This window comes from Bordetella genomosp. 5 (genome assembly GCF_002261475.1).
Lineage (GTDB): Bacteria > Pseudomonadota > Gammaproteobacteria > Burkholderiales > Burkholderiaceae_B > Bordetella.
In genome coordinates this window covers 287504-343871 of the sequence record NZ_NEVN01000004.1, presented here as the reverse complement: position 1 = coordinate 343871, position 56368 = coordinate 287504, and the positions used below count along the sequence as shown (strand labels likewise).

52 protein-coding genes and 1 tRNA gene (2 of these 53 cut by a window edge) are annotated in these 56368 nt (G+C 65.7%); 22 read left to right on the top strand and 31 right to left on the bottom strand.

Going from position 1 to position 56368, the window contains the following annotated elements; genetic code table 11:
• The 8 genes from hscA to uvrB all read right to left on the bottom strand — a co-directional run.
• Window positions 1–1665: the 5' portion of a Fe-S protein assembly chaperone HscA gene (hscA, locus tag CEK29_RS08030; RefSeq protein WP_094857769.1), read on the bottom strand. It extends 198 nt beyond the left edge of the window; 1665 of the gene's 1863 nt are visible here — the first part of the coding sequence; its start codon is at window positions 1663–1665; its stop codon lies beyond the left edge, outside the window.
• A gap of 75 nt (window positions 1666–1740) precedes the next feature.
• Window positions 1741–2253, bottom strand: coding sequence for a Fe-S protein assembly co-chaperone HscB (gene hscB / locus CEK29_RS08025; protein ID WP_094799056.1), 513 nt, complete (start codon window positions 2251–2253; stop codon window positions 1741–1743).
• Complete coding sequence (gene iscA, locus CEK29_RS08020) at window positions 2253–2576, bottom strand: iron-sulfur cluster assembly protein IscA (RefSeq protein ID WP_094799055.1); 324 nt, start codon at window positions 2574–2576, stop codon at window positions 2253–2255. Before iscA ends, hscB begins: the two co-directional genes overlap by 1 nt.
• 1 nt (window position 2577) lies before the next feature.
• Window positions 2578–2982 (bottom strand): Fe-S cluster assembly scaffold IscU, encoded by a 405-nt coding sequence (iscU, locus tag CEK29_RS08015; RefSeq protein ID WP_094799054.1) that lies wholly within the window; start codon window positions 2980–2982, stop codon window positions 2578–2580.
• Between the two features lie 50 nt (window positions 2983–3032).
• Entirely contained in the window at window positions 3033–4244 is a 1212-nt protein-coding gene (locus CEK29_RS08010; protein WP_094799053.1) for an IscS subfamily cysteine desulfurase, read from the bottom strand.
• A 15-nt stretch (window positions 4245–4259) separates the two neighbouring features.
• Window positions 4260–4802 (bottom strand): Fe-S cluster assembly transcriptional regulator IscR, encoded by a 543-nt coding sequence (iscR, locus tag CEK29_RS08005; RefSeq protein ID WP_094799052.1) that lies wholly within the window; start codon window positions 4800–4802, stop codon window positions 4260–4262.
• Window positions 4803–5138: 336 nt separating this feature from the next.
• Complete coding sequence (locus CEK29_RS08000) at window positions 5139–5630, bottom strand: low molecular weight protein-tyrosine-phosphatase (RefSeq protein ID WP_094799051.1); 492 nt, start codon at window positions 5628–5630, stop codon at window positions 5139–5141.
• Between the two features lie 365 nt (window positions 5631–5995).
• Window positions 5996–8020, bottom strand: coding sequence for an excinuclease ABC subunit UvrB (gene uvrB, locus CEK29_RS07995; protein ID WP_094857768.1), 2025 nt, complete (start codon window positions 8018–8020; stop codon window positions 5996–5998).
• Between the two features lie 77 nt (window positions 8021–8097).
• On the opposite strand from uvrB, the gene CEK29_RS07990 reads away from it, so the two are divergent.
• Window positions 8098–9300, top strand: coding sequence for an amino acid aminotransferase (locus CEK29_RS07990; RefSeq protein WP_094799049.1), 1203 nt, complete (start codon window positions 8098–8100; stop codon window positions 9298–9300).
• A gap of 161 nt (window positions 9301–9461) precedes the next feature.
• Window positions 9462–10118: a transcriptional repressor LexA gene (gene lexA / locus CEK29_RS07985; protein ID WP_094857767.1), complete on the top strand. Its 657-nt coding sequence runs from the start codon at window positions 9462–9464 to the stop codon at window positions 10116–10118.
• Between the two features lie 208 nt (window positions 10119–10326).
• Here the strand turns inward: lexA and CEK29_RS07980 are convergent, their stop codons facing one another.
• From CEK29_RS07980 to tig, 6 genes are all read right to left on the bottom strand, one after another.
• Window positions 10327–11328: an NAD(P)-dependent oxidoreductase gene (locus CEK29_RS07980; protein ID WP_094857766.1), complete on the bottom strand. Its 1002-nt coding sequence runs from the start codon at window positions 11326–11328 to the stop codon at window positions 10327–10329.
• Complete coding sequence (locus CEK29_RS07975; RefSeq protein ID WP_255176099.1) at window positions 11325–12275, bottom strand: Bug family tripartite tricarboxylate transporter substrate binding protein; 951 nt, start codon at window positions 12273–12275, stop codon at window positions 11325–11327. Before CEK29_RS07975 ends, CEK29_RS07980 begins: the two co-directional genes overlap by 4 nt.
• Before the next feature lie 447 nt (window positions 12276–12722).
• The gene (gene lon, locus CEK29_RS07970) at window positions 12723–15161 is read right to left on the bottom strand and encodes an endopeptidase La (protein ID WP_094799046.1); all 2439 of its coding nucleotides are present in this window, start codon (window positions 15159–15161) and stop codon (window positions 12723–12725) included.
• A gap of 355 nt (window positions 15162–15516) precedes the next feature.
• On the bottom strand, window positions 15517–16818 hold the full coding sequence (gene clpX, locus CEK29_RS07965; protein WP_094799045.1) for an ATP-dependent Clp protease ATP-binding subunit ClpX: 1302 nt from the start codon (window positions 16816–16818) through the stop codon (window positions 15517–15519).
• A 113-nt stretch (window positions 16819–16931) separates the two neighbouring features.
• Window positions 16932–17585, bottom strand: coding sequence for an ATP-dependent Clp endopeptidase proteolytic subunit ClpP (gene clpP, locus CEK29_RS07960; protein ID WP_094799044.1), 654 nt, complete (start codon window positions 17583–17585; stop codon window positions 16932–16934).
• Between the two features lie 2 nt (window positions 17586–17587).
• Window positions 17588–18898, bottom strand: coding sequence for a trigger factor (gene tig / locus CEK29_RS07955; protein ID WP_094799043.1), 1311 nt, complete (start codon window positions 18896–18898; stop codon window positions 17588–17590).
• 244 nt (window positions 18899–19142) lie between these two features.
• On the opposite strand from tig, the gene CEK29_RS07950 reads away from it, so the two are divergent.
• Complete coding sequence (locus CEK29_RS07950; RefSeq protein WP_094799042.1) at window positions 19143–19715, top strand: TIGR00645 family protein; 573 nt, start codon at window positions 19143–19145, stop codon at window positions 19713–19715.
• A gap of 123 nt (window positions 19716–19838) precedes the next feature.
• Here the strand turns inward: CEK29_RS07950 and CEK29_RS07945 are convergent, their stop codons facing one another.
• The 6 genes from CEK29_RS07945 to CEK29_RS07920 all read right to left on the bottom strand — a co-directional run bounded on the left by CEK29_RS07945 (window position 19839) and on the right by CEK29_RS07920 (window position 23368).
• On the bottom strand, window positions 19839–20045 hold the full coding sequence (locus CEK29_RS07945; RefSeq protein ID WP_094799041.1) for a cold-shock protein: 207 nt from the start codon (window positions 20043–20045) through the stop codon (window positions 19839–19841).
• Between the two features lie 291 nt (window positions 20046–20336).
• The gene (locus CEK29_RS07940; RefSeq protein ID WP_094857765.1) at window positions 20337–20903 is read right to left on the bottom strand and encodes a DUF924 family protein; all 567 of its coding nucleotides are present in this window, start codon (window positions 20901–20903) and stop codon (window positions 20337–20339) included.
• Window positions 20904–21003: 100 nt separating this feature from the next.
• Window positions 21004–21207, bottom strand: a complete 204-nt coding sequence (locus tag CEK29_RS07935; RefSeq protein ID WP_094799039.1) for a cold-shock protein — start codon at window positions 21205–21207, stop codon at window positions 21004–21006.
• A 318-nt stretch (window positions 21208–21525) separates the two neighbouring features.
• Entirely contained in the window at window positions 21526–21843 is a 318-nt protein-coding gene (locus tag CEK29_RS07930) for a hypothetical protein (RefSeq protein WP_094799038.1), read from the bottom strand.
• A 39-nt stretch (window positions 21844–21882) separates the two neighbouring features.
• Entirely contained in the window at window positions 21883–22227 is a 345-nt protein-coding gene (locus tag CEK29_RS07925) for a hypothetical protein (RefSeq protein WP_255176098.1), read from the bottom strand.
• Window positions 22228–22378: 151 nt separating this feature from the next.
• Window positions 22379–23368, bottom strand: a complete 990-nt coding sequence (locus CEK29_RS07920; RefSeq protein WP_249278966.1) for an autotransporter outer membrane beta-barrel domain-containing protein — start codon at window positions 23366–23368, stop codon at window positions 22379–22381.
• 464 nt (window positions 23369–23832) lie between these two features.
• On the opposite strand from CEK29_RS07920, the gene CEK29_RS07915 reads away from it, so the two are divergent.
• On the top strand, window positions 23833–24456 hold the full coding sequence (locus CEK29_RS07915; RefSeq protein WP_094857763.1) for a hypothetical protein: 624 nt from the start codon (window positions 23833–23835) through the stop codon (window positions 24454–24456).
• A gap of 123 nt (window positions 24457–24579) precedes the next feature.
• Here CEK29_RS07915 and CEK29_RS23645 read toward each other — a convergent pair whose 3' ends face one another.
• The 3 genes from CEK29_RS23645 to CEK29_RS07910 form a co-directional block, all read right to left on the bottom strand.
• Window positions 24580–24798 (bottom strand): hypothetical protein, encoded by a 219-nt coding sequence (locus CEK29_RS23645; RefSeq protein ID WP_141218319.1) that lies wholly within the window; start codon window positions 24796–24798, stop codon window positions 24580–24582.
• A gap of 36 nt (window positions 24799–24834) precedes the next feature.
• Entirely contained in the window at window positions 24835–25002 is a 168-nt protein-coding gene (locus CEK29_RS23845; protein WP_170948400.1) for a hypothetical protein, read from the bottom strand.
• Between the two features lie 298 nt (window positions 25003–25300).
• Window positions 25301–25387: transfer RNA gene (locus tag CEK29_RS07910), tRNA-Leu, on the bottom strand.
• Window positions 25388–25434: 47 nt separating this feature from the next.
• Here CEK29_RS07910 and dapC point away from each other — a divergent pair.
• From dapC to CEK29_RS07865, 9 genes are all read left to right on the top strand, one after another.
• Complete coding sequence (gene dapC / locus CEK29_RS07905; protein WP_170948399.1) at window positions 25435–26631, top strand: succinyldiaminopimelate transaminase; 1197 nt, start codon at window positions 25435–25437, stop codon at window positions 26629–26631.
• 33 nt (window positions 26632–26664) lie between these two features.
• On the top strand, window positions 26665–27486 hold the full coding sequence (dapD, locus tag CEK29_RS07900; protein WP_094799033.1) for a 2,3,4,5-tetrahydropyridine-2,6-dicarboxylate N-succinyltransferase: 822 nt from the start codon (window positions 26665–26667) through the stop codon (window positions 27484–27486).
• The gene (dapE, locus tag CEK29_RS07895; protein ID WP_094857762.1) at window positions 27483–28622 is read left to right on the top strand and encodes a succinyl-diaminopimelate desuccinylase; all 1140 of its coding nucleotides are present in this window, start codon (window positions 27483–27485) and stop codon (window positions 28620–28622) included. Before dapD ends, dapE begins: the two co-directional genes overlap by 4 nt.
• Window positions 28623–28629: 7 nt before the next feature.
• Window positions 28630–29526, top strand: coding sequence for a 50S ribosomal protein L3 N(5)-glutamine methyltransferase (gene prmB / locus CEK29_RS07890; RefSeq protein WP_094857761.1), 897 nt, complete (start codon window positions 28630–28632; stop codon window positions 29524–29526).
• Entirely contained in the window at window positions 29523–31457 is a 1935-nt protein-coding gene (locus CEK29_RS07885) for an ABC-F family ATP-binding cassette domain-containing protein (protein WP_094799030.1), read from the top strand. The genes prmB and CEK29_RS07885 overlap by 4 nt, the downstream gene beginning before the upstream one ends.
• Before the next feature lie 174 nt (window positions 31458–31631).
• Window positions 31632–32120: an RNA polymerase sigma factor gene (locus CEK29_RS07880; RefSeq protein WP_094799029.1), complete on the top strand. Its 489-nt coding sequence runs from the start codon at window positions 31632–31634 to the stop codon at window positions 32118–32120.
• Entirely contained in the window at window positions 32117–33055 is a 939-nt protein-coding gene (locus tag CEK29_RS07875; protein ID WP_094857760.1) for a FecR family protein, read from the top strand. Before CEK29_RS07880 ends, CEK29_RS07875 begins: the two co-directional genes overlap by 4 nt.
• A gap of 117 nt (window positions 33056–33172) precedes the next feature.
• Window positions 33173–35800, top strand: a complete 2628-nt coding sequence (locus tag CEK29_RS07870; RefSeq protein ID WP_094857759.1) for a TonB-dependent receptor — start codon at window positions 33173–33175, stop codon at window positions 35798–35800.
• A 9-nt stretch (window positions 35801–35809) separates the two neighbouring features.
• On the top strand, window positions 35810–36988 hold the full coding sequence (locus CEK29_RS07865; RefSeq protein ID WP_094857758.1) for a cytochrome-c peroxidase: 1179 nt from the start codon (window positions 35810–35812) through the stop codon (window positions 36986–36988).
• Between the two features lie 53 nt (window positions 36989–37041).
• Here the strand turns inward: CEK29_RS07865 and CEK29_RS07860 are convergent, their stop codons facing one another.
• Both CEK29_RS07860 and CEK29_RS07855 read right to left on the bottom strand, forming a co-directional pair.
• Window positions 37042–39360: a UvrD-helicase domain-containing protein gene (locus CEK29_RS07860; RefSeq protein WP_094799025.1), complete on the bottom strand. Its 2319-nt coding sequence runs from the start codon at window positions 39358–39360 to the stop codon at window positions 37042–37044.
• The gene (locus CEK29_RS07855) at window positions 39357–40568 is read right to left on the bottom strand and encodes a DesA family fatty acid desaturase (protein ID WP_094799024.1); all 1212 of its coding nucleotides are present in this window, start codon (window positions 40566–40568) and stop codon (window positions 39357–39359) included. The genes CEK29_RS07860 and CEK29_RS07855 overlap by 4 nt, the downstream gene beginning before the upstream one ends.
• Before the next feature lie 274 nt (window positions 40569–40842).
• On the opposite strand from CEK29_RS07855, the gene CEK29_RS07850 reads away from it, so the two are divergent.
• Window positions 40843–41247 carry a hypothetical protein gene (locus tag CEK29_RS07850; protein ID WP_176456853.1) on the top strand — a complete coding sequence of 135 codons (405 nt, stop codon included), beginning with the start codon at window positions 40843–40845 and terminating at the stop codon, window positions 41245–41247.
• A 129-nt stretch (window positions 41248–41376) separates the two neighbouring features.
• Here the strand turns inward: CEK29_RS07850 and CEK29_RS07845 are convergent, their stop codons facing one another.
• Together CEK29_RS07845 and purN are read right to left on the bottom strand one after the other, a co-directional pair.
• Window positions 41377–42807 carry an RsmB/NOP family class I SAM-dependent RNA methyltransferase gene (locus CEK29_RS07845; protein ID WP_094857994.1) on the bottom strand — a complete coding sequence of 477 codons (1431 nt, stop codon included), beginning with the start codon at window positions 42805–42807 and terminating at the stop codon, window positions 41377–41379.
• A gap of 757 nt (window positions 42808–43564) precedes the next feature.
• Complete coding sequence (purN, locus tag CEK29_RS07840; RefSeq protein ID WP_094799023.1) at window positions 43565–44194, bottom strand: phosphoribosylglycinamide formyltransferase; 630 nt, start codon at window positions 44192–44194, stop codon at window positions 43565–43567.
• 138 nt (window positions 44195–44332) lie between these two features.
• Between purN and CEK29_RS07835 the strand changes: the two genes are divergently transcribed.
• The 4 genes from CEK29_RS07835 to coaBC all read left to right on the top strand — a co-directional run bounded on the left by CEK29_RS07835 (window position 44333) and on the right by coaBC (window position 49982).
• The gene (locus CEK29_RS07835) at window positions 44333–45298 is read left to right on the top strand and encodes a bifunctional riboflavin kinase/FAD synthetase (protein WP_094857993.1); all 966 of its coding nucleotides are present in this window, start codon (window positions 44333–44335) and stop codon (window positions 45296–45298) included.
• Complete coding sequence (gene ileS / locus CEK29_RS07830; protein WP_094857757.1) at window positions 45288–48149, top strand: isoleucine--tRNA ligase; 2862 nt, start codon at window positions 45288–45290, stop codon at window positions 48147–48149. The genes CEK29_RS07835 and ileS overlap by 11 nt, the downstream gene beginning before the upstream one ends.
• Before the next feature lie 2 nt (window positions 48150–48151).
• Window positions 48152–48691 (top strand): signal peptidase II, encoded by a 540-nt coding sequence (lspA, locus tag CEK29_RS07825; RefSeq protein ID WP_094799021.1) that lies wholly within the window; start codon window positions 48152–48154, stop codon window positions 48689–48691.
• Between the two features lie 82 nt (window positions 48692–48773).
• Entirely contained in the window at window positions 48774–49982 is a 1209-nt protein-coding gene (gene coaBC / locus CEK29_RS07820; RefSeq protein WP_094799020.1) for a bifunctional phosphopantothenoylcysteine decarboxylase/phosphopantothenate--cysteine ligase CoaBC, read from the top strand.
• Window positions 49983–49990: 8 nt separating this feature from the next.
• On the opposite strand, the gene CEK29_RS07815 is transcribed toward coaBC, so the two are convergent.
• Window positions 49991–50806, bottom strand: coding sequence for a hypothetical protein (locus CEK29_RS07815; RefSeq protein WP_255176096.1), 816 nt, complete (start codon window positions 50804–50806; stop codon window positions 49991–49993).
• A gap of 282 nt (window positions 50807–51088) precedes the next feature.
• Here CEK29_RS07815 and CEK29_RS07810 point away from each other — a divergent pair, with 282 nt between their 5' ends.
• Window positions 51089–51559 carry an Lrp/AsnC family transcriptional regulator gene (locus tag CEK29_RS07810; protein WP_094799018.1) on the top strand — a complete coding sequence of 157 codons (471 nt, stop codon included), beginning with the start codon at window positions 51089–51091 and terminating at the stop codon, window positions 51557–51559.
• Window positions 51560–51626: 67 nt separating this feature from the next.
• Here CEK29_RS07810 and CEK29_RS07805 read toward each other — a convergent pair whose 3' ends face one another.
• Complete coding sequence (locus tag CEK29_RS07805; protein ID WP_094857756.1) at window positions 51627–52664, bottom strand: metal-dependent hydrolase; 1038 nt, start codon at window positions 52662–52664, stop codon at window positions 51627–51629.
• 89 nt (window positions 52665–52753) lie between these two features.
• On the opposite strand from CEK29_RS07805, the gene CEK29_RS07800 reads away from it, so the two are divergent.
• The 3 genes from CEK29_RS07800 (at window position 52754) to CEK29_RS07790 (ending at window position 54671) form a co-directional block, all read left to right on the top strand.
• Window positions 52754–53404: a DedA family protein gene (locus CEK29_RS07800; protein ID WP_094799016.1), complete on the top strand. Its 651-nt coding sequence runs from the start codon at window positions 52754–52756 to the stop codon at window positions 53402–53404.
• A 12-nt stretch (window positions 53405–53416) separates the two neighbouring features.
• Entirely contained in the window at window positions 53417–53911 is a 495-nt protein-coding gene (locus CEK29_RS07795) for a hypothetical protein (protein ID WP_094799015.1), read from the top strand.
• Between the two features lie 127 nt (window positions 53912–54038).
• On the top strand, window positions 54039–54671 hold the full coding sequence (locus tag CEK29_RS07790; RefSeq protein ID WP_176456874.1) for a dUTPase: 633 nt from the start codon (window positions 54039–54041) through the stop codon (window positions 54669–54671).
• 22 nt (window positions 54672–54693) lie between these two features.
• Here CEK29_RS07790 and CEK29_RS07785 read toward each other — a convergent pair whose 3' ends face one another.
• Together CEK29_RS07785 and CEK29_RS07780 are read right to left on the bottom strand one after the other, a co-directional pair.
• Window positions 54694–55803, bottom strand: a complete 1110-nt coding sequence (locus CEK29_RS07785) for an NADH:flavin oxidoreductase/NADH oxidase (RefSeq protein ID WP_094857754.1) — start codon at window positions 55801–55803, stop codon at window positions 54694–54696.
• Window positions 55804–55891: 88 nt separating this feature from the next.
• Window positions 55892–56368 carry the 3' portion of an amino acid ABC transporter ATP-binding protein gene (locus tag CEK29_RS07780; RefSeq protein ID WP_094799012.1) on the bottom strand. 294 nt of this gene lie beyond the right edge of the window, so the window shows 477 of its 771 coding nt (coding positions 295–771); its start codon lies off the right edge, out of view; the stop codon is at window positions 55892–55894.

Genomic DNA, 56368 nt, shown 5'->3' with positions numbered 1-56368 from the left:
ATCGCCGTCGGCGGCCAGCGCCGCGCCAACGGACTCGACCAGCTGGCGGGCTTCGACCTGCTGTTCGCGCAGCATGCGTGCGCGCGCATCGGCGTCCGCCTGCGACACGCCTTCGGACAGCATGCGGGTGATCTCGTCATCCGAGAGACCATAAGAGGGCTTCACCGTCACGGCGGCCTCGATACCCGTGCTCTGCTCGCGAGCGGTGACGCTCAGCAACCCGTCGGCATCCACCTGGAAGGTCACACGGATACGCGCCGCGCCCGCCACCATCGGCGGAATGCCGCGCAGTTCGAAGCGCGCCAGCGAACGGCAATCGGACACCAGGTCGCGCTCGCCCTGCACCACGTGCACGCTCATCGCGCTCTGGCCGTCCTTGAACGTCGTGAACTCCTGCGCGCGTGCCACCGGGATCGTGCTGTTGCGCGGGATCACCCGCTCCACCAGCCCGCCCATGGTCTCGAGACCCAGCGACAGCGGCGTCACGTCAAGCAGCAGCCAGTCTTCGCCGGGCGCGCGGTTGCCCGCCAGCAGGTTGGCCTGCAGCGCGGCGCCCAGCGCCACGACCTGATCGGGATCCAGGTTGACGAGCGGTTCGGTGCCGAACAACGCACCGACAGCCTGACGGATCACGGGCATGCGCGTCGCGCCGCCCACCATGACCACGCCCTGCACATCGCTCACCGAGAGATTCGCATCGCGCAGCGCGCGGCGCGCGGCGTCGAGCGTGCGGGCAACCAGGGGCTGCGCCCAGGCGTCGAACTGCCCGCGCGACAGAACCTGCGTGACGGAGGTGCCATCCGCGCGGTTGAACGCGAGCGTGGCCTCCTCGCTGTCGGTCAGGGCTTCGCGGGCCTGGCGTGCCGCCACGAGCAGCGCGCGGCGCTCACCCAGCGACAGCTCGCCCAGCGATTGCGTCTGGACCACCTGCGCCGCGATCAGCGAATCGAAATCGTCCCCGCCCAGCGCCGTGTCACCGCCGGTGGCGATCACCTCGAACACGCCCTTGGTGAGACGCAGAATCGAAATGTCGAACGTGCCACCGCCAAGATCGTAAACGGCGTAGACACCCTCGGCCGCCTGATCCAGGCCGTAGGCGATCGCGGCCGCCGTGGGTTCGTTGAGCAGGCGCAGCACGTTCAGACCGGCCAGCCGCGCGGCGTCGCGCGTGGCCTGCCGCTGGGCATCGTCGAAATAGGCGGGCACCGTGATCACGGCGCCCACGAGGTCATCGCCCAGCACGTCTTCGGCGCGCTGACGCAGCACCGCCAGAATCTGTGCCGACACTTCCACCGGGCTCAGGTCGCCCTGGCGCGTCCGCAGGCGCACCATGCCCGGCGCGTCGACAAACTCGTACGGCGCGCCGCTGGCGCGCGCGTCGGCCGCCGAGCGGCCCATGAAGCGCTTGAACGAGACGATCGTGTTCTGCGGATCCTGAGTTTGTTGCGGCAACGCGGCGCGGCCGGTCGTCGCACCGCCATCCTCGCGGTAGTGCACGGCGGACGGCAGCAGCGCGTGGCCGGCTTCGTCCAGGAGCACTTCGGCCACGCTGCTGCGCACCGACGCCACGAGCGAATTGGTCGTACCCAGGTCGATGCCCACCGCCAGCTTGCGCTGATGCGGCGCGGGCGACTCACCCGGTTCTGAAATCTGCAATAAAGCCATGGTTCTGTGCAAAAGGTTGAGGCCGGCCCGGATCGGCCGCCGCGCTGGCGGCACGCATCCGGACGGGCACGTGCCTCAAGCGAGCGGGCGCGCGGCAGCCAGCTCCTGGGCGATTTTCTCGATGAACATCCATTCACGCACCCGCACACCGGCAGCCGCGTAGTCGCGCTTCTCGTCGAGCAGGTCGGTGAGCGTCGCGCGCATCTGCGCGCGGGCCTCGCTCAGTTCGGCTTCGAGCGCCGCCGCGACCTTGGGATCGTGACGCGCATCGTCGAGCATCTCGCGCCACTCCATCTGCTGCATCAGAAATGCGGCGTCCATGGCGGTATTGCTCTCGGTCTGCAGGTCGATGCCGGCCTGTTCGCAAAGATAGCGGGCGCGCAGCAGCGGGTCGCGCAGCTGGCGGTAGGCTTCGTTGGCGCGCGCGGCCCACTGCATGGCGACGCGCCGCTCGGGTGCGCTGGCCGTCGCAAAGCGATCGGGGTGCACCCGCGCGGCCACCGTGCGCCACGCCTGCTCCAGCGCGGCGTCGTCGAGTGCATAGCGCGCGGGCAGCCCGAAAAGGCTGAAATGGTCGTCCGCGGCCATTACACCGTGAACGACTCGCCGCAACCGCAGCTCGCCTTCTCGTTGGGGTTCTGGAACTTGAAGCCCTCGTTGAGGCCTTCGCGGGCGTAATCCAGCTCGGTACCGTCGATGTAGGGCATGCTCTTCGGATCGACGAACACCTTCACGCCGAAACTTTCGAAGACCTGGTCTTCGGCCTGCACTTCATCGACATACTCGAGCTTGTACGCCATACCGGAACACCCGGTCGTGCGCACGCCCAGCCGCAGCCCGATACCCTTGCCGCGCTTTTGCAGATAGCGGCCGATATGGTTGGCCGCCTGTTGGGTCAGCGTAACGGCCATGTCAGTCTGCCGCCACGGCCTCGGTGGCGCCGTGCTTCGTCTTGTAATCCTGCACCGCCGCCTTGATGGCGTCTTCGGCGAGGATCGAGCAGTGAATCTTCACGGGCGGCAGCGCCAGCTCTTCGGCGATCTGGGTGTTGCGGATGTTGAGCGCTTCGTCGAGCGTCTTGCCCTTCACCCACTCGGTGACCAGCGAGCTCGAAGCAATCGCCGAACCGCAGCCGTAGGTCTTGAAGCGCGCGTCTTCGATGACACCCGATTCGCTCACCTTGATCTGCAGCTTCATCACGTCGCCACAGGCGGGCGCGCCGACCATGCCGGTGCCGATCGACTCGTCGCCCTTGTCGAACGAGCCCACGTTGCGGGGGTTTTCGTAGTGGTCCAGGACCTTGGTGCTGTATGCCATGATGTTTCTCCGAATTCTGTCGTTCTACGGTGTCGCGGACTACGCCGCGATCAGTGCGCCGCCCACTGCACGCTGTTGAGGTCGATGCCTTCCTGGGCCATCTCCCACAGCGGCGACATGTCGCGCAGCTTGCCCACGCGGCTCTTCAGCAGCTCGATGGTGAAGTCGACTTCTTCCTGGGTCGTGAAGCGGCCCAGCGTGAAGCGGATCGAGCTGTGCGCGAGCTCATCGTTACGGCCAAGTGCGCGCAGTACGTACGAAGGCTCCAGGCTGGCCGACGTGCAGGCGGAGCCGCTCGAGACCGCCAGCTCCTTGATCGCCATGATCAGGGACTCGCCTTCGACATAGTTGAAGCTGATGTTGAGGTTGTGCGGCACACGGTGTTCCATGTCGCCGTTCACGTAGGTTTCTTCGACTTGCGACAGACCGGCCAGCAGACGATCGCGCAGCATGCGCACGCGCTCGTTTTCGGTGCCCATCTCTTCGCGGGCGATACGGAACGCTTCGCCCATGCCCACGATCTGGTGCGTGGCGAGCGTGCCCGAGCGGAAACCGCGCTCATGGCCACCACCGTGCATCTGCGCTTCGATACGGATGCGCGGCTTGCGGCGGACGTACAGCGCGCCGATGCCCTTGGGGCCGTAGGTCTTGTGCGCCGAGAACGCCATCAGGTCGACCTTGAGCTTCTGCAGATCGATCTCGACCTTGCCGGTCGCTTGCGCGGCGTCGACGTGGAAAATGATGCCCTTCTCACGGCAGATTTCGCCGATGGTCTCGATGTCCTGAATGACGCCGATCTCATTGTTGACCATCATCACGGACACGAGAATGGTGTCCGGACGCAGCGCCTGCTTGAACACCTCGAGGTCCAGCAGACCGTCGTCCTTGACGTCGAGGTAGGTCACCTCGAAGCCTTGACGCTCGAGCTCGCGACAGGTGTCCAGCACCGCCTTGTGCTCGGTCTTGAGCGTGATGATGTGCTTGCCGCGCTCGGCGTAGAAATTGGCCGCGCCCTTGATCGCAAGGTTGTCGGATTCCGTGGCGCCCGAGGTCCAGATGATTTCGCGCGGATCGGCGTTGACCAGCTTCGCCACTTCTTCGCGCGCCTTCTCGACCGCTTCTTCGGCGTCCCAGCCAAACGCATGGCTGCGCGATGCCGGGTTGCCGAAGTTGTCGTACAGCCAGGGGATCATTTTTTCGACGACGCGCGGATCGACCGGCGTGGTCGCGGAATAGTCGAGGTAGATGGGACGGTTGCTCATGGGGTACTACTCCTGCTATACGGTGGCGTTGGCGGCGACGGTGGTACTGGGCGCATTGGCAGCATTAGCGCCCGCCCCCACTCGGTTGACCCGCACCGAACAGCCTTGTGCTTGATTGTTGGCTTCCTGCAGCTGGCGCACGCGTTGCTGGTCGACCAGATCCTGCAGCGAGACGGAATCAAGGTAATCGACCATCTTGCGATTCAGCGTGGCCCACAGCTCGTGCGTCATGCATTTGCCGGGCTTGCCATCATTGCCGCTGGTGCAGTCACGCTTGCCACCACAGCTGGTGGCGTCGAGCGGCTCGTCGACAGCGAAGATGATGTCGGCCACGGTGACGTTGCGCGCCAGACGGGCGAGCGAATAGCCACCGCCCGGGCCGCGCACGCTGTCCACGAGTTCGTGGCGGCGCAGCTTGCCGAACAGTTGTTCCAGATAGGAGAGGGAAATATTCTGGCGCTGGCTGATCGCCGCGAGAGTGACCGGGCCGCTATGCTGCCGCATAGCCAGATCGATCATGGCAGTCACGGCGAAACGCCCCTTGGTGGTTAACCGCATGGTAGGTTTCCTGTGAATCCGTTGAACACCCGGGCCACCCGGCAATGACGCGTGGACGGCGGGAGAGCGAATACTTGAGTAATTGCCTCAAGTATAGCAAATTCCCGAGTAAATCGCTAGGTATCTCGGCGGAAAAAAACCGCGCCCACAGCGCGGTTCGTATGCTTTCGGGGCCCCGCTCCGGAGGCTACCGGGGGGTCACTATCGAGGGCCGACCGACCAGTCGCGCCGATCGCCCCTGCCGAGCAGACACTGCGAAATAGCGGATACCGACCCGCCACCACCGCCCTGCCACTACCGGGGGACCGACACCGGCGCCCCCGACAGGCCCCTCTATCAGGCAGCCTGATATTGGGTCGCGCGCTTGCGCACCATCTCCAGCACGCCCTGACAGGCATCCTCGAGATAGTCGAGCACCTTGCCGAAACCTTCCGGGCCGCCGTAATACGGATCGGGCACGGTGGCTTCTTCGAACTCATTGGCAAAGCGCATCAGCAGCATCAGCTTGTGCTGGTAGGCCTTGGGGCACTGCTGCTGCAGGGCAGACAGGTTGTCCCAGTCCATTGCGAGGATCAGGTCGTAGTCGCGGAAGTCTTCCGCGGTCACCTGACGCGCTTCGCATTGCGAGATGTCGTAGCCGCGCTTGCGGGCAGCAGCCTGGGCCCGGGCATCCGGGGCTTCGCCGATGTGGAAGGCATGCGTGGCGGCGGAGTCGATCCGCACGACGTCGGCCAGTCCGGCGTCGCTCACCAGATGGCGGAACACACCCTCTGCGCTCGGCGAGCGGCAGATGTTGCCCATGCAAACGAAAAGTACCTTGGTCATCATGGCGTAAAGTCTGCGGGAAAACCCGGAATTTAGCAAGCTTTTTTTGCGTTCCACGAAGGATTGGACGGTCGTGCGAAAACACGGTTTTCTCTCGACTTAACAAACACTTAGCACGCAACGCTCGGGTGAAAGCTGATTGAAAACCGGCCCCTTTTTGTGCAGACACTCCTGACGGGGCCGGACCCCTATTTATCTGACCAAAAAGGCTGCCGCTTCAGCTTTGCGTAAGCAATAAATGAGGCCATTGCGCCACATATCAAGGCCGCCCGGGAGGCATCTCGTTGCGGTGCAGGCAAGCCCTGCCCCGCCGCAACCGAGGCGCCACGGGCGCCCGGCCTGGCGGACGGGCACCCGCGGCAAGCGCATCAGGCTCCGTCGAGCAGGACGCGATTCTTCAGCGCGTTGAGGGCATCGCGCGCGGCCGCCGCCTGCTCGAATTCGAGGTTGCGGGCGTGATCGATCATCAGCTTTTCGAGGCGCTTGATTTCACGCGCCAGCGCCTTCTCGTCGGTCAGCAACGCGGCCGGCACCGCGTCCTCGAGCATGTCGTGGTTCGCGGGGGCCACCACGCCGTCGATCAGTTCGCGCACGGCCTTGCTCACGCCGCGCGCCGTAATGCCATGGGCCGTGTTGTGCTCGATCTGCTTGGTCCGGCGGCGCTCGGTTTCGTCGATGGCGCGGCGCATCGAATCCGTCACGCGGTCGGCGTAGAGGATCGCGCGGCCGTTCAGATTGCGCGCGGCGCGGCCGATGGTCTGAATCAGGCTGCGCTCCGAGCGCAGAAAACCTTCTTTGTCGGCGTCCAGAATCGCGACCAGCGACACCTCCGGAATATCCAGGCCCTCGCGCAGCAGGTTGATGCCCACCAGCACATCGAACGTGCCCAGACGCAGGTCGCGGATGATCTCGACGCGCTCCACCGTATCGATGTCGGAGTGCAGATAACGCACCTTGACGCCATGCTCGCTGAGGTAGTCGGTCAGGTCTTCGGCCATGCGCTTGGTCAGCGTCGTGACCAGCACGCGTTCCTGCGCCTGCACGCGGATGCGGATCTCGCCCAACAGGTCATCGACCTGGCTGTGCGCCGGCCGAATCTCCACGATGGGATCGACCAGGCCGGTGGGCCGCACCACCTGCTCGACCACGTTGTCGGCATGCTCTTTTTCGTACGCCGCCGGCGTGGCAGAGACGAACGTGCACTGGCGCATGCGCGCCTCGAACTCTTCGAGCTGCAGCGGCCGGTTGTCGAGCGCCGACGGCAGGCGGAAGCCATACTGCACGAGCGTATCCTTGCGCGCCCGGTCACCCCGGAACATGCCGCCCAGCTGGCCGATGGTCACATGGCTCTCGTCGATGAACATCAACGCGTCGGCCGGCAGGTAATCGATCAGGGTGGGAGGCGGTTCACCAGGCGCCGCGCCCGACAGATGCCGCGAGTAGTTTTCGATGCCCTTGCAGAAGCCCAGCTCCTGCAGCATTTCGAGGTCGAAGCGCGTGCGCTGCTCCAGCCGCTGCGCCTCCACGAGCTTGCCCTCACGCGTGAAGAACGCCAGGCGTTCGCGCAGCTCTTCCTTGATGGTCTCGATGGCACGCAGCACCGTTTCGCGCGGCGTCACGTAATGCGAGCCGGGGTAGACGGTGAAGCGCGGCACCTTCTGGCGCACCTTGCCGGTAAGCGGATCGAACAGCTCCAGCGTTTCGATCTCGTCGTCGAACAGCGTGACGCGCAGCGCCAGCTCCGGGCTTTCGGCCGGAAAGATATCGATGGTCTCGCCGCGCACACGGAACGCGCCGCGCGTGAAGTCCGCATCGTTGCGCGTGTATTGCATCGCCACGAGCCGCGCGAGCACCTCGCGCCGCGACACGCGGTCTCCGGCGCGCAGGATCAGCACCATCGCGTGGTAATCACCCGGATTACCGATACCGTAGATACACGACACCGTGCCCACGATCACCGTATCGCGGCGCTCGAGCAGGCTCTTGGTCGCCGACAGCCGCATCTGTTCGATGTGTTCGTTGATCGAGGAGTCCTTCTCGATGAACAGATCGCGCGTGGGCACGTAGGCTTCGGGTTGGTAGTAGTCGTAGTACGAAACGAAGTACTCGACGGCGTTTTTCGGAAAGAACTCGCGCATCTCGGCGTAGAGCTGCGCGGCGAGCGTTTTGTTGGGCGCGAGCACCAGCGCCGGACGACCCAGACGCGCGATCACGTTGGCCATCGTGTAGGTCTTGCCCGAGCCCGTGACGCCCAGCAAGGTCTGGTACATCAGGCCGTCTTCGACTCCCTGCACCAATCCGGCGATGGCGTCCGGCTGATCGCCCGCGGGCGGATACGGCTGGTAGAGCTGGAAGGGGCTGTTCGGGAAATCGACGTATCCAGGAGCGGTCATGCTAGACTGTCCTTGAGGGTAAACCCCCCATTATCCATAGCACCTCGGTGTGCGTCCATCCCACTCAATCTTGTCCCATGAGCACCCTTTTCGATTCCGTCGAACTCGCGCCGCGCGACCCCATTCTTGGCCTGAACGAGCAGTACAACGCCGACACCCGCCCCGGTAAAGTCAACCTGGGCGTGGGCGTGTACTACGATGATGAGGGACGCATCCCGCTGCTGGGCGCCGTCCGCAAGGCCGAGATCGCCCGCATCGAAGCCGCCGCCGCACGCGGCTACCTGCCGATCGAAGGGATCGCTGGCTACAACAAGGGCGCGCAGGCGCTGCTTCTGGGCAATGATTCCAAGCTCGCCGCCGAAGGCCGCGTGCTGACGACCCAGGCACTGGGCGGTACGGGTGCCCTCAAGATCGGCGCCGACTTCCTGCGTCAGCTGCTGCCGCAGTCGCAAGTGCTGATCAGCGACCCGAGCTGGGAAAACCACCGCGCGCTGTTCGAGCGCGCCGGGTTCACCGTCGGCACCTACCCCTATTACGACGCCAGCACCCGCGGCCTGAACTTCGACGCCATGCTCGCCGGCCTGCAGGCCGCGCCCGAGAAGACCGTCGTGGTCCTGCACGCGTGCTGCCACAACCCCACCGGCGTGGATCCCACCGCCGAGCAGTGGAAGCAGATCGCCGATGTCGTGAAGGCGCGCAACCTCGTGCCCTTCCTCGATATCGCCTACCAGGGCTTCGGCGAAGACCTCGAGCAGGACGCCGCCGTGGTGCGCATGTTCGCCGACCTCGGCCTCACCATGTTCGTGAGCTCGTCGTTCTCGAAGTCGTTCTCGCTGTATGGCGAGCGCGTCGGCGCCCTGACCGTGATCGCCGGCAACAAGGACGAGGCCACGCGCGTCCTGAGCCAGCTCAAGCGCGTCATCCGCACCAACTACTCCAACCCGCCCACCCACGGCGGCACCGTGGTCTCGACCGTGCTGAACACGCCCGAGCTGCTGGCCGAATGGAAGCAGGAACTCGCCGGTATGCGCGATCGCATCCGCGAAATGCGCAAGCAGCTGGTCGCCAAGATCGCCGAGGCCGGCGCCACCCAGGACTTCAGCTTCGTGCTGCGTCAGCGTGGCATGTTCTCGTACTCGGGTCTGACCTCGGCCCAGGTCGACCGTCTGCGCGAAGAGCACGGCGTGTACGCCGTCTCCAGCGGCCGCATCTGCGTGGCCGCGCTCAACAGCCGCAACATCGACGTCGTGGCCCGCGCCATCGCCGCCGTGCTGAAGTAAGCAGCTGCCTCCGAGGCCCGCGCGAGCGGGCCAACGAACCGAAGCCCACCCTCGCGGTGGGCTTTTGTTTGGGCGTCCGTCCCGTGGACTTGCTTTTTTCGGTATCGTCCCCCAGAATCACGCTGTATATACATACAGTCCGCATCTGGCGGATCATCGCCATGGCCACGAAACTCACGGAACGCCAGCAGGAAATCCTCAACCTCATCCGGCAAACCGTCGCCCGTACCGGTTTTCCGCCCACGCGCGCCGAGATCGCGCAGGCGTTGGGATTCCGCTCGCCCAACGCCGCCGAGGATCATCTGAAGGCGCTGGCACGCAAGGGCGCGATCGAGCTCACCGCCGGCGCCTCGCGCGGCATCCGCCTGAAAGACGCCGAGCCGGATGCCAGCGCACGTCAGCCGATGCTGCCCATGCCCAGCCTGTCGCAGCTGCTGCTGCCGCTGGTGGGCCGCGTGGCCGCCGGCAGCCCCATCCTGGCGGCCGAGCACGTCGAGCGCGAGGTCGGCGTCGACCCGGGCCTGTTCGCGCAAACCCCGGATTACCTGCTCAAGGTGCGCGGCATGAGCATGCGCGATGTCGGCATCCTCGAGGGCGACCTGCTCGCGGTCAAGCGCGCCTCCGAGGCCCGCAACGGTCAGATCGTCGTCGCCCGACTCGGCGACGAAGTCACGGTCAAGCGTCTGCAACGCCAGAATGGCCGCATCGAGCTGCTGCCCGAGAATCCCGACTTCAGCCCGATCATCGTCGGCCGCGAAGACGAATTCGCCCTCGAAGGCATCGCGGTCGGCCTCATCCGCACGCAAGCGCTGCACTAGGCGCTCAGCGGCAGGCTCACCCGAGCCGCCCCGCCCCCATGAGCAAAGGCCCACGCACCGCGTGGGCCTTTTGCTTGTGCATTTTGTTTGTGCCGTGTGCTCGTGCCTTGCACTTGCCTTGTGCTCGTGCCTTTTGCTTGTGCCTTGTGCTTTTGCCTTGTGCTTGTGCTCTCGCTCGTGCGTTTGCTTATCGCATCGCCTGCGTGCTTCAGCGGCCGGCCTGCCACCTCGCGTGCGCCGCCGGCCAGGCCTGTTCCGCATTCACTGCCAGCGGCGCGGGTTCGCCCCGCAACAGCACCGACTCGAGGCTGTCGAGCGCGCTCATGCCGTTGCGCAGATTCGCGTCGGCGGTATGGCCGGCGAGGTGCGGCGACACGAGCACCCCAGGCAGTTGCAACAAGGGGTGATCCGCGTCCAGGCGCCGCTCGCGCACGACATCGAGCGCAGCGCCGGCCAGATGCCCGCCGCGCAGGCGCTCCACCAAGGCGTCCTGATCGATGACCTCGCCGCGCGACACATTCACCAGCCAGGCATCGCGGCGCATCGCCGCGAGAAACGCGGCGTCGACGAGGCCCCGGGTCTGCGCGTTCAGCGCCACACAGGGCAGGACGAACTGACAGGCCTGCGCCAACGCCTCCGGCGAGGCGGGCCTGACCCAGGCGGGCAGCCGGGCGGGATCCCGGGTGCTGACATACACCTCCATGCCGAAGCCAAAATGCAGCATCGGCGCCAGCGCCGCGGCAATCGCGCCATAGCCCAGGATGCCGGCCCGACGGCCGTACAACTCCAGCGCGCGGCCAGAATAGCGGCTGCGCGTCTCGTCCCAGCCCGCCTCGTGCATGGCGGCGTCGATGCGAGACTGTTCGCGCGCCAGCATCAACATGCGCATGACCGCGAATTCCGCCACGCTGCGCGCGTTGCCACCCGGCACGTTGCTGACCAGCACGCCGTGTTCGGAGCAGGCGGCCAACGGCACCACGTCGAGCCCCACGCCATGGCGGGCCACCATGATGAGGCGCGGCGCCAGCGTGCACAGGTCCTCGGGCAGATCATCGCGCGCGATCACGGCGTGCGCGTCCCTTAGCGCGACGCGCAGACTGGCCTCGCCGGGATCCGGCGCCACCCGGAAATCGAACAAGGCACGCGCGCGCGTCATCGCCTCCGGCGCCAGCTCACGCGTGCTCACCACGACATAGGGCTGAGCCTTCAATCGAGTGCCACTCCGAGTTGCTCGACGACCTTGCCCCACTTGTCGGTCTCGGTACGCACGTAGTCGGCGAACTGCTGCGGCGTTCCGCCCACGGCCTCGGCCCCTTCGCTCTGGAGCTTCTGCTTGATGACGGGCTCGGCGAGCACGGCGTTCACGTCGGCGTTGATGCGTGCCACGATCTCGTCCGGCGTGCTCTTGGGCACGAAATAGCCGAACCAGGAGCCCAGCGCGAACTTCGGATAGCCGCTTTCAGCGACCGTCGGCACGTTGGGCAGGCTGGGCGATCGGCGTTGCGTGGACACGGCCAAGGGCACCAGCGCGCCGGAGCGCAGATGCCCCATGACCGAAGGGATGGTCGCGAACATGAATTGCACGCGGCCGCCCAGCAGATCGTTCAGCGCATCGGCGCCCTTGTAGGGAATGTGCGTCACTTCCACGCCCGCCTGTTGCGCGAACGTGGCGCATGACAGATGCGCCGCGGTGCCCACGCCGGTCGAGGCGCAGTTGTAGCCATTGGGCTTGGCCTTCATGCGCTGCACCAGTTCCGCCAGCGTCTTCACGTTGCTCGACGGATGCACCACCAGAACGTTCGGCACGTCGGCGACGAGCACCACCGGCTTGAGATCCTTTTGCGGATCGAATGGCAGCTTGCGATACAAGGCGGGATTGACGGCAATCGGTCCGATCGAGTTGATCAGCAGCGTGTAGCCGTCGGGTGCCGCGTTCACGACCGCCTGCGTGCCGATGTTGCCGCTCGCGCCGGGCTTGTTTTCCACCACCACCGACTGGCCCCAGCGCTGCGTGAGCGACGCACCGATTTCGCGCGCGAGGATATCCGTCGTGCCGCCCGCGGAGAACGCGACCACCACGGATACCGGCTTTTGCGGCCATGCGGGTTGCGCGGCGGAGGCGCCCGTCGCCATGGCGAGCGCCAGCACGCCGAACACGCCAAGGCATCCACCACCCCGCCGCGCCCCGCGCCCTCCTTGTTCGCGACGCGCGGTTTGCCCCGCTACGCCTTTGCCACGCCCGGCCTCGTCCGGGCAGCCCTCACGAGCAGCCTGCCATACCGAATCCATGCTTGTCTCCCTTTATTGGTCTTTGGTCGTCCGTCTGTGCGGCGACCTGGACCCATACTAGAGAGACGGCTGGCTGCCCTGCTTGAATTAATGGAAACGCCGCTATTCCATTTGGACGAGGGTGGGCCGCGGCAGCGCCAGGCTGCTGCGCCGCAACGTAATCATGCGGGGACTTCCGGACCGCGCCGCGGCGCCACATCCTCTCGGTTGCAGACGCGAGCCCGCGACGAACACCGCAAAAAAAGCCCGGACCGTTGGTCCGGGCTTCTCTTCAGTTCTGCTGCCTCCGATCCCGCGAGGCAAGCCGAGCCTGCGTCAGTGCTTGATCACCGGGTCGGTGGAGCCTGCCTCGACGGGCTTGGCCACCAGCGGCTCTTTGGAGGCTTCCTCTTCGGCGAGCGGTTCCGGCTGGCGTTCGAGCGCGAGCTCGAGCACCTTGTCGATCCAGCGCACCGGCACGATCTCGAGGAAGTTCTTCACGTTGTCGGGAATCTCGGCGAGATCCTTCACGTTTTCTTCGGGAATCAGCACCGTCTTGATACCGCCACGGTGCGCGGCCAGCAGCTTTTCCTTGAGACCGCCGATCGGCAGCACTTCGCCGCGCAGCGTGATCTCACCGGTCATGGCGACATCGGCACGCACCGGGATGCGCGACAGGGCCGACACCATGGCCGTCGTGATCGCGATACCGGCGGACGGGCCGTCCTTGGGCGTGGCACCCTCGGGCACGTGGACGTGCATGTCGTGCTTTTCGAACACGCTGTCCGCGAAGCCCAGACGGCGAGCGCGCGAACGCACCACCGTACGAGCGGCCTCGACAGATTCCTTCATCACATCGCCGAGCGAACCCGTGCGCTGAATGACGCCCTTACCCGGCATATCGGCGACTTCGATGGTCAGCAGATCGCCGCCCACTTCCGTCCATGCCAGGCCGGTCACCTGACCGATCTGATTTTCCTTTTCGGCCATACCGAAGGTATAGCGGCGCACACCGAGGTAGTCGTTGAGGTTGGCCGCGTTGACGGTCACGGGACCGTCGGCGCGCACTTCGCCCTTGTCCTTCTCCGTCAGCAACTGCTTGACCACCTTGCGGCAGATCTTGCCGACTTCACGCTCGAGCGCACGCACACCGGCTTCGCGGGTGTAGTAGCGCACGATGTCCTGCAGCGCGCTTTCGTCGACGGTCAGCTCGTTTTCGCGCAAGCCGTTGTTCTTCATCAGCTTGGGCAGCAGGTGATCGCGGGCGATGTGGATCTTTTCCTCTTCGGTGTAACCCGAGAGGCGGATCACTTCCATACGATCGAGCAGCGCCGGCGGAATGTTCAGCGTGTTGCTGGTCGCCACGAACATCACGTCGGACAGATCGAAATCCACCTCGATGTAATGGTCCTGGAACGTGTGGTTCTGTTCGGGATCGAGCACCTCGAGCAGCGCCGACGAAGGATCGCCACGGAAGTCCATGCCGAGCTTGTCGATTTCGTCGAGCAGGAACAGCGGATTGCGCACGGCAACCTTCGACATGTTCTGCAGGATCTTGCCGGGCATCGAGCCGATGTACGTGCGGCGGTGGCCACGGATCTCGGCCTCGTCACGCACGCCGCCCAGCGCCATGCGCACGAACTTGCGATTCGTGGCTTTCGCGATCGACTGGCCGAGCGAGGTCTTGCCCACGCCCGGAGGGCCGACCAGGCACAGGATGGGCGCCTTCACCTTGTCCACGCGCTGTTGCACCGCGAGGTACTCGAGAATGCGTTCCTTGACCTTCTCGAGACCATAGTGGTCGTCGTCGAGCACGGTCTCGGCGTTGGCCAGCGAGTTGTTGATCTTGCTCTTCTTGCGCCAGGGCAGATTGATGAGCGTGTCGATGTAGTTGCGCACCACCGTGGCTTCGGCGGACATCGGCGACATCAGCTTGAGCTTCTTGAGCTCGGCGTCGGCCTTCTTGCGCGCTTCCTTGGGCATGTGCGCCGCAAGGATTTTCTTCTCGAGCTCTTCGATATCAGCGCCCTCCTCGCCCTCGCCAAGCTCCTTCTGGATCGCCTTGACCTGTTCGTTGAGGTAGTAATCGCGCTGACTCTTCTCCATCTGCTTCTTCACGCGGCCGCGAATGCGCTTCTCGACCTGGAGAATGTCGATCTCGGTCTCGAGCTGCGTGAGTAGGCCTTCGAGGCGTTCGGAAGTGACGACGACCTCCAGCATCTTCTGCTTCTGCTCGAGCTTGAGCGGCAGATGCGCGGCGATCGTGTCGGCCAGACGGCCGGCGTCATCGATACCCGCCAGCGAGGTCAGGATCTCCGGCGGGATCTTCTTGTTGAGCTTCACGTACTGCTCGAACTGCGCCACGATGGCGCGGCGCAGCGCTTCCGTCTCCGAGCCCTGCGTGGTGTCGGGTTCGATGGGCGTGACTTGGCAGGTGAAGTGCGAATCGACGTCTTCCACGCTATCGATGCGGGCGCGCTGGGTGCCTTCGACCAGCACCTTAACGGTGCCGTCGGGTAGCTTCAGCATCTGCAGAATGCCGGCCACGCAGCCGATTTCGTAGACGTCTTCAGGAGTGGGGTCATCCTTGCCAGCGGACTTTTGGGCCACCAGCATGATGCTCTTGCCCGCTTCCATGGCTACCTCGAGCGCTCGGATCGAACGCGGGCGGCCGACGAACAGCGGGATGACCATATGCGGGAACACCACCACATCACGCAGCGGCAAGAGCGGCAGATCGATCGGGTCGGAAGGCAGGGTCTGGCTAGCAGACATAGATAGGTTCCTCGTGTGCGACGTTTGGGGGACAGAAAGCCCGGGGCTTTTCACGTCGATTACGTCCGATATGGGAACAATAGCCGAAAATTCAAGTGGCAGGCGGCAAGACCCTTTCCGATTCCCAAAAAAGCCGTTAATGAACGGTTTTTTTATCTTTCCTTGCGTATCCGCCGCATGAGGCGCGCGAGCCTGCGGCACACCGGACTTGCGCGCCGCGCATCGACAGCACCTGTCATTGCGCGTTGCATCGGCCCCTACTCGGTTACGGTTGCGCAACTCGCGCTTGCCGGTGCCGCAATGAGAAAACCCGTCACGAGGACGGGTTTTCGGTCTTGCCGGCAACGCGCGGCGATCAGGCCGCGGCGTCGCGCACTTCCGATTCGCCAGCAGGCTTGGCGGCGGTCGCGTTCTCGTCGTTGTAGATCAAGAGCGGCTTGCCGCTGCCTTCGATCGCGCCGTCGTCGAGGACCACGCGGCTGACGTTGCCCTGCGAGGGCAGGTCGTACATCGTGTCGAGCAGCGAACCTTCGAGGATCGAGCGCAGACCCCGGGCGCCGGTCTTGCGCTTGAGCGCTTTGCGCGCAATCGCCTTCAGCGCGTCCGGACGCACGTCGAGTTCGGCGCCTTCCATGGCGAACAGCTTCTGGAACTGCTTGATCAGCGCGTTCTTCGGCTCGGTCAGGATCTGCACCAGGGCAGCCTCGTCGAGCTCGTCGAGCGTGGCGACCACGGGCAGACGGCCGACCAGTTCGGGGATGAGACCGAACTTGATCAGATCTTCCGGCTCGACTTCGCTGAACAGCTCGCCGACACCGCGCTCGGACTTCGCGCGCACGGAGGCGGAAAAGCCGATGCCCGATTTCTCGGTGCGATCGCGAATCACCTTTTCGAGCCCGTCGAAGGCGCCGCCGACGATGAACAGGATGTTGGTGGTGTCGACCTGAACGAAGTCCTGGTTGGGATGCTTGCGGCCGCCCTGCGGGGGCACCGAAGCGACGGTGCCTTCGATCAGCTTGAGCAGCGCCTGCTGCACGCCCTCGCCCGACACATCACGGGTGATGGAGGGGTTGTCGGACTTGCGCGAAATCTTGTCGATCTCATCGATGTAGATGATGGCGCGCTGCGCCTTCTCGACATCGTAATTGCAGTTCTGCAGCAGCTTCTGGATGATGTTTTCGACGTCTTCACCCACATAACCGGCTTCGGTCAGGGTGGTCGCGTCGGCCATCACGAACGGCACGTTGAGCATGCGCGCCAGCGTCTGCGCGAGCAGCGTCTTGCCCGAGCCGGTCGGCCCGATCAGCATGATGTTGCTCTTGGAGAGCTCGACCTCGTCGCCCTTGATTTCGCCATGGCGAATGCGCTTGTAGTGGTTGTACACCGCTACCGCCAGCATGCGCTTGGGCGAAGTCTGACCAATGACGTACTGGTCGAGGAAGGTCTTGATCTCAGCCGGGGTGGGCAGCTCGGAACGAATCGCCGCACGCGCGGTGGCTTGCGCCTCCTCGCGGATGATGTCGTTGCACAGGTCGATGCATTCATCGCAGATGAATACGGACGGACCCGCGATCAGCTTGCGGACTTCGTGCTGGCTCTTGTTGCAGAAAGAGCAATGCAGCACTTTTGCGTCTGCCGATCCCTTTTTGTCAGGCATAAGTGTTTCGTATCTCTGGTGAGGACACCCGCCGCGAAGGCGGCGGGTGCACATTCAACGCTTATCGAATCTGGCGGCAGTACAGGGGCCCGGGCGGCCCTGCGATGGCGTGATTACACGTCAGCGCGGGAAGCCAGAACCTTGTCTACCAGACCATACGATACCGCATCTGCAGCCGACATGAAGTTGTCACGCTCGGTGTCTACGGCGATGCGTTCCACAGGCTGGCCGGTGTTGTCGGCCAGGATCCGATTCAGCCGCTCGCGCAGGTCCAGGATCTCGCGGGCCTGGATTTGAATATCCGTGGCCTGACCCTGGGCACCGCCCGACGGCTGGTGAATCATGATGCGGGAATTGGGGAGCGAGAAACGCTTGCCCTTCTTCCCGGCTGCCAGCAGGAACGCACCCATGCTCGCCGCCAGGCCCGTGCACAACGTCGACACATCGGGCTTGATGAACTGCATGGTGTCGTAGATGGCCATCCCGGCATACACCGACCCGCCGGGCGAGTTGATGTAGAACGAGACGTCCTTGTCAGGATTCTCCGATTCCAGGAACAGCAACTGAGCGACCACGAGGTTGGCGGTCGCATCGTTGACCGGACCCACCAGGAAGATCAGCCGCTCGCGCAGCAGGCGCGAGTAGATGTCGTAGGCCCGCTCGCCGCGGCCCGATTGCTCGACCACCATGGGGATGTAGCCCAGGCCGGTCGGCGTGACGGACGAGCCGCCGTTCATCGCTGCATAGAAATCGGTGAAACGCTGCATATTTATGCCATCCCCATCAACTGGTCGAAGGCCACCTTCTCGTCGGTAACCTTGGCCTTTTCCAGCACGTAGGCCACCACGTTGTCCTCCAGCACGATCGCTTCGATTTCGGCGCGGCGCTGGCGGTCGGACAGATAGTAGCTGACAACCTGAGCGGGCTGCTCGTAGTTCTGGGCGAACTCTTCGATGCGGGCGCGCACTTGCTCCGGCTTGGCCTGCAGTTGGTTCTGCTTGACCAGTTCGGAGACGAGCAGGCCCAGGCGCACGCGGCGCTCGGACTCGCCGGCGAAGATTTCTTCGGGCATCGGAACGCTTTCGGCGTTGGGCACGCCACGCTGCTTCAGCTCCTCACGGGCTTCGGCGATGCGGCCTTGCACGTCGTTGCTCACGAGCGCCTTGGGCACGTCGAACTTGGCGGCTTCGACCAGGGCATCCATCACGCTGGTCTTGGTGCGGCCTTGCGAGCGAACCTTGACTTCACGTTCGATGTTGGTGCGGATGTCGGCCTTGAGCTTTTCGACGTCGGCATCGGCCTGGCCCAGCGACTTGGCGAACTCGGCGTTGACTTCGGGCAGCACGCCCTCGGCAACTTCCTTGATCGTGATCGTGAACTCGGCGGTCTTGCCGGCCACTTCCTTGCCTTGGTAGTCGTCGGGGAACTTGAGCGGGAAGACCTTGGTCTCGCCAGCCTTCAGGCCACGAGCCGCTTCTTCGAACTCGGGCAGCATGCGGCCCTGGCCCAGAACGAACGGGAAGTTTTCGGCGGTGCCGCCTTCGAAGGCGACGCCGTCGATCTTGCCGGCGAAGTCGAGGACGACGCGGTCGCCGTCTTGCGAGGCGCGGTCTTCGCGGGTTTCGAAAGTGGCGCGTTGCTTGCGCAGCACGTCGAGCGTCTTGTCGACTTCAGCGTCCGACACTTCGGTGTCGTAGCGGGTCACGGCGAGCGACGACAGATCGGGCACGGTCACTTCGGGGTACACCTCGAAGGTGGCGCTGAACGCCAGCGTGCTTTCGTCGACGCCTTCGGTCTTGGGCTCGAGGGTCGGCATGCCGGCGACGCGCAGCTTGGCGCCTTCGACGGCCTGCTCGAACGCACGGCCGACCTGGCTGTTGATCACGTCGTAGCGGATGCTGGGGCCTTGGGTGCGCTCGATCATGGCCATCGGAGCCTTACCGGGACGGAAACCGGGGACCTTGGCGGTGCGGGCCACGCGCTTGAGTTGCGCCTGGACTTCCTTTTCGACGTCAGCGACCGAGACGGCCAGATCAATACGGCGCTCGAGGCCGGAGAGGGTTTCAACCACAGGCTGCATTAAAAGACCTATTTTCCGAGGGGTAACGAGGGAGAAATGGAGAACGAAACGAGCTAAACGGGCCATTTTACCGGAAAGTTGCAGAAGCACCGCAAGCCCTGTCCCGGCCCCCAAAAGCGCCCTGGGGGAACTGCCTCATATCGTCACGGTCTGATAGCCCCGTTGTCGTCTGGCGTTGATAGAATTTCGCCCGCCTGGAACACCGCTACACCCATAACAATTCAACTTATAGCTCGCCTACCTCATGAACGAACACCGCCAACCCCGCCTGGGCCTCCTGCCCGCCCTCATCTTCAGCTCACGCTGGCTGCAGCTGCCGCTCTACCTCGGTCTCATCGTGGCGCAGGGCGTCTACGTCTTCCTGTTCCTCAAAGAGCTGTGGCATCTGGTGTCGCACACCAACAGCTTCGGCGAGATGGAGATCATGCTGATCGTGCTCGGCCTCATCGATGTGGTGATGATCTCGAACCTGCTCGTCATGGTGATCGTGGGCGGGTACGAAACCTTCGTTTCGCGACTGCGCCTCGAAGGCCACCCGGACCAGCCCGAGTGGCTCAGCCACGTGAATGCCAGCGTCCTCAAAGTGAAGCTTGCGATGGCCATCATCGGCATCTCGTCGATCCACCTGCTGCGCACCTTCATCGAAGCCGGCAACCTGGGTGGCGCCAACGCGCGCTTCACCGAGACCGGCGTGATGTGGCAGACCATCATCCATGTCGTCTTCATTCTGTCGGCGATCGGTATCGCGTACGTCGACAAGCTGACCAACAACGGCGCGGGCGCGAACGCACATCTGCATCGCGCGCCCCACGCCTGACGCGGCCCGCGCGGCGCGGGCACGAGCTGCCCGCCCGTCCGCATGCGCCTCGCCACCAAAGCAAAAAGCCCCTTTTTCAAGGGGCTTTTTACATGGGGCGAAGGAACCTCGCCCTGAGATCGCTCAGGTCGCGACCTTGATGTTCTTGGCGCTCGGGCCCTTGGGGCCTTCACCGACCTCGAAGGTCACGCGCTGGTTCTCCTGCAGCGACTTGTAGCCTTCGCTGCGGATCTCGGAGTAATGGGCGAAGAGATCTTTGCTGCCGTCATCGGGCATGATGAAGCCATACCCTTTTTCTGCGTTGAACCACTTAACGATACCGGTTGCCATGGTGAGTCCTTGAGCCTAAAAAGCGACGAATCGCGGAGCGCCAGATGATCAAGGGAACACGGTGACAACGATACTTGCCGGCCAGCTGCCCGGCGCCACACGACTTGAAGATCTCGCCAGCCCAGTTTAGGTGTGCGGCGGAACAACGGTCAAACTTTCAGGAAACCACTTGTTATTCACTACATTGGACACATGTTGTTTCAATGTCGTGAGACCCCTGTCTTTCGGGGGGTGGCGGCGGCGCCACACTGCGCTGTCCCTATCGCGAACTGTCGGCGCCAGGGGCTGTTCTCAGCCAGCGAAACCGCCCTCGGCCAGGAAGCGTTGCTCTTCGATGGTGCTGTCGCGCCCCAGGCTGGCGTTACGATGCGGGAAGCGGCCGAAGCGAACAATAATATCGCGGTGAATAATCGCCCAACGCAATGTCTCGGCGTCAAGGTCCGACATTAATGACACCGATTCAGTTTGGGCCGCGAGATCCTCGGCATGTTCAAACGGCAAATAAATAAAGTGCCGCATTTCAATATCGACCTTACGGTCGTTTCCGGCCTGAATCGCGCGGCGCGCGATAGCCAGCGCGAGGCCGTCCGTGGCGAACATGTGACCGGTGCCCCGGAACGCATTGCGGGGGAACTGATCGAGCAGGATCAGCAGCGCCAGCACGCCGTCGACCGTGCCTTCCCATGCCGCCAGCTCGCCGCGGGCCGCGGCGAAGTGCGCCCCCAGAAAGCGGGCACGAAAATCCTGGTCGAACGCCTCGTCGCGGGCGAACCACTTGGCCGGGCCCGCCGCACGCCAGAAGCGCACGACCTCCTCGGGGGTGAGAGCCGACGGGGGATCGAAGGAAAGCTCGGTCATGTGGGGTCCTGGCGCAGAGGGCGCGGCACAGGCATGCGCACGGCGCCCAGAAATGAAAAAAGCCCCTTGCGGGGCTTTTCGCGGTTCAGTTACCTGTGAATTACAGGACCTGAATCTTGGTGGCTTGCGGACCCTTGGGACCCATCGCCGTCACGAAGCTGACGCGCTGGTTCTCTTCCAGGGACTTGAAGCCGTTGGCTTGAATTTCGGAGAAGTGGGCGAACAGGTCCTTGCCACCCGCTTCCGGGGTGATGAAGCCATAGCCTTTTTCTGCGTTGAACCACTTAACGACGCCGGTTTCCATACTGTATTTCCTAGAGATTTATGGGCAAGAGAGCCCGGGACCACGATTCAATCAAGGAGAGGACAGCAGAACAATAACGGTCGCCGGATAAGGCACGGCACTGAACAAACTTCGCAACACTTGACCTCGTGTACCGCCACTATCGTCAGGTTCCTCTCCCAAGTCAACATAATCCTCAAAATTACGTACCAATAGTGCAACAAATAGAAACTGCGGTAACCGCTTGCTTATTATTTGCGCGGACGCGTCTACGCGCCCCATTTACTAATAATCAAATGGGGCGAATTTAAACTGTGATAAGCGTTTTGAAGAGTCCGGTCAGTCGACCGGCAAGCCAAGCAGATCCAGCGCCGCGCCGAAGCTGTCCGCATCGGCGCAAAAGAAAACGGCGAGGTCGCCCGGGTTGATGTTTTCCAGCACTTCGTCGATCTGCGCCTGCGCTTCGTCGACGCTGTCGACCGAGGCTGCGTGGATCGCCGCGCCCTCACCCACACGCTCGGGCGGGACGAAGTCCGCGATGGCGTCGAGATCGGGAGCGCCAAGCACGACGTACGTGGCGAGCACGGCGCCATCGATGGTCGTGTCCAGGCTTAGGCCGCCTTCGAACTCGCCAACCTGGCGACTGCTGATTTCCATATGAAATTCCTAACGTTGCCGCTCGAGAGCGGCGTCAATTCATGAGCGCGGCATACGCCGCGCCCGGATGCGCCGTGCGAGCAACGCACAGGCAGCACCAATTACCAGCGAGAACAGTGCCGCCGCGATAGCGAGCAACGGCGCCTGCCCGGCGAACGCGCCATCGCGCGTCAGCACCCATACGACCACCGCCGCCACCCCCGCCCAGGCCAGCACGCCTGACAGCGTACTGCCCAGGGCACGCGCCTGGCCACTGAGCCAACCGCTCAGCAACGCCAGTGCCACCATCGAGGCCATGGCCCAATAGAGCAGCTCGTAGTCCACGGGATCAGGGTCGGGAGAGAAGGGGCTGGCCACCCGGCGCGCGCGCCGCGCCAGCACCATAGCGGGATCGGACGGCCATTATAGAGGACTTGCGGCAGGCCGCCGCGCGCCCGGCGGGCGGGCGCGCGAGATCGGTCGCAGCGCCCGGCGGCCGAGGGCGCTGGCGAGCGTTGCGACGCGGCAGGAACCGCGCCAGGCGGTAGCGCCGTGCTTAGAAGCGGTAGCTGTAGCCGACGTTGAAGGTCAGCTCACGTTTGACGATATCGCCGCGGCCGTAGCGCAGGTCGGCGAAGCCACGGTGGGCGCCGGATGACACCTGCATGCCGCCGCCGAGCTGCCAGCGGTCGCCGGGCAATTCCACGTCATAAGTGCTGCTGCCGAACTTGATCGTGTCATCGTTGGAGAACTGATGCAGGTACGACGCGGTGGCATAGGGCCGCAGCGTGGTGCCGCCACTGAGCTGGAAGTCGCGCCCGGCGCGCACGCCTGCGCGGCCCTGCACCGAGGTCTGGCTGCTGCGCGTGTAGATCGCCTGCAACTGCGGCTCGACGAACCATTGATCTTCGAGCTGCAAGTGATAGCCCAACTCGACGCTGCCGCTGTACGTGGTGTGCTTGACGTCATCTTTGTAGGTGCCGAGGTTGAGCGGCAGATCGAACTCGACCTCGTCCTTGATGCGACCGACCTTGCTGACCGCATCGACGTAGAAGCCGCCGTTGTCGACGTACGTCAGGTAGGTGCCGAGATAGCGGCTGCGGCTCTTGCCTTTCATGATGTCGTTGTCGTCCTGGTCGGCATGCCCCAGCCCCACGTACGCACCGAGAAACAGCTTGCCGGTCGAGAGATCCCAGCCGTAGTCGCCGCCGATGGCGCCCACTTCGACGTCATTGTCGAACTTGCCGGCATCGTCGCCGTCGATCTTGTAGCGGCTGCCGCCCCCACGTGCCCACAGGCCGCCCCGGCCGCCGTTGCGCAACTCGCCCTGGCGCTGACCCGCCACGCCCAACTCGGACTCGAGCAAGAGCAAGGATCCGGTCTGACCCATGGCGACCCCTTCCGCGCCGCGTCGATTGATTTCGGCCCGAACCTGAGCGGGCGTGACCAACTGAGCCTGCGCCGCGGGCGCCACCCAGGCGCTCGTTGCCACGGCTGCCAGGGAAAGCGTTACGGCCAGCGGGAGTCTTGCGGGAGCCTTTGCCATTGCCATCGATCCATCCTCGAGGAAAAAAATGAAATCCGGTCGGTGCCAAGCGTTGCACCGCCATTTTCTATACAAAATACAAAATTTATTCTATCGATGGTGTCCGCCCCCAAATGTTTCAGACACCAGGCAAAACCGGGCGTAATTCATAGGGATGGCCGAGTGTTGCGAAAAAACACCTATGTAACGGGGCATTTGCGTACCGCCCGCCCGCACCACCAGGCCCGCGCCGGGGCGTCCGGCCCACGCGATCGGTTGCCCTTTTTCATCCTTGGGCGGCCCCGCGCTTGCCCTGTCACGAATTTGGGCCCCAGAATGGTTCTGCAAGCAGCCTCCGGGCACCCGGCCCGCCCTCCACGACTACCGATCTCGACACAGCCTCCATGCCCACGCGGTTTTTGTTTGTCCCGTCCCGCCCTCCGTTGCATGCCCGTTCGCAGCGCGTGTGTCGTGGAGGCGCGCTGTTGGGCAGCGTCGCGGCCCTGGCCCTCTTGGCGGGGTGCGGATCGACGGCGTGGTTCCAGGATGAAGGACCGGCGCTGACGCCCGCGCCCGGTGCGACGACCTTCGTTTTCATACGGCATGCCGAAGTGCCGGTGGCGGGGCTGGGCCAGTTGAGCTGCCGCGGCCTGAATCGGGCGATCGCGCTGGTGCAGCGGCTGCCTCGCCGGGTGGGTCCGCCGCAGGCCGTGTTCGCGCCCTCGCCCGCGGTGCAAAAGATGGAGAGTGGGCAGGCGTACAGCTACGTGCGTCCGCTCGCGACGGTCACGCCGCTCGCCGTGCAATACGGCCTTCCGGTGCAGGCGCAGATCGGCTACGACGACGCCAAAGGATTGGCGAATGCCCTCGATGCGGCCGATCTGCGAGGCCGTACGGTCGTCATCGCGTGGGACCATCGAACCCTCCCCGAGGCGGTCAGACTGATACTCGACCGCCACCAGGGGCCCTCGGCCTCCGTGCCCGCCTGGCGTGGCAGCGACTTCGATTCGATCTATGTGGTGCGCGTGCCCGCCAACAAGGGTCCCGCGGCCTTCATTCAGATGTCGCAGGAATTGGACAGGCTGCCCCAGACCTGCCCGGGCACGTGAGCGGCGCAGGGTCGCGCACCGCGCCCGGAATGTGATCGGGCCACCTGAATAGAAAAATGCCGGCGTGTGCCGGCGTTTTCGATGTAGCGGTTTTCGATGAGGCAGCGCCGCATCTCGAGTCAGTCAGGCAGCGCGAGCCCACCCCAGGCGATCGAAGTGTGCGATTGCGTCGTGCACGAGCGCCTCGGCCTGAAGCCGCGCGGCGGGCTCGCTGCGTTCGGGACGCGTGGCATAGGAGTAGCAGGCCTGCCGGCCGGCATCCAGCTCAAAGGAGATATTGACGCGTCCGACGTATTTACCGGAAGCAAGCGGTGTCACGTTGATATGGACCTTCGCAGACACCGAGTCTCCCGAGATGCTTGGCTGTGTCCCTGAATCTTACGCGGACGGCTCGACGACCGCCACCGGCTTGTGCACATGCAGACATGCATCGACCGACTGACTTGATTTCAGGCAAAGCGCGAACGCCTGAGCCTCGCCCACCGTGGAAAAAACATACTGCACACGGTCCACGATGACCGAAGAATCCATGATCACCAAATGCATGCCTGGCTCCCGAGTTCGTCATGCAGAAGGGCCAGCAACCCCCATGCCTGCATACAGCAACCCGTCAGCTAGCGCCGCGCGCGAGGTGGGGCGAGCCGGGGGCTAGGCTTGGGGCTTGGAGCTTGAGGCCTGGCGGCCGTGGGCCGGGGGGTTGGGCCGACCACTTAGGCCGACCACTCAGGCCGACCGGTTAGGCTTGACCGGTCCGGCCGACCGATTGTGCCGACCGATTGTGCCGATCGAGTGTGCCGACCGACTATGCCGACCGATTAGCCCGGCATCACGACACGAATAGGGTTGGTGCGAAGGGCGGGACTCGAACCCGCACACCTGTTACGGCGTCAGGACCTAAACCTGGTGCGTCTACCAATTTCGCCACCTTCGCAAAAGGCCAAGCCCGCTATTGTAGCTTGCTTGTTAAAATCGTGCGCTATGAATCCGCGTCTCGATGCCCTGCATCCCTATCCCTTTGAAAAACTGCGTGGTCTGCTGGCCTCGGGCGGCACGCCGCCGGATGGCCTCGCACCCATCAATTTGTCGATCGGTGAGCCCAAGCACGCCACGCCCGCACTCGTGGGCGAGGCGATCAATGCGCACCTGAACGGCCTGTCCGTGTACCCGGCGACCAAGGGCACGCCGGCGCTGCGCGAGGCGATCGCGCAATGGCTGGCACGCCGCTACAGCATTCCGGCGCCCGACGCCGACACGCAAGTGCTGCCCGTGCTGGGTTCGCGCGAAGCCCTGTTCGCCTTCACCCAGGCCGTCATCGATCCGGCGGCGGATTCGCTGGTCGTCTGCCCGAACCCCTTCTATCAAATCTACGAAGGCGCGACCGTGCTCGCGGGCGCCCGCCCCTTCTACGTCAACGCCGATCCCGCGCGCGACTTCAACCCCGACTGGAACGCCGTCACGGAAGACGTGTGGCGCCAGACGCGGCTGGTGTTCGTGTGCACGCCCGGCAACCCCGCGGGCAACGTGATGCCGCTGGAAGACTGGCGCACGCTGTTCGCGCTGTCGGACCGCTACGGCTTCGTCATCGCGTCCGACGAGTGCTACTCCGAAATCTATTTCGACGAGGGCGACGCGCCGCTGGGCGGCTTGCAGGCCGCACGCCGGCTCGGCCGCGACACGTACAAGAACCTCGTCGTGTTCTCGAGCCTGTCCAAGCGCTCGAACGTCCCGGGCATGCGCTCCGGCTTCGTGGCGGGCGATGCGGCGCTGATGGCGCGCTTCCTGCTCTATCGCACCTATCATGGCAGCGCCATGAGCCCCGTGTTCGCGGCGGCCAGCGTCGCCGCCTGGAACGACGAGGCCCACGTCCAGGAAAACCGCCGCCTCTATCGCGCCAAGTTCGAAGCCGTTACGCCCATCCTGGCGCGGGTGCTCGACGTGCGCATGCCGCAGGCTTCGTTTTACCTGTGGGCGCCTACCCCGGGCTGCGACCAGGCCTTCGCCCGCGACCTTTACGGACGCACCGGTGTTACCGTGCTGCCGGGCAGCTTCCTGGCGCGCGAGACGCGCGGGGTGAATCCCGGCGCCGGCCGTATCCGCATCGCGCTGGTGGCGCCGCTGGACCAGTGCGTCCAGGCCGCCGAACGCATCGTGCATTTTGTGCAGACTTCCGTCTGATCCCTTGACCAACCCTCTCAACACCGAGCCGTCATGACTCTCGACCTCCAGACCACCATTGAAAAAGCCTGGGACGACCGGGCCAACCTGTCTCCCTCCGACGCCAGCGCTGCCGTGCGCGAAGCCGTCGAACACACCATCGACGCCCTCGACCAGGGCCGTCTGCGCGTGGCCGAGAAGATCAACGATCAATGGACCGTGCATCAATGGATCAAGAAGGCCGTTCTGCTGTCCTTCCGCCTGTCCGACAATGAAGTCATGGGCGCCGATCCCCTCACGTTCTACGACAAGGTGCCGACCAAGTTCGCCGGCTTCGGCGACGCGGCCTTCAAGGCAGGCGGCTACCGCGTGGTGCCCCCGGCCGTCGCACGCCGTGGCTCCTTCATCGCCCGCAACGTGGTGCTGATGCCCTCGTACGTCAACATCGGCGCATACGTCGACGAAGGCACGATGGTCGACACCTGGGCCACCGTGGGCTCGTGCGCCCAGATCGGCAAGAACGTCCACCTCTCGGGCGGCGTCGGCATCGGCGGCGTGCTCGAGCCGCTGCAGGCCAACCCCACCATCATCGAAGACAACTGCTTCATCGGCGCGCGCTCCGAAGTGGTCGAAGGCGTGGTGGTCGAAGAAAACTCGGTCCTGGCCATGGGCGTGTTCCTGTCGCAAAGCACCAAGATCTACGATCGCGCCACCGGCAAGATCACGTATGGCCGCGTGCCCTCGGGTTCGGTCGTGGTGCCGGGCTCGCTGCCTTCCGAAGACGGCTCGCACAGCCTGGCTTGCGCCGTCATCGTCAAGCGCGTGGACGCACAGACCCGCGCCAAGACCAGCATCAATGAGCTGCTGAGGGCCTGATGAGCAACGCCGTACTGGAACTGGTCAAGGACCTGATCGCCCGCCCGTCCGTCACGCCGGCCGACGTGGATTGCCAGAAGCTGCTCGCCGATCGGCTGACGCGCGTCGGCTTCACGTGCGAAACCATCGCCCGCGGGGGTGTCACCAATCTGTGGGCACGGCGCGGCACGCGCGGTCCCGTGACGGTGTTCGCCGGCCACACCGATGTGGTGCCGCCGGGCCCGCGTGAAAAATGGGAAAGCGATCCGTTCGTGCCGACCGAGCGCGACGGGTTCCTGTACGGCCGCGGGGCGGCCGACATGAAGAGCTCGATCGCCGCCTTCGTGGTGGCGGCCGAAGAATTCGTGGCGGCCCACCCCGACCACGAGGGCTCCATCGCCCTCCTGATTACCTCCGATGAAGAAGGACCCGCCATCGATGGCACCGTGATCGTGTGCGATGCGCTGCGCGAACGCGGCGAACAGCTCGACTACTGCATCGTCGGCGAGCCCACCTCGGGCGCCGTGCTGGGCGACACCTGCAAGAACGGCCGCCGCGGCTCGCTGTCGGGCGCACTGACCATCAAGGGCATCCAGGGCCACGTGGCTTATCCGCATCTGGCGCGCAACCCCGTGCATCAGTTCGCGCCCGCCCTGACCGAACTGGTCGGCATCGAGTGGGACCAGGGCAACGAATACTTCCCGCCCACTACGTTCCAGGTGTCGAACCTGAACGCCGGCACCGGCGCGACCAACGTCGTGCCGGGCGAGGCGGTGGCGCAATTCAACTTCCGCTTCTCGACGGCGAGCACGCCCGAGTCGCTGAAAGAACGCGTGCATGCCGTCCTCGACAAGCACGGGCTCGAATACGATCTCGAGTGGGAACTGGGCGGCGAGCCCTTCCTGACGCCGCGCGGCTCGCTGACCGATGCCCTGGTACAGGCCATCGCCGCCGAAACCGGCGTGACCGCCGAGCTCTCGACCACCGGCGGCACGTCCGACGGCCGCTTCATCGCCAAGATCTGCCCGCAGGTCATCGAGTTCGGCCCCGGCAATGCCACGATCCACAAGGTCAACGAGCGCGTCGAACTCGCCAGCCTCGAACCCCTGAAGAACATCTATCGCCGCACGCTGGAAAACCTGCTGCTGGCGCGTTGAATTGCACATGGCCACTACTGACCGTCAAGAACTCCAGACCCTGCGCGACCTGATCCGCTATGGCGTATCGCGCCTGAACGCGGCCAAGGTGGCGCTGGGGCATGGATCGGACAACGCCTGGGACGAAGCCGTCTATCTGGTGCTGCACGGACTGCATCTGCCGCCCGACACGCTGGATCCGTTCCTCGATGCCCGCGTTCTCGCCAAAGAGCGCGAGCGCGTGCTCGACCTGATCGATCGCCGCGTGAGCGAGCGTCTGCCGGCCGCCTACCTCACGCACGAAGCGTGGCTGCGCGGCCATCGCTTCTATGTCGATTCGCGTGTCATCGTGCCGCGCTCGCCCATCGCCGAGCTGCTCGACGAAGGCTTGTCGCCCTGGGTGCAGGACGCCAACGACGTGCAGTACGCGCTCGACATGTGCACGGGCTCGGGTTGCCTGGCCATCCTGAGCGCGCTGGCCTTTCCGTACGCCGAGGTCGACGCGGTCGACCTGTCGCCCGAGGCCCTCGAGGTGGCGCGCCGCAACGTCGACGACTTCGGTCTGCAGGATCAGGTCACGCTACACGCCAGCAACCTGTTCGACAGCCTGCCCGAGCGCGCCTATGACGTCATCGTCTGCAATCCGCCGTACGTCAACAGCGCATCGATGGACGCCTTGCCGCCCGAGTACCGGCACGAGCCGGCGCTGGCGCTGGCCGGCGGCACCGACGGCATGGACCTGGTGCGCCGCATCCTCGAAGCCGCACCGCGCTATCTGAGCGAGCAGGGCGTGCTGGTGCTCGAGATCGGCCACGAGCGCGATCACTTCGAGGCCGCCTTCCCTGACCTGCATCCCGTGTGGCTGGAAACGGCGCAGGCCAGCGACCAGATCCTGCTGCTTACGCGCGAGCAACTGACGCTGTGATACGTGCTTCTGGATTGACGCTGCGCCGCGGCACCAAGGTGCTGCTCGATGGTGCGGACTTCGTGGTGCACCCTGGCGAACGCGTCGGCATCGTCGGCAAGAACGGCGCGGGCAAATCCTCGCTGTTCGGCTTGCTGACCGGCGAGCTCGACCTGGACGCCGGCAACGTCGACCTTCCGGCCGGCTGGCGTATCGCCAGCGTGGAGCAGGAGATCTCGAGCACCGAGCGGCCGGCGCGCGAGTTCGTCATCGACGGCGACGTGCATCTGCGCGCGCTGCAGGCGCAACGTGCCGCGCTCACCGACGACCAGGGCACGCAGATCGCCGAGACCGAGGCGGCCCTGACCGAGGCGGGCGTCTGGAGCGCCGCCTCGCGGGCGGAGCAGTTGCTGGCCGGCCTGGGCTTCAAGCCCGACGAGTGGATGAAGCCCGTCGAAAGCTTCTCGGGCGGCTGGCGCATGCGCATCGCGCTGGCCCGCGCGCTGATGGCGCCCTCCGAACTGCTGCTGCTGGACGAGCCGACCAACCACCTGGACCTCGACGCCATGCTCTGGCTCGAGAAGTGGCTGGCCGCCTATCAGGGCACCGTCCTGCTGATCTCGCACGATACGGAGTTCCTCGACGCGGTCGCGCGCGCGATTCTGCATTTCGATCACGGCAAGCTCGTCCGCTACAAGGGCGGCTACCAGGACTTCCTGTTGCAGCGCGCCGAGCGCCTGCGCCAGGCGTCCATCGCCATCGATCGCCAGAACCGCGAGGCTGCACGGCTTCAGAGCTTCATCGATCGATTCAAGGCCAAGGCGTCCAAGGCCAAGCAGGCGCAGAGCCGGGTCAAGGCGCTCGCGCGCATGGAGGCGCTCGCGCCGCTGCATGCTGAATCCGGTATCGACATCCGCATCCCCTCCCCCGAGCACACGCCCGATCCGCTGCTTACGCTCGAACACGTGTCCGCGGGCTATGCCGGCGACGCGGGCGATGCCAAGCCCATCCTGAGGGACGTCACCCTCATGGTGCGCGCCGGCGCGCGCGTGGGCGTGCTGGGCGCGAACGGCGCCGGCAAGAGCACGCTGATCAAGACGCTAGCCGAAGAGCTGCCCGTGCAGCAGGGCGAACGCCGGGCCTCCAGAGGCCTGGCCATCGGCTACTTCCATCAGCATCAGCTCGATATGCTCGATGTCGACGGCACGCCGCTGCAGCATCTCGCGCGGCTTGCGCCCGAGGTCCGCGAGCAGGAACTGCGTAACTACCTGGGCGGCTTCGGCTTCTCGGGTGATGCCGTCACGAGCAAGGTCGGGCCCATGTCGGGCGGCGAGAAGGCTCGCCTCGCGCTGTCGCTGATCGTGTGGCAGCGCCCCAACCTGCTGCTGCTCGACGAACCCAGCAACCATTTGGACGTCGAGACGCGCGAAGCGCTGGCGGCCGCGCTGGCCGAGTTTTCGGGCAGCATGCTGCTCGTATCGCACGATCGGCATCTGCTGCGCACGACCGTCGACAGCTTCTGGATCGTCGCCGATGGCGCCGTGCGTGAGTTCGACGGCGACCTCGAAGACTACCGGGACTGGCTGTCGGCCCGCAACGCCCAGGAGCGCGCCGCCGCACCGTCGGCGCGCGGCGACCAGCCCGATGGCGGCGTCGACCGCAAGGCGCAGCGGCGCCAGGAAGCCGAGGAGCGCCAGCGTTTGTCCGCGCTGCGCAAGCCGGTGCAGGCGAAGCTGGACAAGGTCGACACCCAGATGGAGCGTGCCCGGGTGCGCCTCGCCGAGCTCGATGCGCTCATCGCCGACGCCGATCTGTACACCGATGCGCGGCGTAACGAACGCCAGACCATCATGGCCGAGCACGGCGAACTGGCCAAACGCATGAACGAACTCGAAGAGCAATGGCTGGAATTGCAGCAGTCGCTCGAAGAGATCGAGCAGGGATTGGGCTGAGCGCGGTCGCGCGCACGGCAGCCCGCTCCCTCGCTTTGCGAACGCCGCCTTCGGGCGGCGTTGTTTTGGGTGGCCGCACGTGCCGCACTCGCCGCCCCCATTTAGGAATGGTTATCATTTATACTCTGCGGGTTTCTGACCTTCCGTGCCTGCCGCCCATTGCGCCCGCCCGCCATGCCCGTGCTGACCGACGCCTTTCTGCACCACTACCGTGAACTGCTCAGTTTTCTCTCATTGCGCACGGGATCGCGCGATACGGCGCAGGACTGCGCGCAGGACACGTGGATCAAGCTCAGTGAATCGGGCGACCGCGCCCAGCCGGAAAATCAGCGCGCCTACGTGTTCCGCGTGGCCGCCAACATCGCGACGGACTGGCATCGGCGGCTGGCGCGCGAGCGCCAGGCCAACGAGCGCTACGCATCGGGCCTGACCGGCCAGACCGAGGCGGACACGCTGGACGTGGCCGCGGCGCGGCAGACACTGCGGCGCCTGCAGGCGGTGCTGCTCGCGCAGCCGGCCCGCAGCCTGGAGATCTTCGTGCTCCATCGCCACGAAGGCCTCACCTATCGCGCCATCGCCGAGCACTGCAGGGTCTCGGTCAGCGCCGTGGAGAAGCACATGATGCGTGTTCTGTTGGCCTGCGACGCCGCCCTGCAGGCATGAGCGCCGTCCCCGCCGCACCGCGTCACGCCCTCACCCGACCGCAGGCGCTGCAGGCTGCGTCGCAATGGGTCGTCAAGCTCAGCGACACCGAATGCGACAGCGCGACCTACACCGCGATCGAGGCCTGGTATCACAGCCGGCCCGAGCATGCCGCGGCCTTCGACAGGCTCAGCAAGGTCTGGGGTACCTTGGGACGTCTGCAACCGGATCAGCTCAACGCCCGGCCACGCCGCGCCACGCGCGCGCTGGCAGGCGGCCTGCTGAGCGTCGCGCTCCTGGCGGGTCTGATCGGGGGCCCGGCATTCGACGCACCGGACGTCCGCGCCGACCATCGTGTCGAGCGGGTGGCGTTACCCGACGGCTCGATCGCCACGCTCGACGCAGGCAGCGCGCTGCGCTTCGACTATGCCGCAGGCCGGCGCGACGTCGTCCTGGAGCGAGGCCGCGCTTTGTTCGAGGTGCGGCCGCGCCAAGCCGGCGAGCCCCCGTTCCGGGTCCGCACGGACCAGGGCATCGCCACCGCGTTGGGCACGCGCTTCGAAGTCACGCGCGCCGCATCCGGCATGCGCGTGCACGTCTACGAGCACGACGTGGCGATCCTCTGCACGGTGTGCGAGCCACGCGAGGCCATGACGCTGTCACCCGGCGAAGGCGCGCATCTGCACGACGGCAAATGGCAGCGCGACGCCGGCGCGACCACCGCCTCCCCTGCCTGGAGCCAGGGGCTGCTGAGGCTGGACGACATCAGCCTCGCGCAGGCTGCGGAACGCCTGCAGCCCTACAGCGATCGCCGGCTGCTCGTGGTGGGCGCGGCGCGCGATCTGCGCGTGTCGGGCACCGTCAACATCGCGGACGTGCAGCGCGCGCTGCGCTTTCTGCTGGCACGCCAGTCCGTGACCACCTACACACTGCCCGGCCTGCTGGTGCTCCAGTAAGCATGCGCAAGGCAATCGACAGCGGCAGGACGATTTAAATTATTCATCGATCGCGCGATGAGGTACTGGCTTGCGAGGAACGTCTTACCCGCAACGACGTAGCCTCGAGGACGCATCATGACCATCGCCCGTTCAGCGCGCGGCGCGGCGCAAGCCGTGCTGGCATTGAGCCTCGCCCTAGCCTTCCATCCGGGCGCGCAGGCGCAGACGCCCGCCAACGGCGTGACGCTCGACCTGCCCGCGCAACCCCTGGGATCCGCACTGCTGAGCCTGGGCGAGCAAGCCGGCATCGAACTGAGCTTCAGCCCGCAGGCCGTCGCCGGCAAGGCGGCGCCCGCGGTGCGTGGCACGCTGACGCCGTTCGACGCGCTCAACCGATTGCTCGACGGCAGCGGCCTGCAACTGCGTCAGGACGGGCCGGGCCGCTACCAGATATATGCCGAGGCGCGCAACGCGTTCTCCGTCGCGCGCCTTGAAACCGTCGAGGTGGTGGGGCAGTCTCCCGAGGAACGCGTCTACTCGCGCGCCGAAATCGCGGCCACCCCCACGGCCAACCGCGACCTGAGCTCGCTCGTCGCCAGCGCGCCCGCGGTGCGGCTGGGCAGCGACACCGACGCCTCCAGCAACCGTGGCTCGATGAATGTGCAGGACATCTCGATCCACGGCGCGAGCCCCTATCAGAACCTGTTCCAGATCGACGGCATGGCGGCGAGCAGCATGATCGATCCCGCGAGCAAGAACCTGAATCTGCAGGTGGGCAACATCCCCAGCAACGCGCAGGCCTACTTCGTGGACACGGCGCTCGTGGACTCGGTGCGCGTGCTCGACAACACCATTCCGGTCGAATACGGCCACTTCACGGGCGGGGTCATCGATGCAAAGCTGCGCCGGCCCAGCGGCGAGAACCACCTGGCCGTGGACTACCGCTGGAACACCTCCAAGATGACGCGGCAAAATGTCTCGGAAGGCGATCAGGAAGCCTGGGGCCAGGGCGAGCCCGGCTACGCACCCGAATGGAAGAAGCGCTTCTACACCGCCGTGGGCGACATCGCCCTGGGCAGCGACACCGGTGCGATCCTGTCGATGTCGCGCCGTGAATCGACGATTCAGCGCTTTCGCATGGGCGAACAGAACGGTCAGGCCCAGGCATTCCAGGAAGGCTACGACGATCGCGTCGACAACTTCCTCGGCAAGTTTTCCACGCGCCTGTCGTCCGACACCGTGACCGACCTGGTGCTCAAGTACAGCGACCGCCGGGAGTCGCTGGTGAGCAACTTCTTCCGCAATACCAACTGGGACAACCAGCACGCCGCGCGCGGCGTGGGTTGGAATCTCGATCATCGCTTCGATGGCGGACGCGTGTCGGTACAGGCGGGCTGGGACAAGTTCGTGAGCAACCGTTCGTCGGACGCCACCGAGCTGGTCACCCAGCAGTTTTCCGACCGGCGCCCGCAGTACACCTGGGGCGGCTTCGGCAAGGAAGAAAAGGCGCAGCAGACTCTGAGCTTCTCGACGCGCGTCGACCTCGATCCGGTCGACACCGCCTTCCTGCGGCACAACCTCTACGGCGGTGTGCAGGCCGAACAGGTGGACTTCAACTTCGAACGTTACGACGACGCCTATTCCTACCGCGCGGTGCAACAGCTGGACGGCAGCTCACGCGAGTTCAGCAAGCAGCATTACCTCGCGGGCACCGTCGACAAGCGCTATCGCACGCTGGGGCTGTACGCCTCGGACCGCATCGAATGGGGCCGCGTGGCGCTCACGGCCAGCACCCGCATGGATCGCGACACGCTGCTCGGCAACACCGACCTGTCGCCGCGCACGCGGCTGGACTGGGATGCCCTCGGCACCGGTGACACCGTTCTGTCGGCAGGCTGGGCGCGCTACTACGGCTCGTACATCCTCGACATCATGATGCGCGAGGAAGTCAGCAAGTTGCGCCGCCAGGTGCTCGACGCCCGAGGAAATCCCGTGGCCGATGGAAGCAAAACCGAGTTCTCCCGCTATGACGGCCTGCGCACGCCGTACGACGACGAATGGGCTTTCTCGCTGCGGCAACGCGTCGCCGGCCTGGAAGGCACGCTCAGCTACGTGCGACGCAACGGGCGCGATCAGATTTCCAAAACCGGCACCAGCACCGAGGGATACGAGTACGTGAACGATGGCTGGTCGCGCACGGACTCATGGATGCTCAGCGTCGTGAACCAGCAACCCTGGAAGCTGGGCCCGACCTACTGGACCGGGCGCGCCAGCTGGAGCTATCAGCGCAGCAAGCGCAACACCGATATCGTCACCGGCTACGAAGATGGCGCCTATGCGCCCGACGACTACATTCTCTACAACGGCGAACGCATACTCGCGGGTGCCCTGCCGCCGAATGACTTCAACCAGCCTCAGCAGGTCGTGCTCAGCCTCACGGGCCGCTGGCCGGACGCGGGCCTCACCTGGAACAACGACGTGCGCTGGCGCAGCGGCCGCAACGGCATCAGCTACCTCGGTCTCGGTCCGCGGCCGGAGTATCTCGAACGCTACGAGTCGGTGAAGCTGCCTTCGTACTGGACCTGGGATACACGCCTGACGTGGGAACCCCGGTTCGCGCGCGGTCTGGAGTTGTCGGTGGACGTGTTGAACGTGCTGAATCAGCAGCCCAAGCTCACGGTGACGGCGCCCAATCGCAATCAGGATCTGAGTCTCTATCGGACCGGCCGCGAGATCTGGCTGCAGGCCGGCTACCGCTTCTGACTCCCCTCTATGTCGTCATCCATCGGATACCGCGTCGGCCTGGCGGTGGCCATCGCGCTGACCCTGCTGATGGCATCCCCGCCGGTCGAGGCGCAGGCAGCGGCACCGGCCGACGCGAGCCGGTCGTGCCGCGATGCCTCGGGTCTGTGGGACGCGGCTTGCCTGCGGGCCCAGTATCGTGAGGTGCCCTTGCGCTGGCCCACACCGACGATCGACCCCGGCGTTCGATGGTCGGAATGGTCGGCCGTGCCCTCCGCGAGCGCACCGCCCGAAACCTGGACCGCCAGCAATCCGGGCCAGTCGCAGCTCAACGCGGATTTACGGCAGCCCGCGATCGTCACGCTGGGCGCGGTGCTGTTCGCCGACCCGCGCTTATCGGCCAACGGCAAGATCGCCTGCGCGAGCTGTCATCAGCCGGAACATGCGTTCAGCGACGGCCGCGCGCTCGCGGTCGGCGCGGATGGGCTGATGGGCAGACGGCGTTCGATGCCGCTGTTCGCGGCGCCGTTCGCGCCGGTGCTGTTCTGGGACGGGCGCGCGGCAAGCCTGCACGAACAGGTGCTGGGCCCGATCGCCGATCCGCGTGAGATGAACCATGATCTGGCGAGCGCGCGCGCCCGCCTCGCGGATCTGGCGGACTACCGCGCGCTGCTGCAGGCGGCCTATGGCGATGCACAGGTGAGCGACGCGCGCATCGCCCGGGGGCTCGCGGCGTTCGTCGCCACCTTGCGCCCGCCGGAGACGCGCTTCGACCGTTTCCTGGCGGGTGACACGGCCGCGCTCGACGACAGGGAAATGATCGGCCTGCATCTGTTTCGCACCGAAGCGCGTTGCATGCACTGCCACCAGGGCGCCTTGCTCACCGACGGCCAATTGCACAACATCGGCTTGTCGTTCGTGGGACGGCGCAATCAGGACCTGGGCCGGTACGAGGTCACCCGCGCGCCCGAGGATATCGGCAGATTCCGCACGCCGAGCCTGCGCGGTGTGTCGCGCGCCGGCCCCTTCATGCACAACGGCATCTTTCCCACGCTGGTTGGCGTCGTGCGGATGTACAACGCCGGCATGCCCTCGGGGCGCGTGCCCGCGGGCACCACACTGACCGCGCGAAAGTCGCCGTTGATCCAGCCACTGAACCTGTCGCCGGACGAGATCGACGCTCTGGTCGCCTTCCTTGGCACCCTATAAAAAAAAAGCCGGCGCGTGACCGCGCCGGCTTCGTCCTGCGAACGCAAGCACGCTCAACCCTGGATGATGTCCAGTTTGGCGATGCCCAGCGCGAGCGTCTTGGCGCCGACGTCGCGGAACTGGATCTGCGCTTGCGCGTCCTGTCCGGCGCCACTGAGGCCGATGATGGTGCCGTCGCCGAACCGTGCATGGCGCACGCCTTGTCCCACGCGATACTGGCGGTCGCCCACGGTGACACCGGTCGCCACGCTGCGGGCGGCACGCGGCGCGACCGAGCTGGTGTGCTTGCGGCCGTACGCGTCGCCATGACCGCGGTTCCAGGAATCGCCCTGACCGCTGGCAAAACCCGCCGCCGCGGCCTGGCTGTATTGCGTGCCCATGCGCGGCGAGAGCCACTTGAGGTGTTCCTCGGGGATCTCGTCGAGAAAGCGCGAGCGCATTGCATAGCGCGTCTGGCCGTGCAGCATCCGGCTTTGGGCCAGACTGATGTACAGGCGCTCACGAGCTCGCGTGATCGCCACATACATCAGGCGCCGCTCTTCCTCGAGACCGGCCTGTTCGAGGATGCTGTTCTCGTGCGGGAACAGGCCTTCTTCGAGGCCGGTGATGAACACCGCGTCGAACTCCAGGCCCTTGGCCGCGTGCACGGTCATGAGCTGCACCGCTTCCTGACCCAGCTGCGCCTGGTTGTCGCCCGCCTCGAGCGCCGCATGCGACAGGAACGCCGCCAACGGCGACAGGCCGGTGGTGGGCGGCGGAGCCGGCGCATCGACGACGCCCGGATTCAGCGTGCTGTTGACGTCCGACTCCGGCACCACCCCGGCCGGCATGCCGTCGAAGTTTTCTTCGGCCGTGAACACGGCCGCCGCGGTGATGAGTTCGTTCAGGTTCTCGAGGCGTTCGGCGCCTTCGCGCTCGGCCTGGTAGTGCGCCTTCAGGCCGCATTCTTCGATGACGTGCTCGACCATCTCGGGCAGCGGCAGATCGCGCGTTTCGTGCGCGAGGCGGCCGATCAGCTGTGCGAACTGGGCGAGGTTGGAGCCCCCCTTGCCCGGCACCCGCGCCACCGAATCGAACAGGCTGGTCCCGCCGCTACGGGCGGCATCGGCCAGGGTTTCGAGGGTACGCGCGCCGATACCGCGCGCCGGGAAATTGACCACCCGCATCCACGAGGTGTCATCGTGCGGATTGGAAATCAGGCGCAGATACGCCAGCGCGTGCTTGATCTCCTGGCGCTCGAAAAAGCGCAGACCGCCATAGACCTTGTAGGGCACACCCGCCGAGAAGAGCGCGTGCTCCAGCACGCGCGACTGCGCGTTGCTGCGATAAAGCACCGCGATCTCGCTGCGCGACCGGCCTTCGTTGATCAGCGCGCGGATCTCTTCGACGATCCACTGCGCCTCCATGGCATCCGAGGGCTGCTCGATCACGCGGACGAGCTCGCCCTCTCCCTGGTCGGTCCAGAGATTCTTGCCAAGACGCCCGGTGTTGTGACCGATCAGCGCATTGGCCGAGTCCAGGATGTGGCCGTAGGAGCGGTAATTCTGCTCGAGGCGGATGACGCGGCCGTGCGCGTAGTCGCGCTCGAAGTCGGCCATGTTGCCGACGTTCGCGCCGCGGAACGCGTAAATGGACTGGTCGTCGTCGCCGACCGCGAAGATCGCGGCGCCGCCGCCGGCCAGCAGGCGCAGCCACTTGTACTGCAGCGTGTTGGTGTCCTGGAACTCGTCGACCAGAATGTGCCGGAAGCGACGCTGGTAGTGCTCACGCACCGGCGCGTTGCGCGACAGCAGCTCGTAGGCGCGCAGCAGCAATTCGGCGAAGTCGACCACGCCCTCGCGCTGACACTGGGCTTCGTAGAGCTCGTAGATTTCGATCAGACGGCGGCGATGGGCATCCCAGGCCTCGACCTCGGACGGACGCTGACCGTCTTCTTTCGCGCCATTGATGAAGCGCTGAACGTCGCGCGGCGGATACTTCTCGTCGTCGACGCCGTTCGCCTTCATCAGGCGCTTGATCGCGGCCAGCTGGTCGGCGGTGTCGAGGATCTGGAAGGTCTGCGGCAAGCCGGCATCGCGGTGATGCGCGCGCAGCATGCGATTGCACAGGCCATGGAAGGTACCGATCCAGAGGCCGCGCGTGTCGATAGGAAACACGGCCGCCATGCGAGTGAGCATCTCGCGGGCGGCCTTGTTGGTGAATGTGACGGCGAGCAGCGCAAATGGACTGGCCTGGCTGGTTTGAATCAGCCAGGCCATGCGGGTCGTGAGGACCCGGGTCTTGCCGCTACCCGCCCCGGCGAGTACCAGGGCGTGTTGCGGTTCGAGAGTGACTGCGGCGCGTTGCTCGGGATTGAGTTTATCCAGCATCATGCCGCATAGCGGCGCAGACGCAGTGCAAACTGCTCGAGCCCGGCGATGCCGCTTTGCTGGGCGCGCTGGCACCAGGCTTGCAGATCATGCAGAAGCTGCTCGCTGCTGGCGCTGGAGCTCTCCCACAGACGGCCGAGTTCGCGGCGCATCTGGACCAGAGTGGAGAGCGACTGGTTGCGTGCGATGGCCTGATCGACTTCGGCGATCTGCTCGGGCTGCAGCACGTCTTCGTTGCGGGTCAGCACGCGGCTGGCACGCTTCAGGACCGTGAAGTTGCAGTCGGCGCTGCCCTTCTGGCGCGCTGGCTTCATCTTCGCCAGCTCTTCGGCGGCAGCCTGCTTGATCACGTCGGCGTAACGCGCCATCACTTCGTAGCGGTGCGTGATCACGCCCTGCAGGGTGCGCAGGTCGATGCCTTCCTTGGCGTCGGGATCGAGCTTGAGCTTGGGCGCGACCTTCTTGACCTTGGCCAGGCCGACCATCTCGAGCGTACGGATGTAGCCCCAACCGATGTCGAACTCGTACCACTTGGCCGAGAACTTGGCCGACGTGCCGTGAGCGTGGTGGTTGTTGTGCAGCTCTTCGCCACCGATGATGATGCCCCACGGGAACACGTTCGTGCTGGTGTCCGGGCTGTTGTAGTTGCGGTAGCCCCAGTAGTGGCCGATGCCGTTGACGACGCCAGCCGCCCAGAAGGGAATCCAGGCCATCTGCACTGCCCACACGGTCAGGCCGGCGGCGCCGAACAGGGCGACGTCGATCACGAGCATGGTCAGCACGCCGCGCAGGCTGTGCGTGGAGTAGACGTTGCGCTCGAGCCAATCATCGGGCGTACCGTGGCCGAACTTGGCCATGGTTTCCTTGTTGTTGGACTCTTCGCGGTAGAGTTCGGCGCCGCGGAACAGCACCTTCCAGATGCCGAAGAGCATCGGGGAGTGCGGATCGCCTTCCTTTTCGCACTTGGCGTGGTGCTTGCGGTGAATCGCAACCCACTCCTTGGTGACCATACCGGTGGTCAGCCAAAGCCAGAAGCGGAAGAAGTGCATCACTGCGGGGTGCAGATCCAGGCCCCGGTGCGCCTGGCTGCGATGCAGGAAGACGGTGACCGACACGATGGTGATGTGCGTAACCACCAGCGTGAACAGAACGATCTGCCACCAGCTGGCCTGGGTCAAGCCACCAGAAATAAACGAAAGGATGTAATCCATAAACCTGTTTCTACGCCTCGCAAAAGAGTGGGCAAATTTTAGCCCACATGTTTTTTTCGTGACAGCGCAGTTTCAAAATAGTTTTTGAGCCAAATCAAGGACTAAGCCGCGCTTGGAGCACCCCGATCGGGGCCATGACGGACGTTCACGAGACGTCGGTCGCTACCTCTTAAATGGTGGCGGACTGGGCCGGCACCAAGGCTTTTCTACATTTTGCTACAACCTCGATCCACAATATATTGTGTGTTACCCGTATCGCAGAGTGATCCCCACGATGTTCCGACCACGCACCCTACTCGCCCTAACCCTGCTGCTGGGCGGCATACCGCCCGCTCAGGCGGACGCCACGCTCATCGCCGGGCAGACAGTCGTGGTCGCGAGCTATTACGAGCTACGCGGCCCGAACTGCCAGGCCATGAATCCCCCGCACGTTCGTATCGTTACGCGCCCTACCCTGGGCGCGCTCACAATCGTGCGCGGCGAAGCCAATACCGGCGGTGGAGGCCGTTGCGCCTATACGTCGGTGCCGGTGTCGCAACTGCTGTACCGTGCCCAGCGGCCGGGTAGCGAAACCATCACGTGGGAAGTGCGCTACCAGGACCGCGGCCGCAAGGTGGAGCGCGTGAGCGCCCAGATCACGGTGGGCGCCGCGAACCCCTCCGGCACCACCGCGCCGTGATGGGCGCGGTATGACGGGCGGGGTTCGAGCCCCAATTGGAAGTTTGACAGCGTACTGAACGGACAGTTCCCGGACAAGCCGGGATCGGGGCAAGAATCGCCCGGCTTCCCCAACCGCCCGTTATCGGGTTCAGTCGGTACCGCCGCCACCATCGGAGCCGCCGTCGGACGCGCCCGCGCCGGTATCCGTGCCCGTGTCGGCCACGCCCTCGACCACATCCGACTCCGCGCCTCGCGGTTTGCGCTCGGCGGCCTCTTCGTTGCTCGCAGGCAACGCCGATCCGGCCCCGACAGCGGGTGCATCGGTCGAGGCTTCGGTCGCGGCGGTGCTGCGCGCGGCTTTTTTGCGCTCGAATACGGCGCCGAAAAAGCCATCGGTGCCGTGTTCGTCGGGACGCAACTGCACGTACGGGCCGGTCAGTGCCAGCGTCGGGCAGCGATCCTGCAGGATGCGCGCGGCGTCGAGGCGTTCGAATTCAGGGTGCTCGGCCAGGAAGCGCTCTGCCTGGGCCGCGTTCTCTTCTTCGAGCAGGCTGCACGTGGCGTAGACCAGGCGTCCGCCCGGTGCCACGCAGCGCGCCGCGCTCTTGAGAATCCGGTATTGCAGATCGACCAGCTCGGCCAGCACCTGCGGCTGCTGGCGCCATTTCAGATCGGGATTGCGACGCAGCGTGCCGATGCCGGTGCAAGGCGCGTCGACAAAGACTCGCTGGGCCTTGCCGGCCAGGCGCTTCACGCGCGCGTCGTTTTCGCTTTCGATCGCGACCGGCACGACGTTGGACAGGCCGCTGCGCGCGAAGCGAGGCTTCGCCCGCGCCAGACGCGCCGCCGAGACGTCGAAGGCGTAGAGCCGGCCGGTCGAGCGCATCAGGGCGCCGATCAACAGCGACTTGCCACCGGCGCCGGCGCAGAAATCGATGATCATTTCGCCGCGGCGCGGGCCGACGAGCAGTGCCAGCAACTGGCTGCCTTCGTCCTGCACCTCGAGCGTGCCGTTTTCGAACTCAGGCAGGCGGTTGATCGGCGGGTGACCCTTGAAGCGGATGCCCCACGGCGAATGCGCCGTCGGCTGAGGCGCAAAGCGCGCGAGCGGACCGGCATTGAGCGTGGCGAGCAGCGCGTCGCGATCTCCCTTGAGCGGGTTGACGCGGATGTCGAGATTGGCCGCCACGTTGAGCGACGCCATCAACGCCTCGCCCTCGGGCATGACGGCGAAGCGCTCGTCGAGCCAGTCCGGCATGCTCAGGCGCACCGGTCGCGGCAAGGTGGCCGGATCGATGAGGTCGACGCGTGCCAGCCAGGCGGATTCGCCGCTGTCCAGGCCTTCCTGCACCCATTCGGACCCACGGAAGCCCGCCAGACCGAGAATGGCGAGACGGCGCGTGGCGTTGCCGACGCCGCTTTCGCTGAGCTGGCGGTAACGGCGCAGATTGCGCAGCACGTCGTAGACAGCCTCCGCTACTTCGGCGCGGTCACGTCCACCCAGATTGGGATGGGCCCGGAACCAATGCGAGAGCACGCCGTCGGCCGGGTAGGTCCATTGCAGCACTTCGGACAACACGCGCTGGACCTGTTCGAGCCGAACGGCCGCGATGGGCATGCGCGGACGCGGTGCGCCCGCACCCGGGCCACCGAAGCCCGGATTGGGGCCGCGGCCACGGCCGCCGTCCTGCGGGCGATTGCCGCCCCGATCCGAATACGAACGACCGCTTCCCTGCGAGCCGTAGTCGGCGCGGCCGCGATCGCCGTAGTCGGAACGGCCACGATCCTGCGACGCGTAGTCGGAACGACCACGATCCTGGTAACCCGACCGGCCGCCGTCCTGCGACGACGAACGGCCGCGGTCCTGCGACGCGTAGTCGGAACGGCCGCGATCCTGGTAACCCGACCGGCCGCCGTCCTGCGACGACGAACGGCCGCGGTCCTGCGACGAATAGTCGGAACGGCCACGGTCCTGGTAACCCGACCGGCCGCCGTCCTGCGGCGACGAACGGCCACGGTCCTGCGACGAATAGTCGGAACGGCCGCGATCCTGGTAACCCGACCGGCCGCCGTCCTGCGGCGACGAACGGCCACGGTCCTGCGACGAATAGCCCGAGCGCCCACGGTCCTGATAGTCGGAGCGGCCGCGATCCTGCGACGGCGAACGGCTGCGGTCCGGGGACGAGGGCCCCGCACGACCGCGGTCGGCCTGCTGTGCGCGTGCGCCGGCGTCGGGCGAGCGCTCGGACCGGCCTCGGTCGGGGCTCGACGCGCGATCGCGCCACTGAGCCAGGGCGCCGCCACGCGCGGGGCGGGAGCGGGTGTTGTCGTTGTCTTTACTCATGGTTCTTTCCGTGGGGACCGGCTTGCGCGCCGGTCCAGATGAATAGTCGTTCGGGGTCGCCCTCGACCTCGACGCGGTGATCGGCCGTGAGCTTCACGCGACCTTCGGCCAGCCAGCGCGCGGCGGCCGGGAAGGCTCGATGCTCGACGTCGAGAACACGCTCGGCCAGGCGCTCCGGGGTATCGCCAGGCAGGATGGGCACGCAGCCCTGCGCGATGATCGGACCGTGATCCAGCACGGGCGTGACGAAGTGCACGGTGCAGCCGTGCGCCCGCACACCGGTCGCCAGGGCCTGCGCATGGGTATGCAGGCCCGGAAACGCGGGCAGCAGCGAAGGATGGATGTTGACCAGGCGGCCCGCATAATGCCCGACAAAGCCCGGCGTCAGCACACGCATGAAGCCGGCGAGCAGAACGTAGTCGGGCTGGTGGCGGTCGACCTCGGCCATCAGCGCGGCGTCGAAGGCCTCGCGGCTGGCGAAATCCTTGTGATACAGCGCCCCGGTGGCAATGCCCTGGCCCTCGGCCCACTGCAGCCCTGCCGCATCGGGACGGCTGGCGATGACAGCCACGATCCGCGCGGGCCACTGCTCGCGTTGACAGGCCTCGACCAATGCCTGCATATTGCTGCCCCGACCGGAGATCAGGATGACAATGCGGCGCTCACGCCCGGCGGGCGCGACAGACGAGGAAGGTGAAGACGAATGGGGCAAGATAGGTAATTCCAAGGCGAGCCAACCCAAAATTGTAAACTCTTGCCCGTGAAACCTCCGTTGCGTATTTACCGACACCTGCCGCCCACCTCGCGCCGCACCCCTTGCGCGCTCACGATCGGCAACTTCGACGGTGTCCATCTCGGCCATCAGGCCATCCTCGACCGCCTCCGTCAGGTGGCCCGGGCGCGTGATCTCGTGCCCACGGTCATGACGTTCGAGCCGCATCCGCGTGAGTATTTCGCCACGCTCAACCGCCGCCCCGAACTCGCGCCCACGCGCATCTCGGGCCTGCGTGACAAGATGGCCGCCCTCGCCTGCGCCGGTATCGAGCAGGTCGTGGTCGAGCATTTCAATGCGCGGCTGGCCGAGATGTCGGCCAACGCCTTCATCGAAGACCTGCTGGTGCGGGGTTTGCAGACCCGCTGGCTGCTGGTTGGCGAAGACTTCCGTTTTGGCCGCAAGCGTAGCGGCGACATCGACCTCCTGCGCGAGGCCGGCATGATGCATGGCTTCGAGGTGCACACCCTGGCCGACGTCACCGACGGCAGCGGGCATCGCATTTCGAGCTCCGAGGTCCGCACCGCACTGGCCGTGGGCGATCTGGAGCGCGCCCGCCACCTGCTGGGTCAGCCGTTCCATATCAGTGGCCACGTGGTGCACGGCGCCAAACTGGGCCGCCAGCTCGGTTATCCGACGATGAACCTGCGGGTGGCCGCCCGCTGCGCGGCCCGTTCCGGGATTTACGTGGTGCGCGTGCTCGGCCTGACCGATCAGCCGCTCGCGGCCGTGGCCAGCCTGGGCGTGCGTCCGACCGTCGAGGACGGAGGCCGGGTGCTGCTCGAAGTCCACCTGCTCGACGAGACCGTGGACGCTTACGGTAAACTCGTGCGAGTCGAGTTCCTGCACAAGCTGCGGGACGAAGAAAAATTTCCTGATCTCCCTTCCCTGACAGCCGCCATCGCCGACGACGCGCGACAAGCGCGCGCCTATTTTGCCGTTCATGGACTATAAAAAGACCCTCAACCTGCCCGATACCCCCTTTCCCATGCGGGGCGACCTTGCCCGCCGCGAGCCGGGCTGGACCGCTCAATGGGAAGAAAACCGCATTTACCAGGCGATCCGGGCAGCGAGCGCTGGCCGCCCGCGCTTCGTGCTGCACGATGGCCCGCCGTATGCCAACGGCGACATCCACATCGGGCACGCGGTCAACAAGATCCTGAAGGACATCATCGTCAAGAGCCGCAACATGGCCGGCTACGATGCGCCTTACGTGCCGGGCTGGGACTGCCACGGCATGCCGATCGAAATCCAGATCGAAAAAAAATACGGCAAGAACCTGCCCGTCACCGAAGTGCAGGCCAAGGCCCGCGCCTACGCGCTCGAGCAGATCGACCGTCAGCGCCAGGATTTCAAGCGCCTCGGCGTGCTGGGCGACTGGGACAATCCTTACCTCACGATGAACTTCAGCAATGAGGCCGACGAGATCCGTGCGCTCGGCCGCATCCTGGAGAAGGGTTACGTGTTCCGCGGTCTCAAGCCCGTGAACTGGTGCTTCGACTGTGGCTCGGCCTTGGCCGAGGCCGAAGTCGAATACGCCGACCGCACCGATCCGGCGATCGACGTGGCCTTCCCGTTCGCCGACAAGCCGGGCCTGGCCCGTGCGTTCGGCATGGAAAGCGTCGACGACGGCGCGGTGGTCATCTGGACCACCACGCCCTGGACCATCCCGTCGAACCAGGCACTCAATGTGCACCCCGAAGTCGAGTACGCGCTGGTGCGCGTGACGCCGACGCCCGCGCACGGCCCGCTGCTGCTGCTGGCCAGCGAACGGGTCGAAGCCTGCCTCAAGACCTGGGGCCTCGAAGGCGAGATCATCGCCACCGCGCCGGGCGAAGTCTTGTCCGGATTGCGCTTCACGCATCCGCTGGCCAAGGCCGCCGAAGGTTACGACCGTACCGCGCCGATCTATCTGGGCGATTACGTCACCACCGACACCGGTACCGGTGTGGTGCACTCGGCCCCGGCCTATGGCATCGAAGACTTCGTGTCGTGCAAGGCGCACGGCATGGTCGACGCGGACATCATCAGCCCCGTGATGGGCGATGGCAAATACGTGCCGAGCCTGCCGCTGTTCGGCGGCCAGATGATCTGGGACGCCAACCCCAAGATCGTCGAGGCGCTCAAGCTGGCCGGCTCGCTGATGCACGTGCAGAAGATGCCGCACAGCTACATGCACTGCTGGCGCCACAAGACGCCGATCATCTACCGCGCCACCAGCCAGTGGTTCGCCGGGATGGACGTCAAGCCGCGCGACGGCGGCCCCACGCTGCGCGAGAGCGCGCTGGCCGGCATCGACGCCACCACGTTCTACCCCGCCTGGGGTCGTGCACGCCTGCACGCCATGATCGCCAACCGTCCCGACTGGACGCTGTCGCGCCAACGCCAGTGGGGCGTGCCGATGGCCTTCTTCGTGCACAAAGAAACCGGCGAACTCCACCCGCGCACGGCCGAGCTGCTGGAGCAGGTCGCGCAACGCGTCGAAAAATCGGGCATCGAGGCCTGGCAATCGCTCGACCCGCGCGAGCTGCTGGGTGACGAGGCCGATCAATACGAAAAGAACCGCGACACGCTCGACGTGTGGTTCGACTCGGGCACCACGCACGCCACCGTGCTGGGCGGCAAGGATCACGCCCTCGCGGGCTCGCATGGCGCCCAGCTAGCCTGGCCCGCCGACCTGTATCTCGAAGGCTCCGACCAGCATCGCGGCTGGTTCCATTCGTCGCTGCTCACCGGCTGCATGATGTATGGCCAGCCGCCCTACAAGAGCCTGCTGACCCACGGCTTCGTGGTCGACGGCCAGGGCCGCAAGATGAGCAAGTCGGTCGGCAACACGCTCGCGCCGCAGAAGATTTCCGACACGCTGGGCGCCGAAATCCTGCGTCTGTGGGTCGCTTCCACCGATTACTCGGGCGAGCTGTCCATCTCCGACGAGATTCTCAAGCGCGTGGTCGAAAGCTATCGCCGCATCCGCAACACGCTGCGCTTCCTGTTGGCCAACGTGGCCGACTTCGATGCGGTCAGCCAGGCGGTGCCGGCGGGCGAGCTGCTCGAGATCGACCGCTACGCGCTCGCCATGACGGCGCAGATGCAGGCCGAAGTGCTCGCCAATTACGAGCGCTACGACTTCCACCCTGCCGTCGCGCGCTTGCAGACGTTCTGCTCCGAAGACCTCGGTGCCTTCTATCTCGACATCCTGAAGGATCGCCTCTACACCAGCAATGTCGATAGCCGCGCCCGCCGCTCGGCCCAGACCGCGCTGCTCGAGATCACCCAGACGCTGCTCAAGCTGATGGCGCCGGTCCTGTCGTTCACGGCAGAAGAGGCCTGGAAGATCCTGACCGACACGGCGCTGGCCAAGCAGGCCGACGCCGCTCGCATCACGATCTTCACCGAAGTGTTCCATCAGCTGCCGCCCTACGCCGACAGCGAAGCCCTGTCGGGCCGCTGGAACCGCGTGCGCGCGATCCGCGCCGACGTGCTGCGCAAGCTCGAAGAAGTCCGCTCGGCCGGCGCGATCGGGTCTTCGCTGCAGGCCGAAGTCGACATTCAAGCCAGTGGCGACGATTACGCGCTGCTCGCGGCGCTGGGCGAAGACCTGCGCTTCGTCCTGATCGTGTCGCGTGTGGGCGTGCATCAGCGCGAGGGTGAGCTGGCGATCGAGATCACGCCTTCGGGCAACAAGAAGTGCGAGCGCTGCTGGCACTATCGCTCCGACGTCGGCCAGGACGCCGATCATCCCGAGATCTGCGGCCGTTGCGTGAGCAACCTGTTCGGCTCGGGCGAAGTGCGCGAAAAGGCCTGACGATGGCGCATGCTCCCGCCACCCCGCTTGCCGCCCCTCACGGACGCGGCAAGCGTCTCGCGATCAGCCTGGCCGTGGCCGCCCTGATCATCCTGCTGGACCAGGTGACGAAGATCTACTTCAACACCCAGTTCCGGTACGGTGAGCGGCTCAATCTGCTGCCGTTCTTCGACTTCACGCTGCTCTATAACCGCGGCGCCGCGTTCAGCTTCCTTGCTTCCGAAGAAGGCTGGCAGCGCTGGCTCTTCACGGTGCTGGGCGTGGGCGCGTCGGCGGTCATCATCTGGCTGATCGCCCGAACCCCGGGCCAGCCGCGTTTTCGCGCCGCCCTCACCCTCATCATGGGTGGCGCGATCGGCAATGTCATCGACCGCCTGCTGCACGGCCATGTGGTCGACTTTCTGCTCTTCTACTGGAAAGACTGGTACTACCCGGCGTTCAATATCGCCGACGTGGCCATCGTCTGCGGCGCCGCCCTGCTGGTGATCGACGAGATCCTGCGCAGCCGCGAAAAAGCCCGCCAGGCCCGCGCCTCGAACTGAGCCTCGCGGACGCGGGCGTTGCCGCATAAAATCCCCTGAACCCACACACAAACGCGGCACCTCGCGGTGCCGCCCGCACACCATGCTCGATTTGGCCCGCAAACGCATTGTCCTGGGAATGACCGGCGGCATCGCCTGCTACAAAATCGCGGAGCTGGTGCGACGCCTGACCGAGCAAGGCGCGGTGATCGACGTCGTCATGACCGAGGCGGCCACGCACTTCATCACGCCGGTCACGATGCAGGCGCTGTCGGGGCGTCCGGTGTTCGTGGATGCCTGGGATCCGCGCGTGCCCAACAACATGGCGCACATCGACCTCACCCGAGGCGCCGACGCCGTGCTGATCGCGCCCGCGAGCACCGATTTCATGGCCAAACTCGCGCATGGCCTGGCCGACGATCTGCTGTCCACGCTGTGCGTGGCGCGTGCCTGCCCGCTCCTGATCGCGCCGGCCATGAATCGCGAAATGTGGTCCAACCCCGCCACGCAACGTAACGCCGCGCAGCTCGTGGCCGACGGCATCACTCTGCTGGGACCGGCCTCGGGCGAACAGGCCTGTGGCGAAACCGGCAGTGGCCGCATGCTCGAACCGCATGAGCTGTTGGCCGACATGATCGCGTTTTTCCAGCCCAAGGTGCTCGCCGGCCGGCACGTGCTGCTCACCGCGGGTCCGACCTCCGAACCCGTGGATCCGGTGCGCGTGCTCACCAACCGCTCGTCGGGCAAGACTGGCTACGCGATCGCCCGCGCGGCGCGCGAAGCTGGCGCGCGCGTCACGATGATCAGCGGCGCCACCGCACTGGCCGTGCCGCGCGGCGTGACCGCTTTGCAGGTCATGACGGCGCGTCAGATGCATGACGCGGTGATGGCGAGCGCCATGGATGCCGACGTCTTCATCGGCGTGGCCGCGGTGGCCGACTGGCGCGTCAAGAACGTGAGCGATCACAAGATCAAGAAGACCAGCGAAGGCGGCGGCCAGCCGCAGATGGAATTCGAACCCAATCCCGACATCCTGGCCGAAGTCGCGCGCCTGCCGAACGGCCCTTGGTGCGTGGGCTTTGCCGCCGAGACCGAAAAGCTCGCCGAGCATGCCGAGGCCAAGCGTCTGCGCAAGGGCATCCCCCTGCTGGTCGGCAATCTGGCCCACAAGGTGATGGACGCCGACACGACCGAGCTCGTGTTGTTCGATGAGCAGGGCGTGCATGCCCTGCCGGCGGCGCCCAAGCTCGATGCCGCGCGTCGGCTGATCGCCGAGATCGCGGCTCGCCTGCCGCGCCAGTCGCGGCCCTGAACGACGCTTCAGGCCGGACGCGCCACGGGCTGGCCCGCGCCATCGCCATCGCGCCAGAGCCTCGCCAGCGCGCCCACCACCACGAGCGTCAGGACCAGGCGTCCGCCCAGCACGATCCAGCCATCGGCGCCCAGCGCCATCAGCAGGGCCGTGTCTTCGATCAACGAGTGCGACAGGGACAGCCACGACAAGGCCAGGAACCGCGTGCGCGCGGAGAGCCGCAGGCGCTCGGCTTCTTCGATGATGAGCGCACCGCCATACGACAGGCCGAGCAGCGTCCCCACCATCGTGACGGGCGCGACGCTGGCATCGAGCCCGACCCACTTGAGCACCGGCGTGAGCGCACGCGTGATGAGCGCCGTGAGCCCCGTGCGCGCCATCACATCCAGCAGCACCAGCAGGCCCAGGATCACGGCATAGGTCAGCAGCAGCGAGAAGGCCGTGGTGTGCACCCATTGCCATAGGGTGTAGTCAGCGGGATCCAGCGCGGTCTGTGAGCCCTGAAGCCATTGGAACGACATCGGTTCGGAGAGCCAGCCGCCCCAATGGCAAAACCACGATACGGCGCCGCCATAAAGCACCGCCGCGCCCAGGCGCAGGCCGGTGGTGGCCCAGAAGCTCGCGCCGGCCCGCCGCACGATGGCCTGCTCGATCGGAAGGCTGTGAGCAAACAGAATCATCGAGGCGAGCGCGCTGAACTGGCCCGCCGTCATGTCGAGTGTGCCGGCCAGGCCGATCAGCGCCGCGATCGCGCCATAGACGCCCACGAGCACGCTGGTGATCCAGATGATGCCGGCACCGGCGGGCAGGTTCAGCAGGCCCATCACCGGCCCGAATGCCTGACCCAGCGCCTCGATCCATCCCCAGCCACTGCGCCACCTGCACGAGGGCCATGATGGGCAGCATGATCTTGAGCAGCGCATAGAACATGCGACCGCTGCGTCGAAATAATTGGCAAAGGTAGGCCCACACGAGCAAAATGCTCCCGGTGCGAAAATAGAGGGACAAAGCATAGCCCCGATCAGGCACAATAGGACGGCAATTTATTGCCAGTTAGTAGCTCTCCGCGCGATGATGACTCATGCGCGGACAACAATATTGCGTAAATGACCCTTGATCCCATCGATCATCGAATTCTGAAGGTTCTGCAGCAGAACGCCGATCTACCCAACATCACGTTGGCGGAGCGCGTGGGGCTTTCGGCCTCCGCCTGCCTGCGGCGGGTTGCCCGTCTGAAGGAGGCGGGTGTGATCCGGCGCGTGGTGGCCCTGCTCGATCCGGCTCAGACCGGCCGGCCCCTGACGGCGATCGTGACGCTCGAATTCGCACGGCACGGCTCGGAGTTTCGCCGCTCCTTCATGGAGAAGATCAAGACCGAGCCTTCGGTCACTCAGTGCTACCTGGTCACCGGCGCGGTGTCGTGCGTGCTGATCGTGCACATGCGCGACATGGACGAGTACCTGGCCTTCGCAGATCGTCTGTTCGACCAGGACGAAAACGTCGAGGCGTTCTACACGCACATCGTGCTGCAGACGATCAAGAACGAACCGGGCGTGTTGCTGCCCGGCGAGGCCTGAGCCGCGCGCTCGCCTCCCCGCCGGGCGCCCCCTTGCCCCGCCAGCGCGGGCAGGCGCAATCCAGGCGTTACTGCCCGGTGCGCATTGCCCAATCCGCCAGCGGCAGGGGCGTGGCGGTATCCACGATCCGCGTGAGCAACTGACGCAGTTGATCGCCCGTGCCCCGCTCGCTGGGCCACCTCGACGGCACGACCGCGTGCCACTGGCCGTCGCGGCGCTCGCCCATCACGAAGCGGAACGTGTAATAGCCCGGCATGCCCATGCGCAGGTCGGTCACCACGAGCCTGTCGTCGATCGCGTCGAAGCGCAGCCAGCCGTTGGTGAACCACGCGAGGCGCTGCAACAGCGCATCGTCCGAAATCTGATCGCCCAAAGGCTTGCCGATCGGCTGCTCGAGCAACTGCGGGCCGTGCCGGTCGAACCAGCCGCTCACGCCTTCGTAGTAGGTGTCGGGGCCCGTCTGCGCAATCACCCGCCACAGCATGGTGTTGAAGGGCATCGGCGTTGCCAGCACGCGCGTGGGCGTGAGCCCCTGCGCGCGCAGCGCCTGCGTGACTTCCCGCTCGGCATGCCAACGGCCCACCAGACCCGTGCCGAGGTACACCGCGCCCCAGATCACGGTGATGGCAAGCACACGGCACAGCCGCGGCGTGGCGCCGAAGATCGCGGTCGCCAGCACCGCGCACAGCATCGGCACGGTATAGATAGGATCGATGATGAACACGGCCGACCAGCTTTCGGGCGTGGGCGTCAGCGGCCAGAAAAGCTGTGTGCCATATACGGTGAATGAATCGAGCACCGGATGCGTGATCAGCACCAGCCATAAGGTGAGGAACAGGCGTCCCGCGCCATACGGCGCCTTCGGCCATCGCCATCGGATGAGCGCCGTCAGGACGAGGGCCAGGGCCGTCAGCACGAACACCGAATGCGAGAAGCCCCGGTGAAACGTCATCATCGACACCGGGTCCGGGTAACGGATCAAGACGTCGAGATCGGGCAAGGTGCCCAGTAAGGCGCCATATACCAACGCCTTGCGGCCCTGCCGCGAACCGAGCAACGCGCCCTGTATGCCCGCGCCCAGCACGGCCTGTGTTACGGAATCCATCGATGGTCACACTCTTCGTTCGTCCAGCCCCGGCGGCCAGCTTATTGTCAGGCGTTAAGATACAGGATTGATTCTCGCGGATTCATTGCATGGACGCTTATATCGATCGAGTTGGCGTGTTCATCGAAGCCAACCAGGCCTGGGCAGGTGTCATCACCTTTTTTCTCACCATGGGCGAGTCGATGCTGGTGCTCGGCCTGTTCATTCCCGCGACCGCGCTGCTGCTTCTGACCGGCGGGCTCATCGGCGCCGGCACGCTGTCGGCCACCAGCATCCTGGCCTGGGGCGTGGCCGGGGCTGTCGTGGGCGACGCGCTGTCCTATTACATCGGCCGCTGGCTCGGACCGAGCTTCCTGCGCCGCTGGCCCTTGTCCACGCAACGCAGCGCCGTCGCGCGTGCGCGCCTGTTCTTCTATAAGTATGGTTTTGCGTCGGTGTTCTTCGGCCGCTTCCTGGGGCCGATCCGCTCGACGATCCCGACCGTGGCCGGCATCATGGGCATGAGCCACTGGCGCTTCCAGGTCGCCAATGTGCTGTCCGCGCTGGTCTGGATGCCGGTCATGCTGGCGCCCGGCTACCTGACCGCGCGCGGCCTCAGCACCGCCGAGAACGGCCAGGAGATCGGCATGGTGGTGGGCACCGTCGCCTCGGTCGGCGTGGGCGTCTGGCTGCTGCTCAACATGATGCGCAAGCGGCGCGCGGCGGGCGAGCGCCCGGCCAAGCGCGTGCGCAGCCACTGACAGGGAGATTCGATGGAACCGAAGAACGGCGATTTCGCGAAATATATCGAAGAGCTCTCGCGCAAAGGTGCGCGCGATGCCCTTGCGCGAGCGCCTGCTTCGGCATCGGCCTCGCCCGGTGCGGTCGACACGACGCCGACGCTGCCGCCCGACCCCGCCGACGCGCCGGGCGTGGTGCTGAGCCAGCGCAAGCTCAAGCGCGCCCCGCGCGTGGCGGTCGGCCATCCCACCGCCGCGGCCGACGCCGACGCCGCGAATACCCAGACGCTGGCACAGCGGGCCGACAACCAGCGCAGCGCGCGCGTCCAGATCCTGATCGGCTTCGTCACGGCCATGATTGCCCTGGTCGGGCTCGCCAGTGCCTTCGACCGGCAGCACGGTTACGCCGTGCCCGCCATCTGGGGCATCGTGTCCTTGTTCGCGTTCCGGCGTGCCGCCAAGGCCGCCGAGCGCGCTCGCCGGCCGCTACGCGAGCAACCGGCCTTCACGCCGCTGCGCAAGGCCTGACCCGCGCGGCAGTGCTAACATTCCCGCCCCGGCCCCGCCTCCTCTGGCGGGGCTCATTGTTTCTAGCCTGACCGGAGTTCCCGTGAGCCAGCCCCAAGCCGGATTGACGCCCATCCAAGCAGCCACGATGCTGAAGCTGCAAGATCAACTCAACGCAAAGATCAACCCCGACTGGGTCCACGGAGGCTCGCGGTTCCTGCGTGCCGCATTCGTGGAATCGGCAGAGGCGCTGGAGCACCACGGCTGGAAGTGGTGGAAAAAGCAGGTGCTGGACCTGCCGCAAGTGCAGATGGAATTGATCGACATCCTGCACTTCTATCTGTCGCACACCATCGTCGCCGCGAATGGCTCGACCGAAGCCGCCGCGCGTACGCTGGTCGACGATCTGGCCGGCCCGGCCAGCGTCACGCTGGACGGCCGCACCTACGACCTGAGCGCGCTGCCGGTACCCGATCTGCTCGAACTCATCGGCGGTCTGGCGGTGTGCCAGCGCGCCAGCTACAAGCTGCTCGAGTGCACCATGACCGCCTGCCAGCTGAGCTGGACCGAGGCGTTCAATCAGTACGTCTCGAAGAACGTGCTCAATATCTTCCGCCAGGACCACGGCTACAAGGAAGGCACGTATGTGAAGCTGTGGCAGGGCGAAGAAGACAACGTCGTCCTCGCCCGCCTGCTCGGCCAGCTCGACAGCAACCGGCCCGACTTCAGCGACGCCCTCTACGCGTCGCTGTCGCAGGCCTACGCGCAAGCGACGGCCTGAGGATCGCCGCGCTACGCCCGGCTCAACGCTGGGCGTGGCGCGTCTCGCCGAACAGCGCCGACAGCCCGCGCGGCTGCGAGCGCCAATACTGCGGCGGCGCGCTGACCTGCCCGCCGAGCTCGGCGGCCGCGTGCCAGGGCCAGCGCGGGTCGTACAACATGCCGCGCGCCAGCGCCACCATATCGGCGTCGCCGTTGGCGACGATGGCTTCGGCCTGCGCGGGCTCGGTGATCAGCCCGACGGCCATGGTCGGAAGCCCGGTCTCTTCCTTGATCTGACGCGCGAACGGCACCTGGTAGCCGGCCCCTAGCGTGATCTTCTGGCGCGGCGACACGCCGCCCGACGATACATCCGCGAAGGCACACCCGAGCGGCTTCAGCGCCTGCAGAAACTGCACCGTCTGGGCAGGATCCCAGCCGCCGTCGACCCAGTCGGTGGCCGAGACACGCACGCCCAGCACCGCGTGCGGGAGCGCGGCCCGCACCGCCTCGAACACCTCGATCGGAAAGCGCATGCGATTGGCCAGTGAACCGCCATAGGCGTCGTCGCGCTGATTCGCCAGCGGCGACAGGAACTGGTGCAGCAGATAGCCATGCGCGGCGTGGATCTCGATCACATCGAAACCCAGATGGTCGGCGCGCACCGCCGCCGCCACGAAGGCGTCGCGCACGCGCGCCAGGCCCGCGGCATCGAGCGCGCGCGGGGGCAGCTCCGTGTCGTTGTGCGGCACGGCCGAAGGCGCATCGGCCACCCAACCGCCCTCCTCCAGACGGAGTTGGCGACCGCCCTCCCAGGGACGCGTGCTCGATGACTTGCGGCCCGCATGGCCGAGCTGGATGCCGAGACGGATGGGCGCGTAGCGCCGGATGGCGGCCACCACTTTGCCCAGCGCCGCTTCGGTCGCGTCGTTGTACAGGCCCAGATCTCCCGGCGAGATCCGGCCACCCTCCTCCACCGCCGTCGCCTCCGTGAAGAGCAGGCCGGCGCCGGAAAGCGCGAGATGCCCGAGATGGATCATGTGCCAGTCGGTGGCGCAGCCGTTCTCGGCGGAGTACTCGCACATGGGCGCGATGACGATGCGGTTGGCCAGCTGGATCGAGCCCAGCGCCTGCGGCGTGAACAATTGACTCATTGGAAGTCCTTCGACGGGAGGTATCCAAGGAGCATAGCGCGCGGCCGGGTGCCGCGCAGCCCTGCCGCGCCGCCGCCGGCCGCCGGGTTTACTCCGCTTCGATCACGCTCTGCAGGAACTGCTGCGTGCGCGGCTCGCGCGGATTGGCGAACAGCGCCGAAGACTCCGCATCTTCGACGATGTTGCCGGCATCGAAGAACAGCGTGCGATCCGAGCTGCGTTCGGCAAACTTCATCTGGTGCGTGACGATGATCATCGTCATCGTCCGCTTCGCGGACAGATCGCGCAGGATCTGCAGAATGCCGCCCACCAGCTCCGGATCGAGCGCGGAGGTCACTTCGTCGAACAGCATGATGTCGGGGCGCATCGCCAGCGCTCGGGCAATGCCCACGCGCTGCTTCTGCCCGCCTGACAACTGAGCCGGGTGAGCATCGAGCTTGTCGCCCAGCCCCACCATCTCGAGGTACTCCTTGCCCCGCTGGATCGCCTCGTCACGATCCAGCCCCTGCACGTGGATCGGCGCCTCGATCACGTTGCCGAGCACGGTCATGTGCGGAAAGAGATT

Coding starts and splice junctions, on each gene's coding strand:
- hscB (WP_094799056.1), bottom strand. CDS start 2,253: ATGGCCGCGGACGACCATTTCAGCCTTTTCGGGCTGCCCGCGCGCTAT.
- iscA (WP_094799055.1), bottom strand. CDS start 2,576: ATGGCCGTTACGCTGACCCAACAGGCGGCCAACCATATCGGCCGCTAT.
- iscU (WP_094799054.1), bottom strand. CDS start 2,982: ATGGCATACAGCACCAAGGTCCTGGACCACTACGAAAACCCCCGCAAC.
- CEK29_RS08010 (WP_094799053.1), bottom strand. CDS start 4,244: ATGAGCAACCGTCCCATCTACCTCGACTATTCCGCGACCACGCCGGTC.
- iscR (WP_094799052.1), bottom strand. CDS start 4,802: ATGCGGTTAACCACCAAGGGGCGTTTCGCCGTGACTGCCATGATCGAT.
- CEK29_RS08000 (WP_094799051.1), bottom strand. CDS start 5,630: ATGATGACCAAGGTACTTTTCGTTTGCATGGGCAACATCTGCCGCTCG.
- uvrB (WP_094857768.1), bottom strand. CDS start 8,020: ATGACCGCTCCTGGATACGTCGATTTCCCGAACAGCCCCTTCCAGCTC.
- CEK29_RS07990 (WP_094799049.1), top strand. CDS start 8,098: ATGAGCACCCTTTTCGATTCCGTCGAACTCGCGCCGCGCGACCCCATT.
- lexA (WP_094857767.1), top strand. CDS start 9,462: ATGGCCACGAAACTCACGGAACGCCAGCAGGAAATCCTCAACCTCATC.
- lon (WP_094799046.1), bottom strand. CDS start 15,161: ATGTCTGCTAGCCAGACCCTGCCTTCCGACCCGATCGATCTGCCGCTC.
- clpX (WP_094799045.1), bottom strand. CDS start 16,818: ATGCCTGACAAAAAGGGATCGGCAGACGCAAAAGTGCTGCATTGCTCT.
- clpP (WP_094799044.1), bottom strand. CDS start 17,585: ATGCAGCGTTTCACCGATTTCTATGCAGCGATGAACGGCGGCTCGTCC.
- tig (WP_094799043.1), bottom strand. CDS start 18,898: ATGCAGCCTGTGGTTGAAACCCTCTCCGGCCTCGAGCGCCGTATTGAT.
- CEK29_RS07950 (WP_094799042.1), top strand. CDS start 19,143: ATGAACGAACACCGCCAACCCCGCCTGGGCCTCCTGCCCGCCCTCATC.
- CEK29_RS07945 (WP_094799041.1), bottom strand. CDS start 20,045: ATGGCAACCGGTATCGTTAAGTGGTTCAACGCAGAAAAAGGGTATGGC.
- CEK29_RS07940 (WP_094857765.1), bottom strand. CDS start 20,903: ATGACCGAGCTTTCCTTCGATCCCCCGTCGGCTCTCACCCCCGAGGAG.
- CEK29_RS07935 (WP_094799039.1), bottom strand. CDS start 21,207: ATGGAAACCGGCGTCGTTAAGTGGTTCAACGCAGAAAAAGGCTATGGC.
- CEK29_RS07930 (WP_094799038.1), bottom strand. CDS start 21,843: ATGGAAATCAGCAGTCGCCAGGTTGGCGAGTTCGAAGGCGGCCTAAGC.
- CEK29_RS07925 (WP_255176098.1), bottom strand. CDS start 22,227: ATGGTGCTGGCGCGGCGCGCGCGCCGGGTGGCCAGCCCCTTCTCTCCC.
- CEK29_RS07920 (WP_249278966.1), bottom strand. CDS start 23,368: ATGGCAAAGGCTCCCGCAAGACTCCCGCTGGCCGTAACGCTTTCCCTG.
- CEK29_RS23845 (WP_170948400.1), bottom strand. CDS start 25,002: ATGCATTTGGTGATCATGGATTCTTCGGTCATCGTGGACCGTGTGCAG.
- dapC (WP_170948399.1), top strand. CDS start 25,435: ATGAATCCGCGTCTCGATGCCCTGCATCCCTATCCCTTTGAAAAACTG.
- dapD (WP_094799033.1), top strand. CDS start 26,665: ATGACTCTCGACCTCCAGACCACCATTGAAAAAGCCTGGGACGACCGG.
- prmB (WP_094857761.1), top strand. CDS start 28,630: ATGGCCACTACTGACCGTCAAGAACTCCAGACCCTGCGCGACCTGATC.
- CEK29_RS07880 (WP_094799029.1), top strand. CDS start 31,632: ATGCCCGTGCTGACCGACGCCTTTCTGCACCACTACCGTGAACTGCTC.
- CEK29_RS07875 (WP_094857760.1), top strand. CDS start 32,117: ATGAGCGCCGTCCCCGCCGCACCGCGTCACGCCCTCACCCGACCGCAG.
- CEK29_RS07870 (WP_094857759.1), top strand. CDS start 33,173: ATGACCATCGCCCGTTCAGCGCGCGGCGCGGCGCAAGCCGTGCTGGCA.
- CEK29_RS07865 (WP_094857758.1), top strand. CDS start 35,810: ATGTCGTCATCCATCGGATACCGCGTCGGCCTGGCGGTGGCCATCGCG.
- CEK29_RS07860 (WP_094799025.1), bottom strand. CDS start 39,360: ATGATGCTGGATAAACTCAATCCCGAGCAACGCGCCGCAGTCACTCTC.
- CEK29_RS07855 (WP_094799024.1), bottom strand. CDS start 40,568: ATGGATTACATCCTTTCGTTTATTTCTGGTGGCTTGACCCAGGCCAGC.
- CEK29_RS07850 (WP_176456853.1), top strand. CDS start 40,843: ATGTTCCGACCACGCACCCTACTCGCCCTAACCCTGCTGCTGGGCGGC.
- purN (WP_094799023.1), bottom strand. CDS start 44,194: ATGCAGGCATTGGTCGAGGCCTGTCAACGCGAGCAGTGGCCCGCGCGG.
- ileS (WP_094857757.1), top strand. CDS start 45,288: ATGGACTATAAAAAGACCCTCAACCTGCCCGATACCCCCTTTCCCATG.
- lspA (WP_094799021.1), top strand. CDS start 48,152: ATGGCGCATGCTCCCGCCACCCCGCTTGCCGCCCCTCACGGACGCGGC.
- coaBC (WP_094799020.1), top strand. CDS start 48,774: ATGCTCGATTTGGCCCGCAAACGCATTGTCCTGGGAATGACCGGCGGC.
- CEK29_RS07815 (WP_255176096.1), bottom strand. CDS start 50,806: ATGGGCCTGCTGAACCTGCCCGCCGGTGCCGGCATCATCTGGATCACC.
- CEK29_RS07810 (WP_094799018.1), top strand. CDS start 51,089: ATGACCCTTGATCCCATCGATCATCGAATTCTGAAGGTTCTGCAGCAG.
- CEK29_RS07805 (WP_094857756.1), bottom strand. CDS start 52,664: ATGGATTCCGTAACACAGGCCGTGCTGGGCGCGGGCATACAGGGCGCG.
- CEK29_RS07800 (WP_094799016.1), top strand. CDS start 52,754: ATGGACGCTTATATCGATCGAGTTGGCGTGTTCATCGAAGCCAACCAG.
- CEK29_RS07795 (WP_094799015.1), top strand. CDS start 53,417: ATGGAACCGAAGAACGGCGATTTCGCGAAATATATCGAAGAGCTCTCG.
- CEK29_RS07790 (WP_176456874.1), top strand. CDS start 54,039: ATGCTGAAGCTGCAAGATCAACTCAACGCAAAGATCAACCCCGACTGG.
- CEK29_RS07785 (WP_094857754.1), bottom strand. CDS start 55,803: ATGAGTCAATTGTTCACGCCGCAGGCGCTGGGCTCGATCCAGCTGGCC.